59 protein-coding genes, 4 pseudogenes and 1 riboswitch (2 of these 64 cut by a window edge) are annotated in these 57,671 nt (G+C 33.5%); of the genes and pseudogenes, 57 read left to right on the forward strand and 6 right to left on the reverse strand.

Going from position 1 to position 57,671, the window contains the following annotated elements; genetic code table 11:
• The 27 genes and pseudogenes from QJV49_RS12025 to QJV49_RS12155 all read left to right on the forward strand — a co-directional run.
• Window positions 1-567, forward strand: partial view of a KxYKxGKxW signal peptide domain-containing protein gene (locus QJV49_RS12025; RefSeq protein ID WP_225512254.1) — the 3' portion only. It extends 2,679 nt beyond the left edge of the window; 567 of the gene's 3,246 nt are visible here — the last part of the coding sequence; the start codon falls outside the window, past its left edge; its stop codon occupies window positions 565-567.
• A gap of 151 nt (window positions 568-718) precedes the next feature.
• Complete coding sequence (locus QJV49_RS12030; RefSeq protein WP_225512253.1) at window positions 719-1,573, forward strand: bifunctional methylenetetrahydrofolate dehydrogenase/methenyltetrahydrofolate cyclohydrolase; 855 nt, start codon at window positions 719-721, stop codon at window positions 1,571-1,573.
• Window positions 1,574-1,739: 166 nt separating this feature from the next.
• Window positions 1,740-2,993, forward strand: a complete 1,254-nt coding sequence (xseA, locus tag QJV49_RS12035; RefSeq protein ID WP_225512252.1) for an exodeoxyribonuclease VII large subunit — start codon at window positions 1,740-1,742, stop codon at window positions 2,991-2,993.
• Entirely contained in the window at window positions 2,993-3,232 is a 240-nt protein-coding gene (locus QJV49_RS12040) for an exodeoxyribonuclease VII small subunit (protein WP_225512251.1), read from the forward strand. Before xseA ends, QJV49_RS12040 begins: the two co-directional genes overlap by 1 nt.
• Before the next feature lie 150 nt (window positions 3,233-3,382).
• Window positions 3,383-4,540: a glycerate kinase gene (locus tag QJV49_RS12045; protein ID WP_225512250.1), complete on the forward strand. Its 1,158-nt coding sequence runs from the start codon at window positions 3,383-3,385 to the stop codon at window positions 4,538-4,540.
• Between the two features lie 81 nt (window positions 4,541-4,621).
• The gene (locus QJV49_RS12050) at window positions 4,622-5,479 is read left to right on the forward strand and encodes a polyprenyl synthetase family protein (protein WP_225512249.1); all 858 of its coding nucleotides are present in this window, start codon (window positions 4,622-4,624) and stop codon (window positions 5,477-5,479) included.
• The gene (locus QJV49_RS12055; protein ID WP_225512248.1) at window positions 5,480-5,980 is read left to right on the forward strand and encodes an N-acetyltransferase; all 501 of its coding nucleotides are present in this window, start codon (window positions 5,480-5,482) and stop codon (window positions 5,978-5,980) included.
• Window positions 5,981-6,055: 75 nt separating this feature from the next.
• The gene (locus QJV49_RS12060; protein ID WP_225512247.1) at window positions 6,056-6,862 is read left to right on the forward strand and encodes a TlyA family RNA methyltransferase; all 807 of its coding nucleotides are present in this window, start codon (window positions 6,056-6,058) and stop codon (window positions 6,860-6,862) included.
• On the forward strand, window positions 6,859-7,305 hold the full coding sequence (locus tag QJV49_RS12065) for an arginine repressor (RefSeq protein WP_225512246.1): 447 nt from the start codon (window positions 6,859-6,861) through the stop codon (window positions 7,303-7,305). Before QJV49_RS12060 ends, QJV49_RS12065 begins: the two co-directional genes overlap by 4 nt.
• Before the next feature lie 155 nt (window positions 7,306-7,460).
• Window positions 7,461-9,128, forward strand: coding sequence for a DNA repair protein RecN (gene recN, locus QJV49_RS12070; RefSeq protein WP_225512245.1), 1,668 nt, complete (start codon window positions 7,461-7,463; stop codon window positions 9,126-9,128).
• Between the two features lie 725 nt (window positions 9,129-9,853).
• Complete coding sequence (locus QJV49_RS12075) at window positions 9,854-10,420, forward strand: TMEM175 family protein (RefSeq protein WP_225512244.1); 567 nt, start codon at window positions 9,854-9,856, stop codon at window positions 10,418-10,420.
• Window positions 10,421-10,517: 97 nt separating this feature from the next.
• Window positions 10,518-11,039: a DUF805 domain-containing protein gene (locus QJV49_RS12080; protein ID WP_225512243.1), complete on the forward strand. Its 522-nt coding sequence runs from the start codon at window positions 10,518-10,520 to the stop codon at window positions 11,037-11,039.
• Between the two features lie 22 nt (window positions 11,040-11,061).
• On the forward strand, window positions 11,062-12,000 hold the full coding sequence (locus QJV49_RS12085; protein ID WP_225512242.1) for a DUF805 domain-containing protein: 939 nt from the start codon (window positions 11,062-11,064) through the stop codon (window positions 11,998-12,000).
• A gap of 276 nt (window positions 12,001-12,276) precedes the next feature.
• On the forward strand, window positions 12,277-13,173 hold the full coding sequence (gene rsmH, locus QJV49_RS12090) for a 16S rRNA (cytosine(1402)-N(4))-methyltransferase RsmH (protein WP_241892594.1): 897 nt from the start codon (window positions 12,277-12,279) through the stop codon (window positions 13,171-13,173).
• A gap of 157 nt (window positions 13,174-13,330) precedes the next feature.
• Window positions 13,331-13,711 carry a cell division protein FtsL gene (locus QJV49_RS12095; protein ID WP_225512240.1) on the forward strand — a complete coding sequence of 127 codons (381 nt, stop codon included), beginning with the start codon at window positions 13,331-13,333 and terminating at the stop codon, window positions 13,709-13,711.
• Complete coding sequence (locus QJV49_RS12100; RefSeq protein ID WP_225512239.1) at window positions 13,708-15,999, forward strand: penicillin-binding protein; 2,292 nt, start codon at window positions 13,708-13,710, stop codon at window positions 15,997-15,999. The genes QJV49_RS12095 and QJV49_RS12100 overlap by 4 nt, the downstream gene beginning before the upstream one ends.
• 64 nt (window positions 16,000-16,063) lie before the next feature.
• On the forward strand, window positions 16,064-17,053 hold the full coding sequence (mraY, locus tag QJV49_RS12105) for a phospho-N-acetylmuramoyl-pentapeptide-transferase (RefSeq protein WP_010905599.1): 990 nt from the start codon (window positions 16,064-16,066) through the stop codon (window positions 17,051-17,053).
• A 198-nt stretch (window positions 17,054-17,251) separates the two neighbouring features.
• Window positions 17,252-17,539 carry a hypothetical protein gene (locus tag QJV49_RS12110; protein WP_225512238.1) on the forward strand — a complete coding sequence of 96 codons (288 nt, stop codon included), beginning with the start codon at window positions 17,252-17,254 and terminating at the stop codon, window positions 17,537-17,539.
• Between the two features lie 136 nt (window positions 17,540-17,675).
• Window positions 17,676-19,196: an ABC transporter permease gene (locus QJV49_RS12115; RefSeq protein ID WP_225512237.1), complete on the forward strand. Its 1,521-nt coding sequence runs from the start codon at window positions 17,676-17,678 to the stop codon at window positions 19,194-19,196.
• A 105-nt stretch (window positions 19,197-19,301) separates the two neighbouring features.
• Window positions 19,302-19,964 carry an ABC transporter ATP-binding protein gene (locus tag QJV49_RS12120; protein WP_225512236.1) on the forward strand — a complete coding sequence of 221 codons (663 nt, stop codon included), beginning with the start codon at window positions 19,302-19,304 and terminating at the stop codon, window positions 19,962-19,964.
• 160 nt (window positions 19,965-20,124) lie between these two features.
• Window positions 20,125-21,000, forward strand: a complete 876-nt coding sequence (locus QJV49_RS12125; protein ID WP_225512235.1) for a LysR family transcriptional regulator — start codon at window positions 20,125-20,127, stop codon at window positions 20,998-21,000.
• A 239-nt stretch (window positions 21,001-21,239) separates the two neighbouring features.
• Window positions 21,240-21,914 carry a GTP pyrophosphokinase family protein gene (locus tag QJV49_RS12130; protein ID WP_225512234.1) on the forward strand — a complete coding sequence of 225 codons (675 nt, stop codon included), beginning with the start codon at window positions 21,240-21,242 and terminating at the stop codon, window positions 21,912-21,914.
• A gap of 146 nt (window positions 21,915-22,060) precedes the next feature.
• Window positions 22,061-22,405, forward strand: coding sequence for a 50S ribosomal protein L19 (rplS, locus tag QJV49_RS12135; RefSeq protein ID WP_012897519.1), 345 nt, complete (start codon window positions 22,061-22,063; stop codon window positions 22,403-22,405).
• A gap of 169 nt (window positions 22,406-22,574) precedes the next feature.
• Complete coding sequence (locus QJV49_RS12140) at window positions 22,575-22,748, forward strand: hypothetical protein (RefSeq protein ID WP_225512233.1); 174 nt, start codon at window positions 22,575-22,577, stop codon at window positions 22,746-22,748.
• 867 nt (window positions 22,749-23,615) lie between these two features.
• Window positions 23,616-23,912 (forward strand): hypothetical protein, encoded by a 297-nt coding sequence (locus QJV49_RS12145; RefSeq protein WP_225512232.1) that lies wholly within the window; start codon window positions 23,616-23,618, stop codon window positions 23,910-23,912.
• Window positions 23,913-24,045: 133 nt separating this feature from the next.
• Window positions 24,046-24,168: a hypothetical protein gene (locus QJV49_RS12150; RefSeq protein ID WP_255597741.1), complete on the forward strand. Its 123-nt coding sequence runs from the start codon at window positions 24,046-24,048 to the stop codon at window positions 24,166-24,168.
• 103 nt (window positions 24,169-24,271) lie between these two features.
• A pseudogene (locus QJV49_RS12155) lies at window positions 24,272-24,511 on the forward strand (DNA cytosine methyltransferase); the annotation flags it as partial.
• Between the two features lie 129 nt (window positions 24,512-24,640).
• Here QJV49_RS12155 and QJV49_RS12160 read toward each other — a convergent pair.
• The 3 genes from QJV49_RS12160 to QJV49_RS12170 all read right to left on the reverse strand — a co-directional run bounded on the left by QJV49_RS12160 (window position 24,641) and on the right by QJV49_RS12170 (window position 26,324).
• Window positions 24,641-25,570: a lytic exoenzyme target recognition domain-containing protein gene (locus QJV49_RS12160; protein ID WP_225512231.1), complete on the reverse strand. Its 930-nt coding sequence runs from the start codon at window positions 25,568-25,570 to the stop codon at window positions 24,641-24,643.
• Window positions 25,571-25,778: 208 nt separating this feature from the next.
• On the reverse strand, window positions 25,779-25,934 hold the full coding sequence (locus QJV49_RS12165; RefSeq protein WP_225512230.1) for a hypothetical protein: 156 nt from the start codon (window positions 25,932-25,934) through the stop codon (window positions 25,779-25,781).
• A gap of 120 nt (window positions 25,935-26,054) precedes the next feature.
• The gene (locus tag QJV49_RS12170; RefSeq protein ID WP_225512229.1) at window positions 26,055-26,324 is read right to left on the reverse strand and encodes a DUF3892 domain-containing protein; all 270 of its coding nucleotides are present in this window, start codon (window positions 26,322-26,324) and stop codon (window positions 26,055-26,057) included.
• A 117-nt stretch (window positions 26,325-26,441) separates the two neighbouring features.
• On the opposite strand from QJV49_RS12170, the pseudogene QJV49_RS12175 reads away from it, so the two are divergent.
• Window positions 26,442-26,546, forward strand: a pseudogene (locus tag QJV49_RS12175) (DUF722 domain-containing protein); the annotation flags it as partial.
• 401 nt (window positions 26,547-26,947) lie between these two features.
• Here QJV49_RS12175 and QJV49_RS12180 read toward each other — a convergent pair.
• Window positions 26,948-27,316, reverse strand: a complete 369-nt coding sequence (locus tag QJV49_RS12180) for a YxeA family protein (protein WP_225512228.1) — start codon at window positions 27,314-27,316, stop codon at window positions 26,948-26,950.
• 326 nt (window positions 27,317-27,642) lie between these two features.
• Between QJV49_RS12180 and QJV49_RS12185 the strand changes: the two genes are divergently transcribed.
• From QJV49_RS12185 to pnuC, 5 genes and pseudogenes are all read left to right on the forward strand, one after another.
• Window positions 27,643-28,227 carry a hypothetical protein gene (locus QJV49_RS12185; RefSeq protein ID WP_225512227.1) on the forward strand — a complete coding sequence of 195 codons (585 nt, stop codon included), beginning with the start codon at window positions 27,643-27,645 and terminating at the stop codon, window positions 28,225-28,227.
• 1,231 nt (window positions 28,228-29,458) lie between these two features.
• Entirely contained in the window at window positions 29,459-29,968 is a 510-nt protein-coding gene (locus tag QJV49_RS12190; RefSeq protein ID WP_225512226.1) for a nucleoporin NDC1, read from the forward strand.
• Window positions 29,961-31,289: pseudogene (locus QJV49_RS12195) on the forward strand (glycosyltransferase). Before QJV49_RS12190 ends, QJV49_RS12195 begins: the two are co-directional and overlap by 8 nt.
• Before the next feature lie 193 nt (window positions 31,290-31,482).
• Complete coding sequence (locus tag QJV49_RS12200) at window positions 31,483-32,019, forward strand: HdeD family acid-resistance protein (RefSeq protein WP_225512225.1); 537 nt, start codon at window positions 31,483-31,485, stop codon at window positions 32,017-32,019.
• A 202-nt stretch (window positions 32,020-32,221) separates the two neighbouring features.
• Window positions 32,222-32,953 carry a nicotinamide riboside transporter PnuC gene (gene pnuC, locus QJV49_RS12205; RefSeq protein ID WP_225512224.1) on the forward strand — a complete coding sequence of 244 codons (732 nt, stop codon included), beginning with the start codon at window positions 32,222-32,224 and terminating at the stop codon, window positions 32,951-32,953.
• Between the two features lie 115 nt (window positions 32,954-33,068).
• Here pnuC and QJV49_RS12210 read toward each other — a convergent pair whose 3' ends face one another.
• Window positions 33,069-33,224 (reverse strand): hypothetical protein, encoded by a 156-nt coding sequence (locus tag QJV49_RS12210; RefSeq protein WP_003131383.1) that lies wholly within the window; start codon window positions 33,222-33,224, stop codon window positions 33,069-33,071.
• A gap of 257 nt (window positions 33,225-33,481) precedes the next feature.
• On the opposite strand from QJV49_RS12210, the gene QJV49_RS12215 reads away from it, so the two are divergent.
• Window positions 33,482-33,907 carry a universal stress protein gene (locus tag QJV49_RS12215; RefSeq protein ID WP_225512223.1) on the forward strand — a complete coding sequence of 142 codons (426 nt, stop codon included), beginning with the start codon at window positions 33,482-33,484 and terminating at the stop codon, window positions 33,905-33,907.
• 122 nt (window positions 33,908-34,029) lie between these two features.
• Window positions 34,030-34,377: an HU family DNA-binding protein gene (locus QJV49_RS12220; protein ID WP_225512222.1), complete on the forward strand. Its 348-nt coding sequence runs from the start codon at window positions 34,030-34,032 to the stop codon at window positions 34,375-34,377.
• A 69-nt stretch (window positions 34,378-34,446) separates the two neighbouring features.
• Here QJV49_RS12220 and QJV49_RS12225 read toward each other — a convergent pair whose 3' ends face one another.
• Window positions 34,447-34,980, reverse strand: a complete 534-nt coding sequence (locus tag QJV49_RS12225) for a TetR/AcrR family transcriptional regulator (RefSeq protein ID WP_003131387.1) — start codon at window positions 34,978-34,980, stop codon at window positions 34,447-34,449.
• Window positions 34,981-35,142: 162 nt separating this feature from the next.
• Between QJV49_RS12225 and QJV49_RS12230 the strand changes: the two genes are divergently transcribed.
• From QJV49_RS12230 to QJV49_RS12335, 22 genes and pseudogenes are all read left to right on the forward strand, one after another.
• Window positions 35,143-37,542, forward strand: a complete 2,400-nt coding sequence (locus tag QJV49_RS12230) for a YhgE/Pip domain-containing protein (RefSeq protein ID WP_225512221.1) — start codon at window positions 35,143-35,145, stop codon at window positions 37,540-37,542.
• A gap of 185 nt (window positions 37,543-37,727) precedes the next feature.
• Window positions 37,728-38,060, forward strand: a complete 333-nt coding sequence (locus QJV49_RS12235) for a metal-sulfur cluster assembly factor (RefSeq protein WP_003131392.1) — start codon at window positions 37,728-37,730, stop codon at window positions 38,058-38,060.
• A 306-nt stretch (window positions 38,061-38,366) separates the two neighbouring features.
• A riboswitch (M-box (ykoK) riboswitch) is annotated at window positions 38,367-38,528 on the forward strand.
• 382 nt (window positions 38,529-38,910) lie between these two features.
• Window positions 38,911-40,111 (forward strand): annotated as a pseudogene (locus tag QJV49_RS12240) (FtsW/RodA/SpoVE family cell cycle protein).
• Window positions 40,112-40,141: 30 nt separating this feature from the next.
• On the forward strand, window positions 40,142-41,440 hold the full coding sequence (locus tag QJV49_RS12245; protein ID WP_225512220.1) for an LCP family protein: 1,299 nt from the start codon (window positions 40,142-40,144) through the stop codon (window positions 41,438-41,440).
• A gap of 98 nt (window positions 41,441-41,538) precedes the next feature.
• Complete coding sequence (rpsN, locus tag QJV49_RS12250; protein ID WP_225512219.1) at window positions 41,539-41,808, forward strand: 30S ribosomal protein S14; 270 nt, start codon at window positions 41,539-41,541, stop codon at window positions 41,806-41,808.
• A 167-nt stretch (window positions 41,809-41,975) separates the two neighbouring features.
• Window positions 41,976-42,605 (forward strand): cell wall-active antibiotics response protein LiaF, encoded by a 630-nt coding sequence (liaF, locus tag QJV49_RS12255; RefSeq protein WP_225512218.1) that lies wholly within the window; start codon window positions 41,976-41,978, stop codon window positions 42,603-42,605.
• Complete coding sequence (locus QJV49_RS12260) at window positions 42,602-43,600, forward strand: sensor histidine kinase (RefSeq protein WP_225512217.1); 999 nt, start codon at window positions 42,602-42,604, stop codon at window positions 43,598-43,600. Before liaF ends, QJV49_RS12260 begins: the two co-directional genes overlap by 4 nt.
• 27 nt (window positions 43,601-43,627) lie before the next feature.
• Window positions 43,628-44,257 carry a response regulator transcription factor gene (locus tag QJV49_RS12265; RefSeq protein ID WP_003131402.1) on the forward strand — a complete coding sequence of 210 codons (630 nt, stop codon included), beginning with the start codon at window positions 43,628-43,630 and terminating at the stop codon, window positions 44,255-44,257.
• 70 nt (window positions 44,258-44,327) lie between these two features.
• Entirely contained in the window at window positions 44,328-45,134 is an 807-nt protein-coding gene (locus QJV49_RS12270) for a Cof-type HAD-IIB family hydrolase (protein ID WP_225512216.1), read from the forward strand.
• Window positions 45,135-45,238: 104 nt separating this feature from the next.
• Entirely contained in the window at window positions 45,239-45,829 is a 591-nt protein-coding gene (locus QJV49_RS12275) for a peptidylprolyl isomerase (RefSeq protein ID WP_225512263.1), read from the forward strand.
• 1 nt (window position 45,830) lies between these two features.
• Entirely contained in the window at window positions 45,831-46,262 is a 432-nt protein-coding gene (locus QJV49_RS12280) for a CvfD/Ygs/GSP13 family RNA-binding post-transcriptional regulator (protein ID WP_225512215.1), read from the forward strand.
• Window positions 46,259-46,864 carry a TVP38/TMEM64 family protein gene (locus QJV49_RS12285; protein ID WP_225512214.1) on the forward strand — a complete coding sequence of 202 codons (606 nt, stop codon included), beginning with the start codon at window positions 46,259-46,261 and terminating at the stop codon, window positions 46,862-46,864. Before QJV49_RS12280 ends, QJV49_RS12285 begins: the two co-directional genes overlap by 4 nt.
• Window positions 46,865-47,085: 221 nt before the next feature.
• Window positions 47,086-48,330, forward strand: a complete 1,245-nt coding sequence (locus QJV49_RS12290) for an FtsW/RodA/SpoVE family cell cycle protein (protein WP_225512213.1) — start codon at window positions 47,086-47,088, stop codon at window positions 48,328-48,330.
• Window positions 48,331-48,555: 225 nt separating this feature from the next.
• A complete protein-coding gene (locus QJV49_RS12295) occupies window positions 48,556-48,729 on the forward strand; it encodes an alcohol dehydrogenase catalytic domain-containing protein (RefSeq protein ID WP_255597740.1) in 174 nt (57 codons plus the stop codon).
• A complete protein-coding gene (locus tag QJV49_RS12300; protein ID WP_255597739.1) occupies window positions 48,692-49,627 on the forward strand; it encodes a 2,3-butanediol dehydrogenase in 936 nt (311 codons plus the stop codon). Before QJV49_RS12295 ends, QJV49_RS12300 begins: the two co-directional genes overlap by 38 nt.
• 33 nt (window positions 49,628-49,660) lie before the next feature.
• On the forward strand, window positions 49,661-50,422 hold the full coding sequence (locus tag QJV49_RS12305) for a (S)-acetoin forming diacetyl reductase (RefSeq protein ID WP_012897548.1): 762 nt from the start codon (window positions 49,661-49,663) through the stop codon (window positions 50,420-50,422).
• Window positions 50,423-50,698: 276 nt separating this feature from the next.
• On the forward strand, window positions 50,699-50,860 hold the full coding sequence (locus QJV49_RS12310) for a hypothetical protein (RefSeq protein ID WP_225512212.1): 162 nt from the start codon (window positions 50,699-50,701) through the stop codon (window positions 50,858-50,860).
• Window positions 50,861-50,945: 85 nt separating this feature from the next.
• On the forward strand, window positions 50,946-52,526 hold the full coding sequence (gene abc-f / locus QJV49_RS12315; RefSeq protein ID WP_023189779.1) for a ribosomal protection-like ABC-F family protein: 1,581 nt from the start codon (window positions 50,946-50,948) through the stop codon (window positions 52,524-52,526).
• Between the two features lie 413 nt (window positions 52,527-52,939).
• Window positions 52,940-54,562: a malolactic enzyme gene (locus tag QJV49_RS12320; protein ID WP_225512211.1), complete on the forward strand. Its 1,623-nt coding sequence runs from the start codon at window positions 52,940-52,942 to the stop codon at window positions 54,560-54,562.
• Between the two features lie 14 nt (window positions 54,563-54,576).
• A complete protein-coding gene (locus QJV49_RS12325) occupies window positions 54,577-55,854 on the forward strand; it encodes a citrate:cation symporter (RefSeq protein ID WP_003131417.1) in 1,278 nt (425 codons plus the stop codon).
• A 176-nt stretch (window positions 55,855-56,030) separates the two neighbouring features.
• Window positions 56,031-56,930 carry a DMT family transporter gene (locus QJV49_RS12330; RefSeq protein ID WP_225512210.1) on the forward strand — a complete coding sequence of 300 codons (900 nt, stop codon included), beginning with the start codon at window positions 56,031-56,033 and terminating at the stop codon, window positions 56,928-56,930.
• Window positions 56,931-57,011: 81 nt separating this feature from the next.
• Window positions 57,012-57,671, forward strand: the 5' portion of a protein-coding gene (locus QJV49_RS12335) for a hypothetical protein (protein WP_225512209.1). It continues 432 nt past the right edge of the window; the window shows 660 of its 1,092 coding nt (coding positions 1-660); the start codon lies at window positions 57,012-57,014; the stop codon falls past the right edge of the window.

Here is a 57,671-nt window from a genome sequence, read left to right on the forward strand (position 1 = left end):
GCTGGAGTAAATGGCTCAAGTTCAAGCTCAGAAGGTTCAAGTGCTTCAAGCTTAAGTTTAAGCGAAGGTAGTATCACAAGTTCTGGTGGGACAAGTGATTCAAATTCAAACACTGGTCAAACTAGTACTACAAGTTCATCTTCTGAAAATTCAAGTAATTCGAGTCTGAGTTCAAATGAATCAAGTAGTGCAAGTTTGACTTCATCTGAGTCAAGTGGTTCAACAACATCTTCAAGTATGTTGACTAATTCAAATCTACAATCTAATGATAAAAATGGCTCAAGTCTAACTTCTAATAGTTCGTATACTTCAGAAATGAAACTAAATAACTTGAGTGACTCCAATATACTTTCGAATGGAGCAAAAGTTTCGACTTTAATTTCCAATGTATCAGGTAGTCCAAGTTCATTAAGCGCAACGAGCTTTAAACTTGTACCAACTGTAACGAAAGAAGAGCTCCCCAAAACAGGTGCTGATGACGATTTAAGTTTAGTATTAGCAGAATTGGGATTAGGCTTAGTGGCAACGTTAACTATTGGAAAAGTTAAATATAAAAAAAGGTTTTGAGTAGTGTATTTTGATTAAGGACTTCTTTTCTTTGGAAAGAAGTTTCTTTTTAATTTTTCTTTAATAAAATTTACGAACAATTTAAAATAAAGAGAGGAAAAATAATTTTGATGATTAGAAGTTGAATGTTAGCTTATGATATAATAGTTCTATGAACTTGATAGATGGAAAAGCTCTTGCTGCTAAAATGCAAGCTGAATTGAAAGTTAAAGTCGATAAATTAAAAGAAGCGGACAATGTTCCAGGTCTTGCCGTTATTCTTGTGGGCGAAGATCCTGCGAGTCAAATTTATGTCCGAAATAAAGCACGACAAGCCACAGCAATTGGTTTAAATTCTAGTGTGGTTCGTCTACCAGAAACAGTGTCAGAACAAGAACTGTTAGATTTAATTGAACAGTATAATCAGTCGGAACAATGGCATGGTATTTTGGTACAATTGCCATTGCCAGAACATATTTCTGAAGAAAAAGTTTTACTAGCGATTGATCCAGAAAAAGATGTGGATGGTTTTCACCCAATGAATATGGGGCGTTTGTGGTCTGGAAATCCTTTGATGATTCCTTCAACTCCAGCCGGCATTATGGAAATGTTCCGTGAATATAACGTGGAACTTTCTGGTAAACGTGCAGTTGTGATTGGTCGGTCAAATATCGTCGGCAAACCAATGGCGCAATTATTAATGATGGCTGATGCTACTGTGACAATTGCTCATTCAAAAACAGAAAACTTGCGCGAATTGACTAAGGACGCTGATGTTTTGGTGGTTGCTATTGGCCGTGACCGGATGATTAAAGCTGAGGATGTCAAAGAAGGTGCTGTTGTAATTGATGTTGGGATGAACCGTGATGAAAATGGAAAACTTCATGGTGATGTTGATTTTGATGAAGTAAAAGATGTTGCAAGTTTGATTACCCCTGTACCTGGTGGAGTTGGTCCGATGACGATTACAATGCTCATGGAACAGACAGTTCGTGCAGCAAGTAGAAAAATGAATGAAAATAAATAGTTAATTTATAAAAGAGTAACTAAGTTTATAGCAATTTCTAAGAACTTATTTTTAAGTTAGAAATTTTTTCAGAATAAACTTTTTACTTTTTTTCGATTTTAGCAGTAGAAATTTTACTAACAGAATGATTAGTAAAATGTTTAATTAAGAACTAAAGAGTGAGGGAATGACAGAATATTTATCAGTATCAACCTTAACAAAATATTTAAAAGCGAAATTTGACCGTGATCCATATCTTGAACGAGTTTATTTGACAGGAGAAATTTCAAATTTTAGAAGAAGACCAAATCATCAATATTTTGCACTTAAAGATGAGGACGCTGTGATTCAAGCTACGATGTGGGCGGGACAATTTCGCAAATTAGACTTTGAATTAGAAGAGGGGATGAAAGTTTTGGCTGTCGGTCGAATCAGTATTTATCCACCTTCTGGCTCTTATTCTATAAATATTGAAAGTTTAGTTCCAGATGGCGTTGGAGCTCTTGCGGTTAAGTTTGAACAGTTGAAGAAAAAACTGACTGCTGAAGGGCTATTTGAACAACGTTGGAAACAAACTTTGCCACAATTTTCTAAGAAAATAGCTGTGGTGACTAGCCCGTCAGGAGCGGTCATTCGAGATATTATTACGACGGTTCAACGTCGTTTTCCGATGAGTCAAATCGTTCTTTATCCGACAAAAGTTCAAGGACAAGGTTCGGCTGAAGAAATTGCTGGAAATATCCGTCGAGCTAATCAACGTGGTGATTTTGATGTCATGATTATTGGTCGTGGTGGTGGTTCTATCGAAGATTTATGGGGATTTAATGAAGAAATTGTGGTTCGAGCAATTTTTGAATCACGTATTCCAATTATTTCATCAGTTGGACATGAAACAGATGTGACTTTAGCCGATTTTGTTGCTGATAGTCGTGCAGCGACTCCAACAGCAGCAGCCGAATTAGCAACACCAAATACGAAGGTTGATTTAATAAATTGGGCGAATGAGCAGGAAAAACGACTTTTTAACCGCTTAACACATTTAATTAAAATAAGACGTGAACGAGTAGATAAATTAAGCCAGTCAGTAGTTTTTAGACAGCCAGAACGCTTGTACGATGGACACTTACAAAAACTTGACCGTCTGTGTGAACGTTTGTCAGTGCTGACGGAAAATAAAGTTGCAAATATGAAACACCGTTATGAATTGTCAGCTGGGAAATTAATTCCGACTTACGGAAAGATAGTTGAAGCTAAGAAGAATAAGACGGAGCAACTTTATCAGTCATTACTTTTATTAGATATCTCAAAAATAAAAGCGCGTGGTTTCTCCCTTGTTACTGACGAAAAGGGAAATATTATTAAATCCGTAAGTGATGTGAAAAAAGGTCAGACTTTAGGTGTTGAATTGACTGATGGAAAAGTAATAGTGGAGGTAAAATAATGGTAACAAAAAAAGAAGATGTCAAATTTGAAGATAATTTGGCAGAGTTAGAAAATATTGTTCGTAAGTTGGAATCTGGTGATGTAGCCTTGGAAGATGCTATTGCTGAATTTCAAAAAGGAATGAAAATTTCAGAAACTTTGAAAAAAACACTCAATGAAGCGGAAGAAACATTAGTAAAAATAGTTGGAAAAAATGATCAGGAGAGTGATTTCTCTCCAGAGCAGAAAGACTACTAAAATAAAAGAACTTTGATTTTTTCAAGGTTTTTTTATTTTAAACAAAATTTTACTGACAAAAAAGCCTATTATTCTAATATCAATCTTATTTATTATATACTAATAGTAGATAGAGTTGTGGTCAAGTCTTTTATAGAAAGAGTGGATTAAATGAAGAAAAAATTTGTATTAGCGCCAGATTCTTTCAAAGAAAGTTTGAGTGCGCTGGAAGTTTGTCAAGCAATGGAAAAAGGAATTAAAAAAGTTTTTCCTAAGGCTGAAATAATTTCTATGCCAATGGCTGATGGTGGTGAGGGAACAACAGATGCTTTGATTGATGCAACGGGTGGACGACGGGTATATAAAAAAGTACAAGGTTCATTTGCAAATACAAATGTAGAGGCCTATTTTGGTATTTTGGGAAACTCAGATACGGCAGTCATTGAGATGGCAAAGGCAAATGGTCTGGAATTGGTTGCTTTGGAAGATAGAAATCCATTGATTACATCAACCTATGGAACAGGACAATTAATTAAGGCTGCAATAGATGAAGGAGTAGATAAAATCATCATTGGCATTGGTGGAAGTGCAACTAATGATGGGGGATCTGGAATGGCTCGTGCTTTGGGAGCTAAGTTTTTAAATAAAGACCAAGAAGAAATTCCGCTTGGTGGAGGTTTTCTTAAAGAAGTCAGAACAATTGATATGAGTGATTTTGACCCAAGAGTAGAAGGAATTGAAATATTAATTGCTACTGACGTCACCAATCCTTTAACCGGAAATAATGGTGCTTCTTATGTTTTCGGACCACAAAAGGGAGCAACTGAGGAAGTGGTCAAAATATTGGATGAAAACTTGAAGCATTATGCAGAAATTGTTCATAATGATTTGGGAAAAGATGTTAATAATAAACCGGGAGCTGGGGCAGCAGGTGGTTTGGGGGCAGGTTTGCTTGCTTTTACCAATGCTAAAATGCAATTAGGAATTGAGCTTGTTGCACAAACGATATATTTAGAAGATAAAATTAAAGAAGCTGATTATGTATTTACAGGTGAAGGTGGAATGGATTATCAGACAAAATTTGGTAAAGCACCTTATGGCGTCTGTAGAATTGCTAAAAAATACAAGAAACCTTGCTTTGCTTTGGCAGGATATATCGGGGATGGAGCAGAGGTTCTTTATGAGGAAGGAATGACCGCAATTTTTGGTATTTTGAGTCAAGCACAATCTTTGTCAGATGCCTTGGCTGACGGCGCAAAGAACATTGAGCGAACGAGTGAAAATATTACAAGAATATTAGCAATGAGTGAGCAAAAGGCTCAATTATAAAAATGGAATGGATTTAAAAAATAAAAAAATTTCCTCAAATCATCACGGTTTTTAGCCGTGAATTTTGGTATAATTAGGGTAATGGATACGAAGATACTAAAGTTAGATGACTTTTTAACTGAATTTTATGAAAGCGCTGAATTTCCAACTGGCTTAGCCGAATCAGCAAAATATTCTTTATTGGCAGGCGGTAAACGAATTCGCCCTCTCCTTTTTTTAAACCTATTAGAGGCTTTTGATTTAGAATTGAGTAAGGCTCATTATCATGTGGCAGCCGCTCTTGAGATGATTCATACGGGTTCTTTAATCCATGATGACTTACCAGCAATGGATAATGATGATTATCGTCGCGGGCAGTTAACTAATCACAAGAAATTTGACGAGGCAACTGCAATTTTAGCTGGTGATACTTTATTTTTTGACCCTTTCTTTATCCTTTCAACTGCTGATTTATCCGCAGAAATAATAGTAGCGTTGACGCGTGAATTGGCCTTTGCTTCAGGTTCTTATGGAATGGTTGCGGGGCAAATCTTGGATATGGCTGGTGAAGGAAAAGAGTTGACATTAGCTGAAATTGAGCAGATTCATCGCTTGAAAACTGGACGACTTTTAACTTTTCCGTTTGTAGCTGCCGGAATTGTTGCTCAAAAATCAACTGATGAAGTTGAAAAACTTCGTCAAGTGGGGCAAATTTTGGGATTGGCTTTTCAAATTCGAGATGATATTTTAGATGTCACAGCAACTTTTGCTGAGCTTGGTAAAACACCAGGTAAGGACGTTTTGGAGGAAAAATCAACTTACGTTGCTCATTTAGGACTTGAAGGAGCCAAAAAATCACTGACAGAAAATTTGTCAGAGGTTAAAAAATTACTGACAGACTTATCAGTTACTGACAGCTCTGAAATTTTTAAAATTATTGAGCAATTGGAAGTAAAATAAATGTATTTTGAACTTAGAATCCTCATAGAGAATGATAAAAGTATCATTGAGAATTTTTTTGAAGAGGCCAGTGATTATGCTATTCTTGAGAGCGGAGAGTCAAAACCTCAACTTGAATGTGAGAGCCTTTTGAATGATTTACCTCCTGAAAAAAATAAATCCGACAAGTTTGTCTATGGCATTTTTAACGATAAGAGTGTTTTGATTGGCCTTGTGGATTTATTGAAAGATTTTCCAACAAAAGATGAATTTATGCTAGGTTTGCTTGAGTTTGTTCCAGAAGTTCGGCATCAGGGCTTAGGTAAAGCAGTTCATGAAATTTTGGTCGAAAAAGTTCGTAATTTAGGTGTTAATAGTTTGAGAATAGGTGTATTAGAAGTCAATATTGCTGCTTTAAAATTTTGGAAATCATTAGGATACATAAAATTTAAAGAAACAGAACTAGATTTTGGAAGTAAAAAGCAAAAAATTGATGTGATGAGATTAAATCTAAGGGACTGAATCAATTTTTATATAAAATTTGATGATTATTGGTTACATTTTTAGAAAAAATACGTATAATAAAGAAAGATACAAATGAAAGAAAGAATTGACGTACTTGCCACGAATCAAGGTTTGTTTGACACACGAGAGCAGGCCAAAAGAGGAGTAATGGCTGGTCTAGTTGTTGATAGTAAATCAGGAGAACGTTACGATAAACCTGGTCAGAAAATTGATGATGGGACAGAACTTCGTCTTAAAGGTGAAAAGTTAAGATATGTTAGTCGAGGTGGACTTAAATTAGAAAAAGCTCTTAAAGAGTTTGATTTAGAAATTCAAGGAAAAATTTGTCTTGATATTGGCTCATCAACTGGCGGTTTTACAGATGTAATGCTTCAAAATGGGGCTAAATTAGTGTATGCTTTAGATGTTGGAACGAATCAATTGGCTTGGAAAATTCGCTCTGATGAACGAGTAATTGTTATGGAACAATTTAATTTCCGCAATGCTGTTTTAGCTGACTTTGAACAAGGCAGACCATCTTTTACTAGTATAGATGTTAGTTTTATTTCCTTAGATTTAATACTACCGCCACTCTATGAAATTTTAGAAGAAGATGGAGAAGTAGCCGCCCTTATTAAACCTCAATTTGAAGCAGGGCGTGAACAGGTTGGGAAAAACGGAATTATTCGTGATCCTAAAGTTCATCAGACGACTATTGAAAAAGTTTTAAAAACAGCAACTCAACTTGGATTTTCAGTAAAAGGTTTAACCTTTTCACCAATCAAAGGTGGCGCTGGAAATGTTGAATTTCTTGTCCATTTGCTTAAAGATGGAAAAGCAGAAATTGCACAGCAGATTAATATTGAATCAGTTTTACAAAAAGAAAGTGAAGAACTATGAAAAGAGAAGACCGATTAAACTTTATTGCTCAATTTATCCGAGAAAACGAAATTAAAACTCAGGAAGAACTTGTCAACACCCTTTTAAGACATGGAATTGATGTTACTCAGGCGACCGTTTCACGCGACATTAAATCACTTGCCCTAATTAAGGTGCCAGCTGAATCTGGTGGGTATCGTTATGATTTGCCCAAAAATAAAGAAGTTTTGCAATCAAGCTTACATAAAGCGCTAGCTTTTGATGCTATTACAGGAGCAAAGATTAAAGATAATATGTTATGGATTCTAGCTAATCCTGGGACTACAAGTCTAGTTAAAAATTATCTCTTGGAAGAATATGGTGATGACATCTTTTCAATCATTATAGATGATAATAGTGTTTTTGTGATTTTTGAAATGGAAGAAGAAGCCCAAAACCTTTACAAGTTACTGACAGAATACTAAAGTTACTGACAAGTGTCCTATAATAATCTGAGGACTATGTTAAAATAATTGATAAGCTGGCAGTAAAATGATAAAAGATCAGACCCTAATCAAGGGGAGATAAGGTTATTGACTTATGGATAGCCTTATTATTTATTTTTGAGAAAGGAGATTTGATGTTACAAGAGATTTCAATCAAAAATTTTGCAATCATTGAAGAAATTCATCTTTCATTTGAAAGTGGAATGACTATCTTGACTGGGGAAACTGGCGCAGGAAAATCAATAATTATTGATGCAATGTCTTTGTTGTTAGGCGGTCGTGCTTCAAGCGATTTCGTGCGTCATGGTGCCACTAAAGCTGAAATAGAAGGCCTCTTTTTCTTTGATAAAACTCCAGAATTGAAGGCGGTATTATTAGAGCTTGGCTTTGAAGAAGTAGATTCTGAAATTATTTTAAGACGTGAGATTTTTGCCAATGGTCGCTCCGTTTGTCGAATCAATGGTCAAATGGTCAATTTAGCTACGTTAAGACAAGTGGGTGAATTATTAGTTGATATTCATGGTCAGCACGATAGTCAAGAATTGATGAATCCGAAAAGTCATCTTCGTTTACTTGATGAATTTGGTGACGAAGCCTTTGATGTGATAAAAAATGATTACAAACTTAAATTTGAAAACTTCAAAAATTTGCGTCAACAGCTCAATTTACGTCAAAAAAATGAGCAAGAATTTGCTCAAAGAATTGAAATTCTTCAATTTCAAGCTGAAGAAATTGAGACCGCGGAAATTAATCTTGAAGAAGATGAACAATTGGTTAATCGCCGAGAAAAGTTAAATAATATTAAAAACATTGCTGATTCGCTTAGTAGTGCTTATCTAGCGCTTGATGATGAAGATAATGATTATTCAAGTCTTAATAATATCCGAACGACAATGACAGAATTGGATAAAATTAGTAACTTTGATAACGACTATCAAGAACTTGCTGACAAGACAGCTGAAAGTTATTATGTATTAGAAGAAGTTGCTAATCAGATTCAAAGAATCATGAGTGATTTAGAACTTAATCCAGCTGAACTTTTACAAATCGAAGACCGGATTATGACCTTGACCACTTTGAAGAAAAAATATGGTCCAGAACTGTCCGATGTGATGAACTATTTAGAAAAAGTCCAACTTGAACTCTCAGAATTGACGGGTTCAGAAAATGACTCAGAAAATCTGGAAAATTTGGTAAAAGTAGCCCAAGTAGAACTTATTGAGGCAAGTCGTGAGCTCAATGAAGCACGTCATAAAATTGCCAAAGAAGTTGAAAATGATATTAAACATGAACTTTCTGAGTTATATATGGAAAAAGCTGATTTCAAAGTTAGTTTTGAAGGGGCAAAATTCTCGGCAAATGGTAATGAACACGTTGAATTCTTTATTCAAACAAATCCGGGAGAAGGATTTAAACCGCTGGCAAAAACAGCTTCGGGCGGTGAACTTTCACGTTTAATGCTCGCCATAAAATCAAGCTTTTCAAGACGTGAAAATAAGACAGCCATTGTTTTTGATGAGGTTGATACAGGTGTTTCTGGCCGTGTTGCTCAAGCGATTGCTAATAAAATATATAAAATTGCTAGAAACGGGCAAGTTCTTGCAATTTCTCATCTTCCGCAAGTTGTGGCAATTGCCGATAGACAATTCTATATTGAAAAAGCTTCAACCGATGATATTACTACTTCAACAGTTAGAAAATTAAACTTTGAAGAAAGAGTAAATGAAATTGCGAAAATGCTTGCTGGTGAAGATTTAACTAAAGAAGCCTTAGCTCAGGCTAAACGTTTATTGAGCAAATAAATCGAATATTATTAAGAAAAAGTCTTGATTTTTATCAGGGCTTTTTATCTTTTAGATAACAAAATCATAATTAGTGTAAAAATACAACCACAAATGTGTATATATCAAAAATAATAAATGTTAAAATTAAATTGTAGTTACACTATTAAAAATATTGGAGTATATGTGAAAGTAAATAAAATTTGGTTTTTAATCATTTTGGTCTGTTTATTTTTTTCAATTTATGGGCATTATAATCAAAATTATTTTTTCTTGTTCATAGGTATTGTTGGTGCCAGTGCGGGAATAATCTGTATGTTATGCGAAATGCTGATCCAAATTCTTAGAAATCAAAAGATCAAAAAATAAATTTTTAAAAACTGATTTTAGATAAATTTCTTTGATTTGTTAGCAAATGTTACTGACAAGCCTTTTGAAAAAGGCTATAATATCTTCATATACTATGTGCCAACTTCCAAGTCAGAGAGCCATAGATAAAAACGCCTTCTCCTATATAAGATAAGGGCGTTTTTATTATAAATTCGAAGCCTCAATTTATTGGGGTTTTTTATCTTCAAAGGAGATATTTATGAAGTAAAATTAGATTTTTTACCATTAAGAACTTCTGTTAAAGTTCTTTTATGAATTAAACTCAATATGTTATAATGAGATATCAACCATAGTACTGAAAGGAGAGGTTTGTAATTTAAAAACTGAAGTCGTATTTTATAATTTAGGAGTTAAAAATGAGTAAAACACGTTTAGAAGCATTTACTGATGCTGTCATCGCAATTATCATGACTGTCTTAGTTTTAGAATTGGTCCGTCCAGATTCAGATAGCTTGCAAAGTTTTATTGCTTTACTTCCGCATCTGGGTGTCTATTTTGTAAGTTTTTTTATACTGGCTATTTACTGGGTTAATCATCATCATCTTTTTCAAAGCATCAAAAGAATTAATGGAAAGGTTCTATGGATAAATATTAGTTTTCTTTTTGTCTTATCACTTATTCCTATTTTTTCTAACTGGGTATCAATCTATCCTAATTCATTTATCCCAGAATTAGGATATGTGATTATCTTTTTCTTCGGGAATTTTATTTATCTACTTTTGACAAGAGAATTATTGAAAATCAACGGACATCGTAAAACTTCTGAGACAACGATTAGAAAAAATATCCTAAGCGTTGTGCTCAATATTGTTAGCATTTTATTAGGATATTTTATAGCTCCAGTAATTATGCTTGTTAGTTCAGCCGTAATTTTTTCAATGTGGGTGATTCCAGATAAAAATATTGAAAAAATGTTTAAGTAATCTTTTAATAAAAATATGAGTTTACTTAATAAAAAAATTTGGAATAAACAACTGACTTTCTGTCAGTAAATAATATTATAAGTAATGAGGAATAACAATGATTAAAGCATACATCAAATATTGGAAAAAAACAGGAGATTTAAAATCTTATTCAAGTCGTTCGGATTATTGGTGGGTTTTCTTGACCAATTCAATCATATTTGCAATTCTCAGTTTTTTAAACTTTATGGTGACAATCCCTAAAGCTGGGAAAATAATGAGCCAATCTGCAACTCTATCGCAAAAAGAAATTATTCAACAGGTGACGGACTTATATGCCAAACCAACGGGTGGAGCATTAGTAATAGTTATTGTTACAGCTCTCATTGGTCTAGCTATTCTTGTTCCTAATATCAGTTTGACAGCTCGTCGTTTACGTGATGCTAGGTTTCCTTGGTGGATTGCTCTTGTTTTTGGAGTAGCTGCAGTTTATGGGCTGGTTACAATGTTTATTCATCAAGATTTTCTAGCAAAAATGGGTTATTTTGTTGGATTTATCAATTTCATTATTTATATTCTTTGCCTTTTTCCAACCAAATATGGCATTGACGAAGAAGATGATTCAAGAAGTTATGAATAATCTTAAAAAAGAGAGGTAAAATATGGTTCAAGCTTATAAAAAATTTTGGCTGGGAGCTTTCACTTTTAATAAAAAAACTAGTCGTAAAGATTTTTGGTCAGCCTTATTAACTCATATCATAATATTTGTCATCTTGTTTAAAGCTTATCATTTCTTTAATCTACTAGATTTTTATCAACTAACGACTTTATGGCAAACTTTTGCTTCATTCTTTCAATTAATATTTAATCTATATTTCTTTGGAAGTTTATTGTCCTTCATTGCTCTAACTGTTCGGAGATTAAATGATGCAGATTTACCTTGGGGACTTATTTTTCTTAATTTTATCCTTGGTCTAGGAACTCTTGTGCTCTTGATACTTAACCTATTTCCAAGTTCGCCTAGAGCTTTAAAATTCAAGGAATACGAGATTAATTCTTCTCAAGAATTTAATAATTTACCAGAGACAAAGACATTATCAGGTATATTCAAGGACTATTTCAAAAATTACTTTGAGTTTCGCGGAAGAACGACAAGAAGAAATTTTTGGTGGATGCAGCTGTTTTGGGGGCTGACCGTTATTCTTTTTCTGTTTTTAATCTATCTTTTCAATCAATTTGAACAAATAATGTTTGGCTACAATTTTATTGGTAGTATGGTACTGCGTTTATTATTTTTCCTATTTATCTTAGGAACATTTTTCCCACAACTTACGATTCATGTAAGACGCTTAAGAGATGCTGGTTTGAGTAATTTAGGACTATCACTTTTGTTAGGTGGAACAAGTGGAATATTAATTTTTTATCAAATGTTCACGAAGACATTAAAAATAACATATACAACCGGTCACTACCAATTAGTTCAATATCTCTTATTTTTACTAGTAATGATTGCAGTATTGAGTTTAATTCTTGTAGAAGTAATGGCGACAGGAGAATTAAAAACAACTAAAAAAAATTCTTTATTTGAAAAAATAGACTGATTAATTTCAGTCTATTTTTAGTATTAATTGTTAAACTATAAAAAGTCACGTTTACACAACTTGTAAATTGAATTGACATCAAAGAAGTCAGTAATAGATACAAATGCAGTTCATGTAAGCCTTTTTATTAAAAAAATCTTTACATAATCATGTAAACTACTACAAAAATAGAAAAAAAGTGATATAATAAACTGTAAGTATACAAGGAGGACGGCGCTCTTGCCAAAAACAATAGCATTTAAGCATGATACAGTCTTACTACATGAAACCGTAGATATGCTTGAAGTAAAGCCAAATGGAATTTATGTTGATGCGACACTAGGTGGTGCAGGACATAGTGAGTATCTTCTTAGTAAACTGACTGATGGTCATCTTTATTCATTTGACCAGGATGAAACTGCTCATGAAAACGCAAAAGTACGTTTAAGTGAGCAACTTGCAGAAGACAAAGTAACATTGATTAAAAGTAATTTTCGCTATCTTAAATCAGCTCTAGCTGAATTAGGGGTCACGAAAATTGATGGAATTCTTTATGATTTAGGAGTTTCCAGCCCACAATTCGATGATAGTCAACGTGGTTTCTCTTATAAAAAAGAGGCGAGATTAGACATGCGGATGGACCAAAATCAAGATCTTTCTGCTTATGAAGTTGTAAATGATTATCCTTACGAAGCATTAGTTCGCATTTTTTTCCGTTACGGCGAAGATAAATTCTCTAAACAAATTGCTCGTAAGATTGAACAAGCAAGAAAAATTAAACCTATTGAGACAACAATTGAGCTTGCAGATTTAATAAAATCTGCATTGCCTCAAAAAGAACTCAAGAAAAAAGGGCATCCAGCCAAACGCATTTTCCAAGCGATTCGTATTGAAGTAAATGATGAACTTGGAGCAGCGGAAGAATCAATCGAACAAGCCATTGATTTATTAAAAGTTGATGGTCGAATCTCGGTAATTACTTTCCATTCTTTAGAAGATCGTTTAACAAAAACAATTTTCAAAGAATATAGTACAGTTAATGTTCCCAAGGGATTACCGATGCTTCCTAAAGATATGGAAGCTAAACTAAAATTGATTAATCGCAAACCAGTTCTTGCAAGCGAAGAAGAACTCGAATTTAATAATCGAGCTCATAGTGCAAAATTAAGAGTAGCGCAAAAACAAAGAGATTAATCAAATAACAAGTTGGTCTAATAAAGAGGGTTTTCCCACTTGAGGATTGTTATTGGATGTCTTATATAAATGAAATAACAATATTTAGCTTTTCTTTTTTCAATAGTGGAAAGAGTAAGCTGGATTTCTTTATTAAGATAAACGAGTGGAGGCAAAGATGGCAGCACAGCCTAAAGAATACTTCGATATAGAAACTGCGGCGAAAAAAGATAGTTATCTCATTGATACGGAGTCTTTAGCGCCGGAAGTTCTAGCAAGTAAGTTTAAAAAGTTTTCTGGTGTTGAAAAGGTATTCTATCTGACAATGGTAGTTGCTGCTTTAGTGTTGGCTGTTGGGCTACTTTATGTTAAGACTAAAACACTTGAAGTTCAAGGGAACACAATGGATTTACGTTCAAAAATTTCTCAAGAAACAACACGAAAAACTGAGTATGATCAACAAATTTTAGATTTAACATCAGGTACAAAAGTGCTTGATACGGCGAATAAAGCTGATTTAAAACAAAATCCTTCTAATGTATTGAAAGCAACGAAATGATAAAATTTTTAAAAAAACTAATTTTCTTTCCTTTTAGAAAAGTATCACGAAATGCCCGAAAAACGAATTGGAGTACAGAAAGAAATCGTAAACGAGTAGGTAAGAGCCTGTTTTTCCTAGCTATTGCGCTGTTTACGGTTTTTATATTTCGTTTTGTCTGGCTAATTACCGTCAATCATGTCGGTGGAACCAATCTTACAACGATGGCCAAGAGCAACTATCAAAGCACAGTAACGGTTCAGGCGAAGCGTGGAACAATATATGACCGTACAGGTGCGGCCATTGCGGTAGACTCAAGTACCTATACAATTTATGCTGTAATTGATAAAACACAGGTTGATTCAAATGGAAATCCTCTTTATATTGATAAGAAAGATTTTACCAAAGTTGAAGATTTCTTGAATAGTAAACTTGGAATTGACCGCGAGTTAATTAAAAAGCAGCTCAATTCTAAATTGAAACAAGTTCAATTTGGCCCTCAAGGTAGTGATATCTCTCTTGAAAAAATGAAAGAGATTCAAAAAGCGGCTGAGAATGAGAAAATTGTTGGACTTGGTTTCACGGCAAATATTTCTCGTTCTTATCCTTTTGGAAATTTTGCTTCTCAATTTATTGGTATTGCACGTCCTAAAGATGAAAATGGGACTCAAGCTCTGAAGGGTGATATGGGCTTGGAAAAGGCCTTCAATAATGTTTTGAGTGGTGAAAATGGTAAAGAAACTTATCAAAAAGATATCTATGGTCGCCCAATTCCAGGAACAACTAAAGTTATTGAACCTGTTAAAAATGGTCAGGACGTCTATACTACACTTGATGCACAACTTCAAAGAAATCTTGAAGGATATATGGACAAAGCAGCTACGGATACTGGAGCACAACAACTTTCAGGAACTTTAGTCGATGCTCATACCGGTGAGATTTTAGCAACAAGTCAACGTCCAACTTATACGGCAACAACGATCAATGATGCTGAGAAACAAAAGTATTTCACTTGGAACAGTTTGCTCTCACAATCAGCCTTTGAACCGGGTTCAACATTTAAAACCTTCTTGATGGCTGGTGCGCTTGATAGTGGAAAAGTAAATCTTAATGAAACTTATCAACGGAAACTTCAAGTTTATGATACAACGATTAATGACTGGGACGTAACAGAAAATAAAAGCTATACTTTGCCAGAAACAGTAACCTATGCTCAAGGGTTTGCTTTATCTTCAAATATTGGGATGAGTAAAATTGAAATGAATATGGGAGATGCTTTATGGGGAAGTTATCTTAATAAATTTAAATTTGGTCTTAAAGTAAGAGCTGGTTTAGATGGTGAAAATCCGGGAGCCCTTCCTTCATCGAATGCCGTTTCGCAAATCCAATCTTCATTTGGTCAAGGGGTTGCGGTAACTCCACTTCAATTGATTAGAGGTTGGACGGCTATTGCTGGAAATGGAACAATGCTTGAGCCACATATTGTCAGCAAAGTAGTAGATCCGAATACAAAAACAAGTTTGACTTCTAAAGCAGAAGTTGTTGGACATCCGGTCTCTAATGATGCAGCAAGTGGTGTGCGTGATTTGATGTTAACAGTAAATACTGACCCTGTTTACGGAACCTCTTATTCAACAAGTGGCGATTCTGAGCAAAATCTTGCTGCTGGTCCTTTATTTATGGTTAATGGTGAACCGGCTGCAGTTAAAACGGGGACGGCTCAAATTGCCTCAACAACGGGTGGTTATATGACAGGTTCTCAAGATTACCTTTACTCTGCTGTTGTGATGTATCCTGCTAAGAATCCTGATTTTATTTTCTATATGAATGTAAAAATTCCTACAGAAAGTTGGACACTTAAATATATTGCTCGAGTGGCAAATCCATTGTTAACAAGTGCTGAAGCAATGAAAAATGATTTATCAGTTAGTGCTGATACTGATACTAAAGCTGGTAAAGTGACCATTGAGAATTATAAAGGCAAAGATTCAGGAGATACTGCTGATAGCTTACGCCGTACTGTCCTTAGTCCGGTTATTATCGGGACAGGGGCAAAAGTAACTGCTCAATCGATTGCTGAAGGTGAAAAAGTTTCAGCAAATTCACGAATTTTACTTTTGACGAATGATAAAGATCAGGTGATGCCTGATATGTATGATTGGTCGAAAAAAGAAGTTGAGCAATTGGCTAATTGGTTTGGAATTAAAGTAACTTATGAAGGGTCAGGAAATAAAGTCTTGACTCAAAGTATCGAAACTTCTACCAATGTTAAAAAAGGTCAAACTCTAACTGTTAAAATGGGAAATTAAAAATTATTAATTGAGGCTCCACAGACACTAGTCTATGTGGAGCTTCAAAAATTAGGAGAAGAAAATGTTATTGAATGGGATAGTGGCGGCGGTAATTACAATGATTATAACAATCATTGGTATTCCTCGCTTCATTATGTTCTTCCACAAGAAAAAATTGGGTGGGCAACCAACCCTTGAAGATGTAAAACAGCATGCTAGTAAAGCTGGGACTCCTACAATGGGCGGTTTTGTCTTCGTTGTTGTGAGTTTAGTAGTTTCATTAATTGCCGCTTTGGTTTTTGGCAAATTTAGTCCAGCTTTCATTACTGCGTGGTGGGTCTTTGCCATGTATGCTGTCATTGGCTTCTTAGATGACTTTTTGAAAGTATTCAAACAAATTAATGAAGGTTTGACTGCCAAACAAAAAATGTTGGCTCAAATTTTAATTGGGATTGTTTCCTATTTCATTTACAGTCATGGGGAAAAATCTCATATTATTCATCTTTTAAGTTGGGAATTTAATATTGGGATTTTCTTTTCAATTTTCATTATTATTTGGCTTGTAGGTTGGTCAAATGCGGTCAATCTTACTGACGGAATCGATGGTCTTGCTTCAATCACTGTTGCAATTTCACTGACAGCTTATGCAGTTATCGCTGTAGCACATCAACAGTATGATGTTTTGTTGATTATCTTGTCAGTTATTGGTGGTTTGCTTGGATTCTTTGTTTTCAATCACAAACCAGCAAAAATTTTCATGGGTGATGTTGGTTCGTTGGCTTTGGGTGGTTTTCTTGCAATTGTATCAATCTTACTTCATGCCGAATGGACTTTGCTTTTAATTGGTGCGGTTTATGTCATTGAAACACTTTCAGTAATGCTACAAGTTGCTTATTTCAAAAAAACAGGTGGTAAACGTATTTTTAGAATGACTCCTATTCATCATCATTTTGAACTCGGCGGATTTTCTGGAAAAGCAGCTGGCTGGTCAGAATGGAAAATTGATATTGTCTTCTGGTTATTTACAGCAGTGCTGTCAGTAATTGCACTTTGTATTTACTTTGCTTTTTAATTAATAAATTTACTGACAGAATGGTCAGTGAAAAGTCGCTCTTATGAGCGGCTTTTTTTATTTTTAAAAGTAAATATTTTACTGACAGAATACTCAAGAAAATATTATTTAACTTTTAGAAAAGCTTAAGTTTTACTTGGGTTGAAATTAAGTTTTAACAATTATAATCAATTTATCAAAAAAAGAAAGGATTCCAAAATGAAAAAAGTTCTTAAACTTTTAAAGGGGAAAGAAATTATTTTTGTTTCATTAATAACATTAATTGTTGGTGGAGTAGGTGGTTTTTTCATTGGCAAGGGCCAAAGTAATCAATCACAACAAAATAATTTTCAAGAACAAATGCAAAATCGATTTGGACAAAATAGACGTACTCCAGACACTAATAGCGGTGCGACTACGGGTGGTTATAATAGTCAGTCAGGTAATTCAAATAATTCAGGAACCACACAAGAAAGTAGTGATGAAAGTGGAACAGCATCAGCTTAAATGACCAAGTAGTTTTTAAGGACGTTGAGCCAATCATTCTTTCTGTCTTTATTTTTAATAAATTGACTGACGTGCTTAAAATCGACTTATAAAAAAGAGTTTATCTATCAAAAGAAGACTCAGAAACGAGGAAAATATGGATTTTATAAGACGTGCATGGCTTTTCACTAAAGCCAAAATTGGACGGACAATACTTTTAATTGTTGCCTTTTCAGCAATTTTAATTTTTGTACTTTCAGGATTAATTATTAATAGTGCAGCTAATGTTTCTATTGATAATGCTAAAAAATCAGCTGGAGCAACCGTGTCACTCTCTGTTAACATGCAAAATGTTATCAAAGAAGCACAAAATAGTGCAACATCAAGTTCAAGTAGTAGCAGTTCAAGTGATACTACTGAAGCAGGTAAACGATTTAATATTGATTTACCAACGATTTCAGAAACAACTGCTGAAAAAATTGCCAAACTTGATGGTGTAAAATCAGCAAGTTTCACTTATCAGGCTCAAGCATCAGCAAGTTCTGGTATTGAAAAAGTTTCAACAAGTAGTAGTTCTTCAAGTTCATCAACAGATACGCAAGCAGCTGGTGGATTTGGTGGACGTGAAGGAGGAATGGGCGGAGCTTCCCAAGAGGACTTCACAATCAGTGGGACAAATGATTTAGCAGCAAGTACAAGCTTCATAGATTCTTATAAGATTAGTTCTGGACGCGCAATTAAGGCTTCAGATGAGGGAACGAACAATGTTGTCATTGAATCAACCCTTGCTAGCCAAAACTCATTAAAAGTGGGTTCAACTTTCACAATCAAAGATAGTAATGACAAAACTTATAAAATGACTGTTGTTGGTATCTATACAACAACAAGTAGCTCGACAGAAAGCTCAATTCAATACATGAATACAATGTATACTGCACTTTCTGTAGCAAATTCTATCAAAGGTACGACTGGCAAAGTATCAAATGCAACTTACAGCATGGAAAATCCTGCACAAGCAGATACTTTTGTAAAAGCTGCTAATAAATTAGTTAATGACAGTAATTTCCAAGTTTCTAAAAATGACCAAGCTTATCAAAATGTAAAATCATCATTGAATAATGTTGCAAGTTTTGCTAGAAATATTGTACTCATTGTAGCAATTGCAGGAGCCATTATCTTAGCGCTTATCGTTATGCTTATGGTTCGCGAACGTCGTTTTGAAATTGGTGTTCTGATGAGTCTTGGAGAATCAAAAATCAAAATTATTGGCCAATTTTTCTTTGAACTCTTCATGGTTATGATTGTTTCGGTTGGTATTGCATCAGCTGCTGGAAATGTAGTAGGAAATGTTGTTGGACAACAACTTTTAAAACAAGAAACAACGCAGACAACTACAAGCACAAACAATATGCAAGGGGCTCCAGGAGCAAATGGAACCAGAACCGAAGGTCAAAGACCATCAGGAAATGCTGGCGGATTTATGGGCCGAGCAGGTGGAGCGTTTGGCTTTGGACAATCAAATTCGGAAGCAAAAGCGCTTGAAAAATTGAATATTAAAACTTCTGTCAGTGAAATTTTACTTCTTGTTGCCATTGCAATTTTGATTACACTAATAGCTGTCGGTCTAGCAAGTATTGGAATTCTCAGATTGAACCCTAAACAAGTTTTAACAAATTGATTTTTAAGAAGAATCAGTCTAATAATTTACTGACAGCTTTCATTATTTACCCCAAAAATAATCACCAGATTCTGTCAGTAAATTTTTAAAATGAGAGGAGCAAAGATGACTCTAAAAGTTGAAAATTTAACTTATTATTATAGCAACCCCGATGACTATCTATTTAAAGATGTCACAGAAAGTTTTGAAAAAGGCACGATGTATGCCATATTAGGACAATCCGGTTCAGGAAAAACAACGTTCCTTTCCTTGCTTGCCGGACTTGATACACCAAAATCTGGAAGTATGTCTTTTGATGATAAAGTAATCAAATCAAGTAATTTAACAAATTACCGAAAAAAAACAGTAAGTACCGTTTTTCAAGCTTATAACTTACTGACCTACATGAGTGCTTATGACAACGTCAAAACAGCCGTAAAAATCTCGTCAGTAAAATTTGAAAATGAAAAAACAGCAATAGAAGAAGCGCTGAATAAAGTAGGATTGACCACAGACCTAATTTATAAACCTGTCAGTAAACTTTCAGGTGGTCAGCAACAAAGAGTGGCCATAGCTAGAGCATTAGTTTTAAATCATGAGATAATTATTGCTGACGAACCCACAGGGAATCTAGATGAAGAAACAACAGCTCAAATTGTTGAACTCTTTAAAGAAATTGCTCATAAAGATAATAAAATTGTGATTCTGGTTACTCACGAAAATGAAGTTGCCAAAGCATCAGATGTTGTATTTACCCTTAAACATCGTAAATTTGAAAAGACAGCATAGAATATAAAAAAACCATTGCAATCATTGTAATGGTTTTTTTATCCAGCTAATACAGATAAGCTCAAGGTTTATGGACAATTAGACTAGGGTTGCTCAATAATACTTATGGCACTAAGAATAATTGCAAAATTATGTTAAAATAGCTTCTAGGAGTATAGCCATGAGTTTAAATTTAAGAGATCTTGAATATTTTTACCAATTATCAAAATTACGTTCATTTACCAATGTTGCCAAACATTTTAGAGTTAGTCAACCCACAATTTCTTACGCAATCAAGCGGCTAGAAAATTATTATGACTGTGATTTATTTTATAAAGATTCCTCGCATCAGGTAGTTGATTTAACTCCTGAGGGCGAACTTTTGGCAATGAGGACCAATGAAATTCTCTCTGAACTAAATCACACGAAAAAAGCTATTCATCGTTCGAGTATGAAAGATTTTAAAGTTGGTTTTCCGCCAATTATAAGTTCATATCTTCTGTCAAAGCAAGATAATTTAAACTTTTTGAATGCCTTACATATGATTTATGGTGGTTCTAATGAACTCTTGAGCCTGCTTTTAAATGAAGAAATAGATTCGAGCCTTTTAGGAAGTCTAGAAAAGATTAGGCATCCCCAATTAGAAATAGAAGAACTTTTTCAAAAAGAATTTTTTATCATTATGTCAGATAGTCATCCACTAGCAAATGAAAAAGAATTGGGATTTAAAGATTTACTTAATGAAGACTTTATCTTGTTGGGAGAGCATAATATCCACTTTAATGCCTTTAATCGTTTAAACGAAAAATATAATCAATCAGCTAATGTAGTTTTGAAATTAGATGATGCTCATACCATAAAAGAACTTGTCAGAAAAAATTTAGGAATCAGTCTTATGGCAGATATCCGCTTATCAGAAGATTTTAAAAATCTAGTTAAAGTACCATTTATTGAAGAAGATAAACAATTCTTTCATATTAATTATGCCTATCAAAAAAATTCTATTCTCTCTGAAAGTGAAAAAAACTTTTTAAAAATATTGAAAACGTTAAAATAAATATTGCATAGGAGCATCAGTGATTTGGTGCTTTTTTGATAGTAATTATTTACAGTGGAAAGCGCACAAAAACCTTTCAGGAAATGTTATAATTAGAAGTATGATGTGAATCGTTTTTAGAGCAAATAGCATTATCCAGTCAAAGAAAAATATAAGGAAACTATATTATAATTTATTAATCACTAAACATTTGAGAAGAAATTAATAAGAAGATAAGACTAGATAGGAATTAAAGTAAAATGGAAAAAGATTATTTAAAAACAAGATTTGAACCAGAAGAATTTGAAAAATTAAAAAAGAAACTTGTCAGATATGAGTGTGCTTTAGATGTTGTCAGAACTCAACTTTCTAATCTAAATACCTATTATAATAATTTTGAGGCAATCAACCCAATTGAGCACATCAAACATCGTTTAAAATCACCGGAAAGTATTGCAGGAAAGCTGAAAAAGAAAAACTTACCTGTGACCGCTGATGCTGCTGATGAACATTTGTCAGATATTGCTGGAATCCGAATTATTTGTTCTTATGCTAAAAATATCTATGAGATTGTTGAAATTATCAAAAGCCAAGAAGCATTTACAGTTGTTAGCGAAAAAGATTATTTAAGAAACGTTAAAAAAACAGGCTATCGTAGTTATCATATGATTGTTGAAGTTAATTTAGGACATCTATTTAGTGAACAAACGTGTCGAGTTGAAATTCAGTTACGAACTTCGGCAATGGATTTTTGGGCAACTTTAGAACATAAAGTTCGTTATAAATATGATGGACAAATTCCTGAGCAACTTAGCGGAGAGCTGCAAAATTGTGCAGAGCAAATTCATGCGCTAGATGAGAGAATGTATCTTATTCATAAAGTTGTGGACATGATTAATCAGTCTGAAGTTGATATTGAACAAATTGGTTACTGATAAAATAAAAACTAAAAATAAGAACTTGTCAAAGTATAGATAATCTGTTATACTTATTGAGTATGTTTTTGCATACTAATAAAACTGTTCATCCGCTGAGCTTAATTTGCTAGATGCTGCTTAATGATGGGCAAGAGGAGAAAAAAATGAACCTTATCGAATCTATCAACGCTGCGCAACTCCGCACTGATATCCCTGACTTCCGTCCTGGTGACACTGTACGTGTTCACGCAAAAGTTGTCGAAGGAACTCGCGAACGTATCCAAATGTTCGAAGGCGTTGTTATTGCTCGTAAAAACTCAGGAATTAACGAAACTTACACTGTTCGTAAAATCTCAAACGGTGTTGGTGTAGAACGTATCTTCCCAGTTCACACTCCACGTGTTGAACAAATCGAAGTTATCCGTCACGGTAAAGTACGTCGTGCGAAACTTTACTACCTCCGTGCACTCACAGGTAAAAAAGCTCGTATCGCTGAACGTCGTCGTTAAGATACACCAGTTTAACCGCTCTATTGAGCGGTTTTTTTATTTTTATTAATCTCTTTAATATTAATTATTAAAGTTTGGGTTATAAAAAGCAGGCAACGAAAAACTTACTAGAGAAATCTAGTAAGTTTCTTGTTTTTTTCTTTCATTTTTTCTGTATGATATGTTGTTTATGGAGTATCAAGAAGTGACAGAGGTTGGAAAAGTAGTAGATAAAAAAGTATCAAAAGCTCCTAAATGGTCAAATCCAACTTATGAAAATAAAATAACAGCTGAAGAATTGGCTAAATTAGAAAAAATTTGCCAAGATGCACTAAGTGAGTTAGGACCACAAGAAAATGAATAAAGAAATAAAGCTAGAGTTACTTCAATTTTTGAATGTGGCACTTAATCACACTCGATTTATCGCAGTCACGCGCCAAGTTGATGAATTATAGAATAAAACCTTGTCATCATTTCTCGTCTAAGAAATTGAAGTAGTTTCTTTTGAAGGTAATAAATTTTATCAATTCCAAAATAAGCAACGGGTACCAGTAACTGAAGATAAAGCAGACCGAGTTTTGGTGAGAATAAATGATGCTGGTTTTTTTGAAGATTATAAGCCAATTCAATTTGCTTCAAACTTTCCAAACACATAAGCAGCATTTGTATTTTGGGAACAAATCAATCGTAGATGGGTAAAACTAACTAAAGATATGCTTGTGTTAGGAGTTGAATATATCGAGGAGAAAAAATGAACGAAGAAACATTTAATCGAACCAAACGAATGTTTTTTTAAAGAATTGCAGATAATCTTTGGTATGACGATCAGTGGAAGTTTTATCATACTCTTAAAAAAACAAAAAAATATTTGCTGGAAGATATGAAAAAATAACTCAATCCTTAAGAGGGTGTGTAACTCGTGACACTCTACTAACAGCAATCATGTCAAGAAAACTGAAAGATTTCTTCAATGAGAAAGAACTCAATGATATTGCTGAAGCAAGAATTGAGCAAGAAATTAGATTACGGAAAGAAAAACAGCTGTGATTTCCAAGTGCTTGGGAGAGAACACTGGATTATCCAAGGTGAAAAATATAAATTTTGTTCTCGGAGATGTGCGGAAAATAGAGCCAAAATGACTGCTAAAAAATGGAAGTTGGTACACGTTAGATGAAAGTCAATAATAAAACAGGAAATGTATCTACAACTTTTGTTCCAAAAGGAAAAGCCCATGGCGATTGCTAAGTTTAGAGAGTGCTGCAATGAATTATCAGATTATGCCTACTGGTTTATGCTCTCCACTCTTTGGGTCAGTTATTCTGGATTTTCTGATTTAGAACTCTGTAAAGAATTATTTAGTAGAAATCGTCCAAATAAAAGTATTAGTTTGATGAAACCTGATGAATTGGCAGCGTTAAAAAATTGTCTAATAAAGTTACTGTTTATCGTACGCACCGTCAAAAAGAAACTGATTGGAGCACGTATACATTGGATAAAAATATTGAGATCGTTTTGCGCGTGCATATAGGACTACCGAAATAACTGCTTATAAAGTTAAAAAAACAGATGTTCTAGCTTACTTCAATCGTAGAGGAGAAAAAAAGATTATCAGCATTGATAAAACCAAGGTAAAAAAGATTCTTTAAAAGGGAGCAATAAAAATGACATACCAAATTAAAACAATCTTCGCAAAAGAAGAAACTGCTGAAAATAACAAATTAACCGAACGTTCTACCAATGAATTTATCGTTGATATGGATAGTGATGAAGTTAAAAAATACTAAATTCACTTCTTCTACGAGGTTACTCAGTTGGAGTTAAATTTACTCCGCCAGAATTATGTGAATCTGGGAAAGAACAGGATTCATTTTCTATTGCTGAGCGTCTAGAACTAGCTGGCGGTTACAAGGCTTTTCAGGTCGGGCTCTTGATAAAGCTACATTTGGTAACATTATTCTTAGAATTGTGAAAGCAAGTTTAGTTCGAAGAACAATGATTCAAAAAGAATGGGAAATTTATCATAGACTCACTAGGAATCAACAGATGTCAAACAGTCAATTGTATAAGCAAGCCGGAAACAGTGTAACTGTACCAGTTATTTATGAGATAGCAAGGAGGCTTGAATGACCGACAAACTAATATCACTGGTCATCAAAGTGTGTGACTGTTGGGGAGGGATTGAATGGAATTTTAGATAATAAAAAAACATAAGAATTTTTCTTATGCTTTAATGAACTATTATTTAAAAACTAATTTTTATAGTGATACTGTATATTTAGCATGCGAAACATCACTCCATGAGTGAACTACTTGATAAAAACCACCTGCATAATTATTTTCTAGTGTTGTAAATGAAACTCCTGATTTGACAGAAATTACAATTCCTGTATGGCCATAACCTCCAACTGAAACACCATTCCAAGTACCATTTACTGGGACACTAAACAATCCACCCACTACTGGAGATGTTGATATTTTTAGTTTTGAATTTGCTACAACGTTGGCTCCAGGAACATATCCAGAAAGAGTTTTACCATGTTGTGATAAATAATACTCTGTTAATGCCACACATTGTGAATAGCCTTTGTATGTGGCTTGAGCAACATCAGCTCCGGCTAATTTTATTGAAGAAGTGGAACCAGTATTAACACTTCCGGTAGCTCTTCCTTTTACAGCATTGATGAAATTGGTTGCGAATGTCTTAGAATTGAAACCTGGTGTAGGTGGAACAACTTGTTTACCATACAGTAAGCTATTGAGATCAGCAACAGAGAGCCAAGAAACATTTGTTGCGCTACCATCCCATGTAAATTTTCTCCAATATACTGCTCCAGCTGTACCTGCTGAAACTACCACACCATTTTTTTCATAATGACCTTGGCCTAAATCTTTCACTGTTGGGTCAATTGTGAAGTACATTCCCGCTTTAAAATTGCTGTCAGGACCATCTGCAATATTTTTTCCACTGGCATCTACCCAGTTAACTTTATTGACAGGAATTCCATTATTTAACCAACTCCAATCTGATACTGCAGGTGTGATAGCATTGCAACGAATTTGGTATTGTCCTGATTGGTAAGAAACCGCATCAGCTTTATATACCTTATATGTTGCTGCATGAGCACTTATAGTTCCAGTGAATGCCATTGCAACTAGTAAGACAAAGGCATAAAAAAATTTTTTCATTTCATTTCTCCTAAATGTGAAATAGTTCACTTATAGTGTATTCTTTTACGTACGGTTAGTCAAATAAAAATAAACAAATATTTAATTATTTTATTTATTTATTGAGATTTTAAAGATATAAACATTATTTAGATGTAAGTAGAGAAATTGGTACATAAAAATAAAAAACAAAAATTACCACCATAATTGGTAGTAGTTGTATGTCATTTTAGACTAAGTTTTCCAAATGTTTAACTGCGTCTTCAATGGTATTTCCATAACCATAGATTTTTGAGTTATCAGCAAGGTTTGCTCTAAAAATATCATTTGAAGTATCAAGAGTTACTGTATATTTGAAAAATTTATTTTTGTTAGTGAATGTCATAATTGCATTCTCCTTTCTTAAAAATACGAAAGGCATAGCGAAATTCTATACTGTCGAGTATAGTATTAATAAATTGAAAACACAAAGAGTACAAATTAATCATGTGCAAGTCTATTGGAATTAGAAATAGGGTAAGTTAAGTAATTCATCAAATTCAGTTGTTCGATCAAGCGTCTCTATATATGGATTACCAAAAATAGGATGGACAGAAGTAACAAATATTTCTTTACCAGCGCTATTTTTATAAGTATATTTACACCCCATATCTATAAAATAAGCAGCCATAGCAGCTGTTTCCACAACACCACTCTCTAATTTTATATGAGTAATTTTTTTAGTGGATACTTCAGAAGTGTTAGAAAGACGAATATGTGTGATTTTATAAATCATAAATTTCCCCTTTTTTATTTTCATTATAGACTTTATTTGTAAAAAAATAAAGTCTACAAAGAATGAATGTAGCAAGAACTTTCTAGCTTAATTATATTAAAAAGGAGAATTAATTTAATGACAGATAAACTAGATAGAATTATTGGAGATTACGTTAATGGCAGACTTGAAGCCAGAATAAAATCAATTGAAAGCAGATATCTTTATAAACAAAAAGCGAATATAGATCTCATACAAGCAAAAAGTAAAAAGGTAAATGCTTTATTATCACTAATATATCTAGAAAAAGTTTATCCCTTTGAGTCCATCATCTATCAAAGAAAAAGGCTAGGGCTAAAACTTCTTGAACGTGTAAAAAGAAATAAAGAGAACTATAAAGGAAATCGTAATTTAGTCGCCATGTTTAATATTCTCAATAAAGTTGTTGACTTCCTTTGAAAAAAAGTTAATTCATAGTATAGAAAAAGAAATAAACTCTTGGCATATGTTAGGATAAATCTTGCTTCGTATCATTTTGCTTGAATTATGAGGAGTCTAACGGTAAAAAAGCTACTCATTTATTGAGTGGTTTTTTGTTTTATCGCCCTCCGGGACATTTTTCTTTTGCTCAAAATAAAAAGAACCTAACTATTTTCAAGTTCTTCCATTTTTAAATTATTCAATGCTTTCTCTGGTATATCAGATTTTTTTACTTCCTCCCACTTTGTGACCCCTTTTCTATAATTATAAGTTAACCTTAAATATGCACCATGGCGCAGGTTACGGTTGGCAGTAAAATTTATATTTTTTACTTTACCATTTTCTGAATAAGCTTCTTCTTGATATGAGAAAGTATACCAGATTTTATCAACTTGAGTAGTAGATACTTTTTTTGTACCATCATCAAGAATTTTCGCATAATAATAGCTTCCTCCATAATCAATCGAGTACCATGTAAAGGATGCTCCTCCAATAATCAATAGTGATGCAATAAATATTCCGAGTTTTTTCAAAGTTGAATTTACTTAGTCATATTTTAAATATATTATACCAATATTTTTATAAAATTTCCTCAATTATATTAATGTGTTTACGAAGTTATCGGTAAACTATTACTTTTTATTATTCTTTTAAGGAAAGAAGCATACAATAATTTTATTCCAAAAAAACTTTTTAGTAAATACTCTTAAGCGCCTATTATTTTGGATGCTTTTTTTATAAAATATAAATTAGAAAAAAATGTGCATATCGCTTCTTTTTATCATAATATTATAATATAATAGCTTTGTAAGCAGTTACAACAGCAGTGGTTATTGAGCCCAACAAGAAAGGAAAAAATATGAAAACACAGGTCGAATCAGAAACTAATTTAAAAGTAGGTGGATATATTATCAACCCTACGACAAAAATTCCAAGAGATATTTTAATTGCATTTGAAACAGCAACTAAGGAACTGATTGGAGCGAGTTATAAACCATTAATTTTAGTGGGAAGACAACTTGTTCATGGAACCAATTGTAAATTTATCGCTTTAAAAACTATTATGAATCGTTCTCAATTAAAATCATTGGTTGAAATTGTTATACATGTTCCACTGCCAACTGAAAAAGAAAAACCAGTAGTTATGTCTGATTCTATTAAAGAGCTAATGACAGAGTATGAAGACATTGATGGAGGATGGAGTATAGTTGGATCAACTTGTTCGTATCCTCAGAGAGTTGCTTCCGCTTTACCACTATTTGCACGTGCAGGTTATACTCCTTTAATTTGCGCTGCTCAACAAATAGTTGCAGGTATGAACTTTATGATCTACTGTAGTAATGTGGATATTTTAAATCCAAATAAACGCGGATTAGTAAGTATAACAATCTATCAGAACTTAAAGGAAGAACTATTTATCAATAGGATTGAAAATCTTTTATGATATAATAAATATTCTTAAACATGGGTGTCAGCAATATGCTGGCATTTTTTATTTTATGAACTAAAATTTTACATATAAAAACAAGGTACTAATATAGGCAGATACTGAAAAAGTTATTTTGTAATATAAATCAAAAAGCTGCCTATAAAAGATATACAGCACCTTGCCTGACAAAATTTAATAACTTTAACTATCCTTTGAGTGAAATGCATTACTATTTATTTTTAGCCAAAAAATAAAGAATAGCTAAATATAGCGTTTAGTGTAACATATTACTACCTATTTACGTACCTCTGAATAATTGGAATATATGGGTTTGTAGGGGGAACCGCATTTATGGGAATCCCTGCCACAATAGTGGGTGCTGAATCAGGAAAAGTTTATTAAGTCGTTATTATAGAATATATTCCATTTGGTTTTATGTTGGTTGACAAAGAATTTGTATTCCCTGATGGGATAGCTGATTTACAAGAGCTAGCTAAATATGATTATAATCAAAATATAACAACGCGTTTTGAATTTGGTATTTTGGGTAGGATGGAACCAATGAATTTGTTTGGAAATAGGGGCTGAGATTTTTGGACAAGCGAGTCTAGAATGTAAAGTAGTATTTCCTGTTGAGATAGAAAATGAGATTATTGTGCCAAAAATGTACCAAATAATTTAAAATCCTATATTTTCTATAGTTTCACCAAGAAGTTTAAAATGAATTATATACCATTATTCATCAATAAGGTGCTTATAATGGGAAAAAAGGGGATAATTTTGAATGAGGAGTAAAAATAAATGACTTATATATGAATGAACGAAAGTTCTTGAATCTCTTTAAAAATAGGGGGTGAATAATATTTGACCAACTATGAAAGTTACTGGAATAGTAGCTCTTTCCTTCGTGCATTCACAGGTAAAAAGCTCATATCGCTGAACGTCGTCATTAAGATACAGTATGAAAACCGCTCTATTGAGTGGTTTTTTTATAAAGATTTATGATAGATAATCAAAAAGTTTAAAGGTATTTTTTATTAAATCTACTAAGATGGATTAATGAAGTAGTTCATAATTTAAAATAAAGGAAATTGAAGAATAAAGAGCCATCAGATAATTTATTTATCAAGATGTTTTTTTGTAATAAAATAAGGACATAGATGTTGGAAATTAGGGAAAAAAATGAGATAATTATCGAAATGTAGTAAATTAAATACTGTTTGATTAAATATTAGAAAGGACTGAAATGAAAAAAAATATCAGCCGAGAAGAAGCAAAGAAATCTTTAGTCTATGACCCTTATTTTGAAAAAGGGCATTATGGGAGTAAAATTTTTCAAACCATAATTGCTTTTTTAGGCTGGTGTGGTGTCATCAGCCCATTTTTATGGATTATTTTTCCTTTTGTTTTTCCTAATCGAGCAAATCATAATCATATTGTAGTCTATCTGGAAGAAAAAACTACACTTCATTTCCTTTTTATTTTTCTTTCTTTATCATTTGTATTTTTAGTTATCCTTTATACTATTTTAACTCTTTGGAATAATTATCGTTTTAAACATTTTTTACAAAAAGAGAAACAATATGATGCTGAACGTGTTAAAGTACGAAGAAAGTTAATTAATCAAGCTTATAATGAACGATTTGGTTCAAAAGATTTTCGACACAATGTTTGTTTTTATTCGGTTAAAGAAGAGCAAAACTTGGAAACAGATTTTGTAAAAATACTTTATCAGAAGGGAGAAAACGATGATTAATTTTGTTCAAACAGGAAATGGCATTGTTGACTTTATTCTGACACTGATATTTTTGCTATTAATTACTTACCCAATTCTGGGAGGATTTGCTTGGTTTATCGGAGTTTTATGTTATAGTTTTTTGTTCAAATATAAACAAAAAGACTGGGATGATATCCCAGTAGAAGTCGAACCATTTGTCACTATAATGGTTCCCGCTCACAATGAAGAGATAGTCATTGAAGATACAATTAATTATTTAATGACAAAAATTAATTATGAAAATTATGAAGTTTTAGTTACTGATGATGGCTCAACTGATCAAACTCCAGAAATTTTAAAAGAATTACAAGAAAAATATGATAAGTTGCGCGTGATTTGAATTGAAAAAAATAAAGGAAAAGCGCATGCCTTTAATATTGGTTTAGGTTTTGCAAAAGGAGAACTAGTTTTAAGTAATGATGCTGATACTGTTCCAGAACCTGACTCCTTAAATCATTATATAAATTATTTCATTCGACAAGATTCTACTAACATTTCGGCAGTAACAGCTAACATGGATGTCCAGAATCGTGCAAAATTGATTGCGAAATCTCAAACAGTTGAATTTTCTAGTATTGTAGGAATCATTAAACGGACTCAACTTGGTGTACTAGGGAGTATCTATGCCTACAGTGGAGCAAATACGATGTATCGAAAGGATGCTTTAATTGATGTAGGATTGTTTAGGCAAGATAGAGCTACAGAAGATATTAGTATTGCTTGGGATCATCAAATGGATGGCTGGTTATCATTATTTGCACCACGAATTATGTTCTTTATGGAAGTTCCAGAATCTTTGAAAATGCTATATCGTCAAAGAAAGCGCTGGGCTAAAGGTGGGACAGAGGTTTGGCTGACTAATTTTAAAAAGGTATTTTTACACCCTTTTGACAATGTTGGTCGAACAATTATGTTTATTGACCAAAGTTTCAGCATTATCTGGTCTTTCTTTTTTTGGATTTCGTCAGCGATTTTTATCTGGTCTTTATTGCAATTTGCCTTTACTGGAAACTTAGAACGTATTTACCACATGTTAACTATGGCCTTTCTATTTGTTTGTTTTGAAATGATTTCGGGAACTTTCCAATTAGTCGCTTCATTGATAGTGGACGACCGTGGAAGAAAACTGAAATATCTATTATTTGCTCCACTCCACATGCTTTTTTTCTGGATAATGAATGCATTAACAATTGTAACAACTTTCATTCCAGCAGTAAAAACAATTCTAGGTTTAGGGTCAGGAACATGGAAAAGTCCAGAGCGTAAAGGGATAAAAGTAACAAATAAAAAGGATGATTGAGATTATTGATAAAAAATTTTATATTTCAATATTTGAAAACTTTGAGAGGATTAATTGCTCCTCTTTTTTTTAGAAAAATAATGATTAATTTAAAGACCACTAAGCGTAATTTTTTAATCATCAAGGATAAGATACTGTATTCATTATGTTATAATTAAATGAGAATTAGAGAATATTTTTTGGAGGGAAAATTATGTTAACAGATTTTGAAAAACTTAGACGCGGCGTTGGATTTAGTGGTATAATTTCAATTATTATTGGTTTATTGATACTATTCTTACCTACAAAAACAGCAGCGATTGTCGCAGCACTTGTAGGGGTAGCACTTGTAATTATGGGTGTCATTTACATTGGAGCAAATTTAGTTAAAAGAAGTGAAGAAAAAGGGAATTTCTGGAGAATTTCTCATTTATTATTGGGATTTATCTACTTATTTGCAGGAATTTTTGTCTTCTCAGATTTAAATGCGGCCGCAGAGTCACTTTTTGTCCTTATTGGGATTTTTGTTGGGATTAGTTGGATAGTAGATGGAATTGTAACTCTTACAGTTTTAGCAAATTTCAATAGTAAATTCTGGGGGATTTTCTTAAGTATAATTAGTATTATTGCTGGATTTACCTTGGTATTTTCTCCACTTTGGGGAGGGGTAACTTTATGGTTGCTTCTTGGAATTGAATTTTTAATTGTTGGTTTCATCAAGATGATTCATTATTACAGATGGGATAAATGATAAAAGGCCGATGAATATTGGCCTTTTTTATTTATGCAATATTTTTAGGTATAAACGAAATTAATTAAGAATCAGTATTGATTAAGATTTTTTTTCAATAAAAAATAAATCTAAAGAATATATTTGGAAGCGTCGGACAATTATTCATTCGTGATATAATTTTTAGTGGACGTTTTTTGACGTTCTTAGATTGGGGATGAGAATGAAAAATTATCTCAAATGGCTCAAAGATGAGCTAAAATCAATTAATACAGCTGGAAGCATTATGCTTTCGTTTATCATAGGAGTACAGTTGGCATTCTTTTTGACGTCAACAATTACGGTCTTATCGGTCATCACTTTGATTGCTACATTAATGGGGTCGGCATGTACGGTTTATATGATGATTGGAAAACCGATTAATGGTCTTTTGGGGCTTATTAGTGCTTTTGGTTATATTTATATTAATTGGGCTGCTGGTCACTATGCCTCTGTTTTAGATCAAATTGTTTTTGTTTTATTGATTGACTTACCATTGATATTTACTTGGAAAACTTGGGGTCATCGAATTGAAAATGGCGTCAAATTCATGAAGACAAAAGGATGGATTTTAACAATTATCAGTATGTTGGTTCTTTGGTGGCCAATTACAGTCATTTATACAAAACTTGGAGATAGCAATCCATTGTGGGATGCTATTACTTTAATTATTGGAGCGGCGGCTTCAATCTTGGTTGTTAGAGGTTATGGGGATAGTTACTCACTTTGGCTCTTATCTGATGTGGTCATGATTATTTTATGGGCAACAGCACTTATGGATGGCTATTCTGCAAGTTCTTTAGCAATGCTTCTAACAATTACTTTCTATTTGGTTACTTCTTTATATGGAAAATTCTTTTCTATTTGGAAGAATGACAAGAAGGCAAGTGGAGAAGTAGTAACTGAGAGAAACTAAAAAGGGAGTTGCTCATTGAGCAGCTTTTTTTTATTTAAAGTATAACAAAAGCACCTACTCTCAAAATTAAAGTAGATGCCTTTATTGATTGGGATACTCGCCCATTTTTTTCTCCTTAAACTAATTGTTCTAAGTTTTGTACAGCTTCTTCAATAGTATCTCCAGCACCATAAATATTTGAATCATTTACAAGTGATGCTCTAAAGATATTATGAGAAGTATCTAGAGTTACTGTATATTGGAAAAATTTATTTTTGTTAGTGAATGTCATAATACATTCTCCTTTCTTTATTTATTATACGAAAGGGAACCATATTGGTTCATAACGAAATTCCAACTAAATTGTAGCATAAAGAAATCAGAATATCAAAAAAAGTGATTTAATATTTTCATAAAATTATATTTTTACTTCTAAGTAAAATTGGAAAAAAAGTCTTAAAAATAAAAGTTTCTTCTAAAAATATTGTGAGTGTTTAGTTGGACTTCTTAAATATTTTATCATAGAATATAGTAAAGGAGGCGTTTACAATGAGAGATGAATACAAGAAAATTTTAGTTGCAGTCGATGGCTCTGACCAATCGAAAGAAGCAATTCATGAAGCAGTCGCCATTGCCAAAAGGAATAAAACTTCATTATTTGTTTTACATGTTAAAGATGAAACAAGACTTCGGGGAACTCCTTATGCCTTGGCAATTAATTTAGATGATTTAGAAACAGAATCTAAAGAAATTATTGCTGAAGTTGAGGAACTGATTAATGATGAAGTTGAGTTTGAAGTCCATGCCTTTACAGGAAACCCAAAGAAAGAAATCATTAATTTTGCAAAGCAATTTGAATTGGATTTGATTGTGGTTGGTTCAAATGGTAAGGGATTATTAGACAGGATGCTAGTAGGTTCGACGACAAGTTATGTTGTTAATCATGCACCTTGCAATGTTATGGTTGTAAAATAACCAAAAAATCTTGGCGTAAGCTAGGATTTTTTATGAAGATTTATATGATGACAAAAGAATTCACTAGAGTTAGTGAAGAAAAGGATGATAGGGGAATGTAGAAAATAAGGAGGAATTAGTTAATGGCTTCAAAACAGGAGTTAATTGATTATGTAGCAGACCGTACAGAACTTTCAAAAGTTAATGCGGCAAAGGCAATCAATGCCTTTGTTGAGGCAATCACTTACTATATTTCTGAAGGGAAACCTGTTCATATCTCAAATTTTGGAACTTTTGAGGTTCGCAAACGTGCAGCCAGAGTCAGTCATGATGTTCATTCAAGAGAAAAAATTTTAGTAGGTGAACAAAATATTCCGGTATTTAGAGCTGGAAAAGCTTTAAAATTAGCTACGAAACAAGAATTATCTGTTGAAGATATGGTGAGTGAAACATTGAATAGTATGATTTTAGAAGTTCATCATCACGATTGACACCTGTTAATGGCTATTATTTTTCAAATAAAGATAATAAAAGAACGATTCTTCAACGAGAATCGTTTTTTAATTAATGAGTTCAACTAATAGATTAGCAATTTGAGTGGGTGTTTCTTTTTGTTTTCGACGAATCCACGATTGAGTAGTTCCAAAAATAGCATTAGCATAGTAGGTTGTCGCATAAATTTCCCCTAATTTTCCTAATTTAAGATGTTTAGATTGAGGGAAAAAGGAACTTTGAATGAGTTCTTTGAGTTTTTGCAACATAAACTGGTGGATTTCTTTGCTGCCATTTTCTGAAAGAAGAGCAGCATAGATTTGGTTTCCTTTTAGAAATTCAAAAGTTTCAAGCATCGTTGCATGAATATTTCCATTATTTTTTTCAAAGACATATTGAATAGTCTCAAAAAGTCGACGTTGATAGGCTTCAATCATGTCATATTTATCTTGATAATGAGTATAAAAACTACTACGACTAACTTTAGCTAATTTCACAAGTTCAGTCGTTGAAATTTGATCAAACGATTTCTCGCCTAAAAGTTGAATCATTGCATCTCGTAATTGAAGTTTTGTACGATCTTTTCTGCTGTCATTGGACATTATAGAGGGACCTCCGTCCTTTTTGGAATGTAAGTGCTTTATTTAGACACATTTAAAGATATGTCCAAAATTCGATGGATAATAATTGTCAAATTTTCTAAAAAGTTTATAATACGTATTGTAACAGTTTTTGGACGTGTTGTCCATATGAAAGGGGAAAAGATGTTAAAAAAAGAATGGCAAGCTATTTTAAAGCACAAATTTTTTATTATTGTTATTATCGCATTAGCACTTGTACCAGCAATTTATAACTATATTTTCTTAGGCTCTATGTGGGATCCATACGGTAAACTTAATGACTTACCTGTGGCGGTCGTAAATTTGGACAAGACGTCTGAATTGAATGGAAAAAAATTTAAACTTGGTGATGATGTCATTGCTGAAATGAAAAAATCTAAGGATTTAGATTATCATTTTGTTTCAGAAGATAAAGCTTCTAAAGGGATAAAAAAAGGTGACTACTATATGGTTATCACTTTCCCAGAAAACTTTTCGGAAAATGCTACGACATTAATGAATAAGAAACCCAAAACAGTTCAGTTAAATTATCAAACAACACGTGGCCATAACTATATTTCATCAAAAATGAGTGAAAGTGCAATGAACCAACTGAAATCAGAGGTTTCTAAAAATATTTCACAAACTTACACAAAAGAAATTTTTGCTAAACTTGGTGATATGAAATCAGGAATGAAAGAAGCGTCTGACGGGTCAAATAAATTGGCTGACGGAACTTCATCAGCATTGAACGGTTCAAAAGAATTAAGTAGTAATTTGAATACTTTATCTTCATCCAGTCTAACTTTTACTGACGGCGCAAATAATTTGAATTCAGGCTTAAATAAATATGTATCAGGAGTGAATCAAGCTGCCAATGGTGGACAACAACTTTCTTCTGGTGCTGACCAATTTGTTAGTGGAACGCAACAATTAGCAGCAGGTACACAAACTTTGGCTGATAAATCAAAAGAGCTGTCAGCAGGAATTTCACAAATTTCTCAAGGGTCAGAAGCGGTGAGTCAATTGCAATCGGGTGTGCAACAACTATCCGAAGGCTTAAGTCAATTGGCTCAAAAAACAACTTTATCCGAAACTCAACAGCAAAAAATTAGTGCTGTACAAAATGGTCTTACTGAATTAAATCAGGAGTTACAAAAAAATACGATTGACCCAAATTTGGCTGCCAATATCCAAAATAACTTGGAAGGTCTTGGAGCTACGGTCACAAATCTAGCTAATGATCAAGTGGTAGCCTCTAAGGCAGCAGTTGAAAGTACTGTGACTTTTAAAACTTTAAGCGAAAGTCAGAAAACAGATATAAGAAATGCATTAGATAATTCTGTTGGTGCTGGAGCAGTTCAAACCGATTTACTATCATTAAATAAGAATATTAAAGGAGTCCAAGACAGTCTTACAAGTCTACTACCAATGTTTGGAAAAATTGCTGATCTTAAAACATTAGTTCCAGGCGCAAGTCAAATAATTGCTGACCTTTCAGGTGGTCTGAACGAAGTAAACACTAATGTAAACACAAAATTTATTCCTGGTATCAATCAGTTAAATGCTGGTTTGACGAATTTTAATGACCAGTTAACTTCTGGAAGTCAAAAATTAACTTCTGGTTTTGCCCAATTTGCTGACGGAGTTAATCAAGCAAACGCTGGCGCTCAACAATTAGCAAGTAAATCAAAAGATTTACAAAGCGGGACAATGCAATTAGTTTCTGGATTGTCACAATTACAAGCGAATGGTTCAACTTTAACTTCAGGTTCAAATCAATTGGCAGGGGGTGCTCAACAAATTTCCTCTGGTTCACAACAATTGGCGAATGGAGGTTCAAGTTTAACAAGTGGGTTGGGAACGCTAAATACAGGTGCTAATAACTTGTCAACAGCTTTAGCCAAAGCTGATAATACTCTGTCAGCAACTAATAATTCTAATGAAAATGCTAAAAAAGTTGCTGCACCATTGAAACTTAAACATACGGATCATGATAATGTACCAGAGAATGGTGCAGGGATGACACCATATATGATTAATGTTGCCCTCTTTATCGGTGCTCTTGCGACAAATGTTGTGATTGGAATTGGTTTCTCAGGTGAAAAATGGAAATCTGGTCGCGAATTTATGTTGGCTAAAATTGGTACGAATGGTTTGGTAGCACTTTTACAAGGAATCATCGTCTGGGGAGCAGTTGCTCTTCTTGGCTTGAGACCAAATCATTTGTGGGAAATGTTGTTGTCAGTACTTTTAATCAGTTTCGCTTATATGGCAATCAATACTTTCTTCTTAACGGCTCTAGGTAAGATTGGTGAATTCCTTATGATTGTAGTTTTAGTTCTGCAACTGGCGACGAGCGCAGGAACTTACCCCTTACAACTGGCACCTAAAATATATCAAGTCATCAGTCCTTGGTTACCAATGACTTATGGTTTAAAAATGTTACGCGAAACCATTGGTTTGAATGGAGCAATTTTACCAGAAGCAATTCTATTTGTGGTTATTATCGCTCTCTTTACTTTCATGTTAAGCTTCTTCAAGAAATTCTCGCGTTTTGCATAAAATAAATTACTGACAGAAAATGTTATGAATAAATTTTTTCTGTCAGTAATTTTTTATCTAGAAATTTTAAAATAAATTTGGTAAAATAAAGCTGTAAAAAGAATTTGACAATTTGGATTTGTCCTAGAAAGCACATTCGTTCAACTTTTAAAGTTTTGCTTTTTATGACAGCCTAAGGAGATAAAATGGCAGATAAATACACAGAAGAGCAAGTGAATGAAATCAAGGACAAAATTCTCTCTGCCCTTGAAAACGTCATTGACCCAGAGCTTGGGATTGATATCATCAACCTCGGATTAGTTTATGAAATTAGCTTTGAAGATAACGGATTTACAGAAATTAAAATGACATTGACAACAATGGGATGCCCTTTGGCTGACCTTTTGACTGAACAAATTCATGATGCTTTGAAAGAAGTGCCAGAAGTTGGTGAAATCAAGGTGAACTTGGTTTGGTATCCAGCATGGACAGTTGATAAAATGAGTCGTTATGCCCGTATTGCTTTGGGAATTCGATAAATATAATAAAAAAACTCCTTAGTCATTAGTGACGAGGGAGTGTTTTATTTATTAAGGAAATTCATTATTCAATTATGAGCTTTTTGTCTGTATATTTTAATCTTTGGTATTTTATTTTAAAAAAAATATTTTTTTTCTTAGTTCTAATTTCTAATAATTTAGTAATAACAAGAGGTTTAATCCAATAAAAAACATTTAATTTAGGTAACTCATTTGTTATTTGACTAAAAGTATAGGTCGTGTTATAATTTTTTTGCTTAGGAAATATTTTGAAAATTTAATTTAAGCAATTTTGGTTAGAGATTTTCTAACCATCGGTAGGTGAGGCTACCACAGGGATACGGGTTGCTGCCGCAGAGTCGTGGAGACACGATGAGAGGGCCAACAGTTCACGTCGAAAAAAGAAGGCGTGAAATAGTGCAACAACATCGCCCTGCGGAGTTAAAGCTTGAACGATACTGGGTACTTTTAGTTCACTTGATAGTGTATCTTATTTGAAATAATACCTTGTCTACGTTCAACCGACGTAGGCAATTTTTTTATTAAAAAGGAGGTGGTGAAAATGGAAGCACAGAATAACAGTGGCTCAGACCCCGGGAGCTGTAGGAAAAAAGATACGATGAAAGTAGATGACCATTTTTATCACTTCAATCTATTCTAGCTCTCTGAGTCGGAGTTGTACAATCAAAATCTACTATAAATCAGAAATTGAGGTACATGCCGATGGAAAAAATATTGACTCATACAATAATAAAAAATAAAAAAATGAGGGAGAAAAAGTTATTAATTAATTTGCAAATAGAAACACTCTTCCAGTTCATTTGGAAGATTAAAAAAAGGGGATTGATTCATGGATAAAAAAATTACCAAAAATAATTTTTTAGATTTATCTATTTTGATTCCTTACTTGATTCTTTCAGCTGTTGGATTACTCATGGTGTTTTCAGCAACTGTCCCCTATCAAATTAACCGGGGGCTATCTCCTTATCGATTGGCAATTTCTCAAGGAGTCTTTATAATTATAAGTTTTGTGGCTTTAATTATTATTTATCGAGTAAAATTAAGAATTATAAAAAATGAAAAGATTTTAAAAATAATTTTTCTAATTATTATCTTGCTGATGATTTATTCAAGGGTTGGCCCTAATACATCAGCGAATGGAGCACATGGGTGGATCCCTTTACCAGGAATTGGAACCATTCAACCCGTTGAATTTGCTAAACTTTTTACAGTTTGGTTTCTTGCTTCTATCTTTTCTAACAAACAAGAAGAGATTGAGAAAAATGATATTCAGGCAATTTTTAAAGGCAATAATCTCGTAACAAAAGTTGTAGGGGGGGGGGCGATTTCCGATTATATTACTAATGATTGTGGAACTCAGTATGCCCAATTTAGGAAATACGGCAATTATTGGACTCTTAGCCTTGATAATGATTGGTGCAAGTGGAATTTCTTGGCGATGGTTTTCAGGTTATGGGAAGATGTTGCTTACGATTAGTCTTAGTTTTTTGCTCTTTCTTTTTATCAGTGGAGGCGATTTGATTCCAGGATCTTATATTAATGCTCGATTTAAAGCATTCGTTAATCCTTTTACTGACTTGGCTTCTTCGGGTCATCAACTTGCTAATTCATATTATGCGATTGTAGATGGTGGCTGGTTTGGAAGAGGACTGGGGAATTCGATTGAAAAACAAGGATTTCTGCCTGAAGCTCATACAGATTTTATATTTTCAGTAATAGTAGAAGAATTGGGAATCATTGGTGGAATTATAATCCTAGCTGTCATCTTTTTCATGATTACCCGAATGCTCTTGGTAGGGATGCGGGCAAAAGATCCATTTAATTCAATGATTTCAATTGGTTGTTCATCTTTCTTGCTGATACAAGTTTTTGTCAATTTAGGTGGAGCAATTGGTTTAGTTCCAGAAACAGGTGTCACTTTTCCCTTTTTATCACAAGGTGGATCCTCATTTTTAATTTCAACTTTGACAGTAGGACTTGTTTTGAATAGCTCAGCTGACGAAAAATTAAAGAGTTTAAATAAGTTATAATTTTTAATAAAAGAAAGAAGTATTCTTGATATGAAAAGAAAAAAAGTCAGGCAGAAGAAAAAAATAAAACGCTCTAAAAAGATGTACTTTGTTCGTTTTATGTTACTTTTAGTTGCTTTAGTTTTGGTAGTTAGTGTGGTTCTTTATGTCCAAGCTGAGAAAACATTAACTAAAACTCATGTAAATACAAAAATAAAAAGTTCTAGTTTATCTGCAAAAAAACCACTAACTATATTGCTCATGGGAGTAGACACTGGAGATAATAGTCGGGGTGGAGCAGACTCATGGAATGGAAATTCAGATTCACAAATTATTTTAACATTAAATCCTCGGACAAAAACAACCACTATTATTTCAGTGGAACGAGATACGATGACGAATATTGAAGATTCATCTGGAGAGATTCAATCTACTCAAAAAATGAATGCTGCTTATCCTTTAGGATTTAATAGTGGTGGGTTATCATCTGCTGTCACTTATGCTATGAAAACCATTGGTAATCAAGTAGGGCTTAATCTTAATAATTTTATGATTGTTAATATGGACGGTTTAGTAAATCTTGTGAATGACGTTGGAGGTGTAGAAGTTGTTAATGATACTAATGGGTCAGATGTCTATCAAGGGACTGATTCAGGTAAAATAACCTTGCCTGGTTCAGATAAAACTGTAGATAGTGGAGCGATTTATATCTCAAATACAGAACCTGAATATAAAGCTTATGTTCCTTATCTTTCAGGAAATCCTAAGCAGTTAATCAACGGAGAACAAGCTTTAGTTTTTGCCCGAGATAGAGATACGTTAGCCAATGGGAATTATGGACGTGCAGCTCACCAACGAGAAGTTATGACAGAACTAATGAACAAGATGCTTAGCCTTAATAATGTTTTTAAATATCAATCATTTTTAAATGATATTTCATCAGATTTTAAGACGAACATTTCGGTAAATCTCGCTAATTTGACAGCACTTATGGCTTACAAAGATTGTCTTAACAAAGTAGTTTCTGTTCAATATCAAGGAGTAAGTCAAATGGTAGATGGTGGAAGTTATGAATTCATACCGAAAAATGTGGATTTGGCTATTCAAAATATAATGAGACAAGCCAACGATGAGTCAGTAACTGATAAGCTTGATCAAAGTGTCATTACTTATGAAAACTATTTTGGAAGTCAAATTGACCAGTATTATATGCCTTCTGCGTCGGTAACTATTAAAGGTAAAAAAAGTGAGACTTATGGAGTGGATACTAAAGGAAGTCTAGTAAAAATAAATAAGAGGAATGCTCAAGACTTTGTTTCAAGTCAAGGTGGAGCTTTAGTCGCTAACTAAAATAAGGAAAAATAAAATAATGTTAACCAGTTGACATTATTTTATTTATGAGATATACTTAACTGGTTAATTAAATTAATAAATGAAAGGATAATATTTTGGCGAAGAAATCAAAAATTGCTAAATTTAAAAAGCAACAAAAATTAGTTGCTAAATATCAAGAGCTTAGACAGGAACTTAAGAAAGAAAAAAATTATGAAGCTCTCCGAAAACTTCCTAAAGATTCTCACCCCAATCGAATGAAAATGCGAGATCGAATTGACGGAAGACCCCGATCCTACATGCGAAAATTTGGTATGTCACGAGTTAATTTTAGAAAATTGGCGCATGAAGGTAAAATACCGGGGGTTAAGAAGTCTAGCTGGTAGAAATCTTTTTGAAAAATCTTATGGGATATGATAAAAATATTTCTTTATTAAATAATTTAAAGAATACTTCGTTTTAATGAATGGAGTATTTTTTCTCTTTTTTGCTTAAGTAAAATTTAAGTCTTAAGTCCGAGAAAAAGTAAGCTTTTTTTTGGTACAATAGATTTATGAATAAAAAATTGAAAGCAATTTTTATTATAGAAATTTTTATTGTATTAGGATTGATTTTTCATGTGATTAGTACACCGCGTATGTGGGTAGTTCTAGCTTTAGCTATTCTCTTTACTGTCTTAGCGACCCGTTCTCGTGCGCGTGTATTACGTATCATAAGTTTCATTTTTTGGGCAATATCGGTAATGATTCTCTTCACAGTGGGATGGTTCTGGTTAGCAATTATCTTCCCTACAATTGCTTGTATCGTTTTTTGGAAAAATAATCCACGAGAAGGAGAAGTAAGAAATTTTTCTTACGAAGATATTTCTCAAGATGAATCTGAGTCAATCATGAATGAAAATCAAAATGATATCATTGATCTTGATGATGTTACTTTTAAACCCTCTGGCAATAGTCTTTCTATTAAAAAAATGACAGGTAATACAAAAATTATTGTTCCTGAGGATGTAGGAGTTTCACTTGATTTAACAACAAATGCTGGGCTTGTAAAAATTTTTAATGAGGCAGCACAAATTAATGCGGGAAATGTTCATTATTTTAGTGAAAATTTAGATCAGGCGGAAAAACGAATTAAAATCAATATCCGTGTTGATTCAGGAAATATTGAGGTGATTAGAGGATGAAAAAATCACTTTTCACAACCTTCTTAGCAGTTTTTAGTATCATCCTTATTATGTACCTTCTTCTATTTATAATGATGAATAGTGGTCAACCTTTAGGGGGGCTAAATACCGCTAATATTATTAGGGAACTTCGAGATAATTTCTATGGTTTATGGATATTTATATCAGTTGCAGGATTACTTGCGCTGATTTTTACCCTTTTTAATCATATTGAAAATATGGCTATTCAACAAAAATTTCAAGATGATATAAAACTTTTAGAGGAAAATCGACAACCTGAATCTCCTGAATTACAAGCTGTTCATGATAAAATTATGAATATGTCAGCTGAACTCCAAGAATTATCTAAGCAAAAATCTGCTGACAAAGCTGAAATTATTGAATTAGAGCGTAAAAGAATTTCACGTGAACTTCATGATTCTGTCAGTCAAGAACTTTTTGCAGCGACAATGATTTTATCTTCTGTTGCTGGTTCGACACAAAATTTGACTAAAGAACAAATCGAAACACAGACACAATTGGTTTTAAAAGTGCTCCATTCTGCACAAAATGAAATGCGAGCGCTCTTACTACATCTTAGACCAGTAGAATTAGATGGTAAGAGTCTAGCAGAAGGGCTGTCAGCACTGACAGACGAGCTCCAAGCGAAAATATCAGCAAATATTACAGTTAAATTGGCTGATGTTGAAGCAACAAGTAATGTTGAGGATAATTTATTTCGGATGGCTCAAGAGATTTTATCGAATACTTTGCGTCATTCGCAAGCCGAACACATTGAAGTTTCTTTAAGAGAATCACTTGGAAACATTTTCTTGAAAATCGCTGATGATGGAGTTGGTTTTGATGTTTCAACCAGTGATAAGACAGCGAGTTATGGTTTAGCCAATATCAAAGAACGAGCTTTATTAATTGGCGGAGATGCCAAACTAATCTCGGCACCAGGTGCGGGGACAACTGTTGAGATTATTATCCCTAAAGCGAAGCCGAGCCTTTAAAAATGATGTATATTTAGAAAGAACAAAATGGAAAAAATTAAACTTTTAATTGTTGATGACCACCAGATGGTACGACTAGGTTTATCAAGTTTCATGAATATTCAACCCGATATCGAAGTGGTTGGTGAAGCTGCTGATGGCGAGTCAGGTTTTTTAAAAACTGAAATGCTTGACCCAGATGTTATTCTCATGGATTTGGTAATGGATCGACTTGATGGAATTGGAGCCACACAAAAGATTTTGGCCAAAAATCCAGAACGAAAAATTTTAATTCTAACAAGTTTTATTGATGACGAAAAAGTTTTTCCAGCTTTAGCTGCTGGAGCTAAAGGTTATATTCTTAAAACGTCACAAGCCGCTGATATCGCATCTGCGATAAGAAAAGTTGCCAATGGGGAAGATGTCCTTTCCGATGCTGTCAAGGAAAAGATTGCTCAACAAAAACATCGAAAACATGAATTATATGATGATTTATCAAAAAGAGAATTAGAAGTATTAAAAGTACTTGCGACGGGACTTTCTAATCAAGAAATTGCTGATGAACTTTTTATCAGTTTAAAAACAGTTAAAACTCATGTTTCTAATATTTTTAATAAGCTTGAGGTTTCAGACCGAACTCAAGCAACAATTTATGCCATTCAACATCACTTAGTTTAAAGTTGAGGAAAAACAAGTAGGAAATATGATATAATTAAGTTTGTACAAATAAAATTAAAGTGAAAAAAAGATGGAAAAAATATTAGAAAAAGCCCAAAAAATAAAAATCATTTTTTTTGATATTGATGATACTTTGAGGGTTAAAGATTCAGCTTTCATGCCGGAATCAATCACTGAAGTTTTTCATAAACTTCATGAAAAAGGAATTATGACAGGAATTGCAACGGGGAGAAATCTTTTCGGAGTTGTTCCAGAAGTTCGGGCCTTAAAACCAGATTTCTATGTCGCAATCAATGGTGCCTATGTTGAAAATGCACAAACAAGAGAAATATTATATAAAAATACATTTTCAACGGAATTAATTGAAGAAATTATTACTTGGTTGAAAAGTGAACAAAGTGAATATTCTTTTGTGGCCTCGGATAGTTTGAAAATTTCAAAATGGGATAAAATTGCTAGCGATGCTATAGGCCCAGTTTATGCAGAACTAGAAGAAAATCCCGACTACTATAAAACAAATGAAATTTATCAAATGTTGACAATTTCGGACCATGATGATCAATTGAAATTACCAGAAAATTTAGCTGATAAAATTCGCTTAGTCCGTTGGCATCCAAATAGTTCAGATATTGTTCCGATGGAAGGTTCTAAAGCAATCGGTTGTCAAAAAGTTTTACAAGAACTTGGTCTAAAAGCTGAGAACATGATGAACTTTGGTGATGGACTTAATGACCGTGAACTCTTTGATTTTGCTGGCCTGTCAGTAGCTATGAAAGTCTCACATCCTGAAATTTTAGAAAAAGCAGATTATGTTACTGATTCTGTTGAAAATGATGGCGTCCTAAAAGCCTTACAAGCCTTAAAAATTATTGATTGAAGCTGTCACTGAAAACCTCTGTCAGTAAAAATTACTGACAGAAATTTATTAATTTATAAAAAGAAAGGAAGGTATTTTTGGAAACAAAAATACTAACTAAAAATATGACTTACCCACAACTTGAACTTGAAAACTACAAAGGTACTACAGCAATTATTAATACTAATCACGGAAAAATGACTGTAAAATTATTTGATAGCCTTGCTCCCAAAACCGTAAAAAACTTTATTGAACTCAGCAAAGATGGTTATTATGATGGTGTAATTTTCCACCGTATCATCAAAGATTTTATGATACAAGGAGGAGATCCAACAGGAACTGGTATGGGTGGTTCTTCAATCTACGGAGAAAAATTTGAAGATGAGTTCTCAATGGACCTCTTTAATCTTCGTGGAGCTTTGTCAATGGCAAATGCTGGTCCTAATACAAACGGAAGTCAATTTTTCATTGTTCAAAATAAAAACTTGCCTTACCCTAAAGATTCACTTATTCAAGGAGGGTGGCCTGAAGAAGTAGCTGAAACATATACTGGTGGTGGAACTCCTCATCTTGATGGCCGTCACACTGTCTTTGGTCAATTGGTTGATGAAGAAAGCTATAAAGTTCTCGATGAAATTGCAGCTGTTCGTGTAGGTGCGCAAGATAAACCAGTCGATGATGTGGTTATTGAATCAGTTGAGATTATCGAGCCATAATATGGAGAAGAAAAGTCCTAAAATTGGTGATATTGTTGAGGTTGAAATCATTGGAATGCAAGATTATGGTGCATTTGTAAAATTTTATCTAGATAATTCATCAAATAAAGAAAAAATTGAACAAAAAGGATTGATTCATATTTCTGAAATTCAATCTGGTTATGTCAAAAGTATTCATGATATTGCTAAAATTGGCCAAAAAGTGATGGCACAAATTATTGATATCGACGAATACAATGGCAAAATTAGCTTGTCGATTCGAAGTTTAGAAAAAAATCCGCAAGTTCATCATATTTATCGAAAAAAACATTTTACTGATTCACGAGACAAGATTGGCTTTAAAACTCTTGCTCAGTCTTTACCGGGTTGGATTGAAGAAAATGAAGCCTATCTTAAAGCAAAAAAAAATGCCCAAAGTGAGGATTTTCTTTGAATGATAACGTATTAAGATATATCAAACGAGTTTTTAATGTAATTACTATCCTTGGCTTTGTTGCTACAATTGTTGGCGGAGTTTACCTCTGGCGTCTTGGGGCATTTCAAAATCAAGCGGTTTTACAACAATTGATTGTTGCACATCGCTTTTTAGGGCCATTGATTTTCCTTTGTATGCAAATTTTGCAGGTCATCGTTCCAATTATACCAGGTGGTATTACAATGGCAGCAGGAGTCATGATTTTCGGGCCAGTTTGGGGTTTTATTTATAATTACTTTGGAATTGTTGCGGGTTCATTTTTACTTTTTCATTTTGGGAAAAAATATGGATCTTCGTTAGCCAAAACATTTGTTAAAGAAAAAACATATAATAAATACATGGCCTGGTTAGAAAAGGGACAAAAACGCTTTAATATTGTTTTCGCGCTCCTCATTTTATCTCCTATCGCGCCAGATGATGCTCTTGTCTTAATTGCAAGTCAAACAAAAATGAGTTGGAAATTCTTCACTTGGAGTATCTTATTATGTAAACCATTGCCAATTCTCCTATATTCTTATCTTTTGATTTTTGGAGGAGACCTTCTTGGGCACATTTTATAAAATACTGAAAGTGCTTTCAGTGTTTTTTTATTGGAATTTTTGAGAAAGAATGCCCAAATCATCCAAAAAAATTGTATAATAGAATGGATTTATGATTTTAAACAGAAGTCACCTCAATAATAAAATTGTTTTTGTAAATTTGAAGCAAAAGTTAGAACTAAGTGATAGCAAATTGCCCCAAATAAATTGCCAAAACAAGATTAAACTGACTGGAGCTAGTTTTGAAAAACAAGAAAGCAAATAGATTTACATTTGATTCACGAATTGATTATGGGCTAATTTTACCTGCCTTTATGTTAATATTAATTGGGCTTTATGCTCTTTATGTAGCAGTAAGTCATGACCACCCCACCCAAGCAACAACAATGGTTGTTCAACAAGGAACCTGGGTTATTGTTGGGCTCTTTGTTGCTTTAATCGTTATGCATATGGATTCAAGGTTTTTATGGAACTTAACGCCGTTTTTTTACCTATTAGGTCTGATATTAATGGTTCTACCCATCTTTTTCTACGATAAGGCAACTTATGCTTCAACAGGTGCAAAAAACTGGCTTGCCTTTGGCGGACGTAATCTTTTTCAACCATCAGAGTTCATGAAACTTTCTTATATTTTATTTTCGGCAAGAATTGTAGTTACCTTCCAAAATAATTTAAAGAAAAGAGTGCTCAAAGATGATTTTCGCTTAATTGGACTTTTGATATTGGAAACAATGCCAGTCGCTATAATTTCGGTATTTCAAAAAGATTTTGGTACCTTTTTAGTATTTATAGCTATTTTAGCAGGAATTATTTTAGTTTCGGGTATTTCTTGGAAAATACTTGCGCCAGCTTTTCTTTTCGTAGCAGCAGTAGCTGTAGGAATTGTTGCTCTAGTTGCTTCACCAGAGGGACAAAAGTTTCTTGAAAGTACCAGTTTTGCTCAGTATCAGGTCAATCGTTTTATCGCTTGGTTACATCCTTTTGAATATTCTCAAACCTTCAGTCTCCAACAAGCTCGCTCTTTGATTTCTGTCGGTGTTGGAGGTCTTTGGGGAAAAGGTATTGGTGTTGCTAATGTCAATGTTCCCGTACGGGAATCGGACATGATTTTCACTGTCATTGCTGAAGATTTTGGGTTCGTTGGTTCGGCCTTTCTGATATTCCTTTACTTTATGCTGATTTATCGAATGATTCGAGTGACTTTCAAGTCAAATAATCAATTTTATACTTATATTTCAACAGGGATCATTATGATGATTCTCTTCCACGTCTTTGAAAATATTGGTGCAGCTATTGGAGTTGTTCCTTTAACAGGTATTCCGTTACCTTTCATCTCTCAAGGAGGATCGGCATTGATGGCTAATATCATCGGCTTAGGGCTGGTTTTATCAATGAAATATAATCAATTACCAGAATTTGTCAAAGAGCAAAGACAAATTCCAGTTAAAGGTGACAGTCGAAAAAACCGTCGAAGAAATAAACGTTAACAATTAATAAGAATACAAAAAGTAAAAACTACTGACAGAATATTCAGTAGTTTTTTTATTACGACAAAACAATAAAAAATCTATATATACCAAGTAAGAAAACGCTTTAAATTTTTGTAAATTATTAGATTTAATGATAAAATAAATTTGTGAGAGAAATCTCAAATACTAAATTTAATTGATTGCCTGAAACGACAACCATCCTATATAGAGGAGGCGTTTTTTATGCACGCAGCACGTTTTTATGATCGCGGGGATATCCGTGTTGAAGAAATTGATGAACCAGCAGTAAAAGCTGGGCAAGTGGGTATTGATGTGGCTTGGTGCGGAATTTGTGGAACAGACTTGCATGAATTTTTAGATGGTCCAATTTTTTGCCCGTCAGGCAGAACATCCTAATCCAATCACCGGAGAAGTACCACCAGTCACTCTTGGACATGAAATGTCTGGGGTTGTAAATTTTATAGGTGAAGGAGTAAGCGGACTTAAAGTAGGTGACCATGTCGTTGTCGAACCTTATATCGTTCCCGAAGGTACTGATACAAGTGAAACTGGACATTATAACCTCTCAGAAGGTTCAAACTTTATTGGTTTGGGTGGAAATGGCGGAGGTTTGGCTGAAAAAATTTCTGTTGATGAACGTTGGGTTCATAAAATTCCTGATAACTTACCATTGGATGAAGCCGCTCTAATTGAGCCACTATCAGTTGGCTATCACGCTGTTGAACGGGCAAATTTAAGTGAAAAGAGTACGGTATTAGTTGTTGGTGCTGGACCAATTGGACTATTAACTGCTGCCGTTGCAAAAGCGCAAGGACATACTGTTATCATCAGTGAACCTAGTGGACTTCGTCGTAAAAAAGCACAAGAAGCACAAGTTGCTGATTATTTCTTCAATCCAATTGAAGATGACATTCAAGCTAAAGTTCATGAAATTAATGAAAAAGGAGTTGACGCAGCCTTTGAATGCACCTCTGTCCAACCGGGATTTGACGCTTGTCTAGATGCGATTCGTATGGGTGGAACAGTTGTCATTGTTGCAATTTGGGGCAAGCCTGCTAGTGTTGATATGGCAAAATTAGTAATCAAAGAAGCTAACCTTTTAGGAACGATTGCTTATAATAACACTCATCCAAAAACAATTGACTTAGTATCAACAGGTAAAATAAAATTGGACCAATTCATCACAGCTAAAATCAGTTTGGATGATTTGATTGATAAAGGATTTGATACGCTGATTCATCATAATGAAACAGCTGTTAAAATTTTAGTTTCACCAACTGGTAAGGGTCTATAAAATAATTAAATAAATAAATAAAGGAGAAAAAAGATGTCTAAAATTGCAGCAGTTACTGGAGCGGGTCAAGGAATCGGTTTTGCAATCGCAAAACGTCTCTATAATGATGGTTTTAAAGTAGCTATTATTGATTACAACGAGGAAACAGCTCAAAAAGCAGCTAAAGAACTTGGAGAAAACTCATTTGCGGTTAAAGCTGATGTTTCTGACCGTGAACAAGTTATTTCAGCTTTGAATGCTGTTGTCGACAAATTCGGTGATTTAAATGTTGTAGTTAATAATGCCGGAATTGCCCCAACAACACCAATTGAAACAATTACACCTGAACAATTTCATCAAGTTTATAATATTAATGTTGGTGGAGTTTTGTGGGGAACACAGACAGCAACAGCACTTTTTAGAAAATTAGGTCATGGAGGTAAAATTATCAACGCAACCTCACAAGCTGGAGTTGTTGGAAATCCAAATCTAATGCTCTATTCTTCTTCAAAATTTGCTGTTCGTGGGATGACTCAAATTGCTGCTCGTGATTTAGCAGAAGAAGGAATCACAGTTAATGCTTATGCACCGGGGATTGTTAAAACACCAATGATGTTTGATATTGCGCATCAAGTTGGTAAAAATGCTGGTAAAGATGATGAATGGGGCATGCAAACTTTCGCAAAAGATATTGCGATGAAACGTCTATCTGAGCCTGAAGATGTGGCAAATGTTGTTTCATTCTTAGCTGGACCTGATTCAAACTACATTACGGGCCAAACAATTATTGTTGATGGTGGAATGCAATTCCATTAATCTAATAAAAAGAGACTGTCAAGTTTTTATCTTGACGATCTCTTTTGTTTTATGTTATAATTGTCTTAAATAAATGAACGAGGTAAGGTCTATTGAAAATCTAAGTTTTGAACTTTAAAAATATTCGTAAATATCGAGTGTTTTTGTTGTATTCATAACTTAGATAAAATAGGCTTTTATTATGTTTACAGATTGGGAGATTTGTCGAAATTTGTATCTTTTAAAGCTCTTTTCACCTAAGTTGTGAAAAGAGTTTTTTAATTTAAGGAGAAAATAATGAATCAAAAACAAAAAGAAATGCAAGCTAAACTAGAACAAATTAAGAAAAATAAACCGCAATTTTCTGGGAAAAATACTAATGGGATGACAGCAGTAAAAGCAACCAAGCAAAATCAACACGGAGCAAAAATTAATGCTCCAAGAAAAGCGGGAATTTGAGATTTATGAACATTCAGAGGAACTCACTCTGAGTTTTTCTACTCAAATTAGATTTCTTAATTCTCACAAATGAGAGGAGAATTAAATGTCAAATATTGAATTTAAAGACTTAACCTTTGGCTATGGGGATAACCTGATTTTCAATCATGCCCAAATAAATATTGATGACCGTTGGAAATTAGGATTAGTAGGTCGAAATGGACGTGGAAAATCAACCCTTTTAAACTTATTACAAGGAAAACTAACTACTGACAGCACGATACTTACTGACAAAAACTTTGTTTACTTTCCGCAGTTACTGACAGAGGAAGAATTAATTGATGAAAATAACTTCAAAAATCAAAATGTCCATGATGACCCTTCTGTAGAAAGTCTGTCAGTAAAAATTACTGACAGAAAGTCACAATTAACTTATTATGTGCTAAATGAATTAGCTGAATTTGAACAATGGAAATTAGAACGTGAATTATCTTTATTGAAAGTTGATTTAGAAATCCTTTGGCGCCCTTTTGAAAGTTTATCAGGTGGGGAACAAACCAAGTGTCTCTTGGCAATTTTATTTTTAGATGAGGCCAATTTTCCACTAATTGATGAACCAACAAACCATCTAGATATGGAAAGCAGAAAAATAGTTGCGGCCTATCTTAAAAAGAAATCAGGATTTATCGTTGTATCGCATGATCGACATTTTCTTGATCAGGTTTGTGATCATATTTTAGCGATTGAACGTCAGCAAATAATTCTTTATCAGGGGAATTTTTCAACTTATGAACAAGAAAAACAGTTGCGTGATGATTTTGAGCTCGCTGAAGATGAAAAATTACGTAAAGATATATCACGATTGAAAAAGACAGCCAGAGAAAAAGAAGATTGGTCGAGAAATCTAGAAGCTACAAAATCTAGAAAAAAACGTGGTTTTGATAGTGAAACTAAACGCATTGATAAAGGGTTCGTCGGTCGAAAAGCTGCAAATATGATGCAAAAATCCAAAAATTTAGAGAAGAGGATGAATCAGGAAATCTTTGATAAAGAGAAGTTACTCAAAAATATCGAAAAAACTGAACCTCTATCTTTGAAATACCATGCTTCACACCATAAAATACTGATACAATTTGAAAAATTTTCGCTTGTATTTGATAAAAAACCACTATTTCAACCGATTGATTTTTCTTTGAAAGAAGGAGAAATTGCGGCTGTTGTTGGACCAAATGGTCAGGGAAAATCAAGTATTATCAAATATTTGTCTGGAAATTTTGGGGGTAAACACAGCGGGTTTGTTCAACTTCCGCAAGGGATAAAAATATCAATTGTTCGTCAGATTTATGATAATCGCGGATACCTAAAAGATTTTGCAACTGAACATCAGTTGGATTATGAGTTATTTCTTTCTAATCTCAGAAAACTAGGCATGGAACGTAAGCAGTTTACTCAAAAAATAGAAACAATGAGTCAAGGGCAGCAGAAAAAAGTTGAATTAGCACGAAGCTTATCACAAGAAGCAGAGCTTTATCTTTGGGATGAACCTCTTAATTATCTTGATGTTTTTAATCATGAACAGATTATTAAACTTCTAGAAACTAGTCATCCCACAATGCTTTTAGTTGAACATGACCAAGACTTTATTGAAAGAATTTCTAACCAAATTATTAATCTAAAAGATACATAACTTTAAAAAATAAAAGTAGAGTGATTTTACTCTACTTTTTTAGAATACTATCATATAATAGGAAATAGTAATTCATAGAATAGATCATTTTTTTTCTAAATAATAAAAATAGTTACTTGAGATAAATAAATACTGCTTAACAAAAGTGGTTGCTTAACTTCAGTTTGAAGGCTATAAAACCTAAGAATAAAGCAGTTACGGACAAATTATATTATAAAAATTATAAACTGAGTATTACTATAAAACTTTGAACAGAGATTAGATTTTTTCATAGAACTCTTGATATAGCTAGTTACATTATTTATGTGTTATAAATAAAATTTATCAACACCAAGGGATTTGACTATAACGATAAAAGAAGTTTATAGTAATAAAGTAATAACATTAATTATAATTTTTATGGAGGTTGTACGATGCGTGCACATGAAATTTTAAACAATCCTTTTTTAAATAAAGGAACAGCTTTTACTATGAAAGAACGTCAAGAATTGGGATTGATTGGTCTTCTTCCACCAACTGTTCAAACAATTGAAGAACAAGCTGAACAAACTTACGAACAATATTTGACAAAACCATCTGATTTAGAAAAACGTCATTTCTTGATGGAAATTTTTAATACAAACCGTACTTTGTTTTACTACTTATTTAACAAACATATTGTAGAATTTAATCCAGTTGTTTATGATCCAACAATTGCTGATACAATTGAAAACTACAGCCATTTGTTCGTAGATCCACAATATGCTGCTTATCTTGATATTAACCACCCTGAAAACATTACTGAAACATTAAAAAATGCAGCAGGTGACAGAGAAATTCGTCTTATTGTTGTAACTGATGCTGAAGGAATCCTTGGTATCGGAGACTGGGGAACTCAAGGTGTTGATATCTCGGTTGGTAAATTAATGATTTATACAGCCGCAGCAGGTATTGATCCAGCGTCTGTACTTCCAGTTGTTATTGATGCAGGAACAAATAGAAAAGAACTTTTAGAAGATCATTTGTATCTTGGAAACCATCAAGAACGTATTTACGGTGACCAATACTACAGTTTCGTCGATCAATTTGTAGAAACTGCAGAATCAATTTTCCCTAAATTGTACCTTCACTGGGAAGATTTCGGACGTTCAAATGCTGCAACAATTTTAAATAACTACAAAACAAAAATCCCAACTTTTAATGATGACATTCAAGGAACTGGTATTGTTGTTTTAGGTGGTATTTTCGGATCACTTGACATTACAGGTGAAAAATTAACTGATCAAGTATACCTTTGCTATGGTGGTGGTTCAGCCGGAGCAGGGATTGCTGGTCGTGTTCATGCTGAAATGGTTAGTGAAGGTCTTTCTGAAGAAGAAGCTTACAAACATTTCTTCATGATTGATCAACAAGGTTTACTTTTTGATGATATGGAAGACCTTACACCAGCTCAAAAACCATTTGCTAAAAAACGTGCTGATTATAAAGATGCTGGAGATATGACTGACCTTCTTAATGTTGTTAAGACAGTAAAACCAACTATTTTAGTAGGAACTTCAACTAATCCAGGTGCCTTTACAAAAGAAGTTATTGAAGCGATGTGTGCTAATACAGAACGCCCAGTAATCTTCCCTATCTCAAATCCAACTAAAAAAATGGAAGCTACAGCTGAACAAGTTATTGAGTGGTCTGATGGAAAAGCTTTTGTCGCTACTGGTGTTCCTTCAGGAACAATCAGCTACAAAGGTGTTGATTATCAAATTGGTCAAGCAAACAACTCACTTATCTACCCAGGTTTGGGCTTAGGAATGTTGGCATCTGAAGCAAAACTTTTGACAGATGAAATGATCGGTGCAGCTGCACATTCATTGAGCGGTTTAGTAGATCCAGGTAAACCAGGTGCGCCTGTTCTTCCTCCATTTGAATTTGTTGCTGATGTATCAATTAAAGTTGCAGAAGCAGTTGCTAAGAAAGCTCAAGAACAAGGTCTTACTGAATCTAAAGAGACAGACATGGCTAAAGCAGTTCGTGATCTTAAATGGTATCCAGAGTACTAAGGGGAATATCTTAAATGAAAAAACTTAAAGAAACGAAAATTTCGGGAATTAGTCTTCCCTTATATGCCTTTTTCGTAGCTGTCATCATAGTCGTAACACTATTAGGAAAACTTCCACTTGATATGGTTGGGCTAACTCTCCTACTTGTAACATTAGGTCACCTATTATACTTCATTGGAGAAAAACTCCCTATTATGAATTCATACTTAGGTGGGGGATCTGTTTTCACTTTAATTGGTGCTACTCTATTATCTTTCTTCCACATTGTTCCTTCTAATGTTATTGGCGCAGTTTCCAATTTTATGGGAGGAAAATTCGGATTTCTTGATTTTTATATTGCTGCACTTATCTGTGGATCTATTTTAGGAATGAACAGAAATCTTTTGGTTAAAGCTTCCAAGAAATTTATTCCGATTGCTTTAATTACTATGGTTATTGGTTTCTTCTCAGTAGGTCTTGTAGGAATGCTTATTGGTAATGGATTTGCTGATTCTGTAATGTATGTTTCTATGCCAATGATGTCAGGTGGTATGGGAGCCGGAATTACTCCACTCTCTCAAATCTATGCAGCCGGATTGGCTCATGGAAACCAAGCAGCTATCTTCTCTCAACTTGCTCCAGCAGTTACTTTTGGTAATATTCTTGCGATTATTGGTGCCTTATCTATCGCTAAAGTATTCAACAAATCTAAATATAATGGACATGGAACTCTTGTTGCAGCAACTAAAGAAGAGTTGGCTAAACCTAAAATAAAATTAGATGCTCAACAAATCGGAACAGGAATGCTCTTTGCCTTTGCTCTTCTGATGGCCGGTGACATCTTGAACAAATTCTTCCCTAATATTCATCAATATGCATTTATGATTATTATTGTATTTATCTTGAAAGCAACAAATACTGTTCCTAAAGATTTAGAAGAATCTGTTGTAATGTTTAACCAAGTAATTATGACAAACCTTACTCATGCTGTTTTAGCAGGAATTGGTCTTGCTTTGATTGACTTGAATACTCTTGCTTCAGCATTCACATGGCAATTTGTTGTACTTTGCTTGACAAGTGTTGTTGTAATGGGACTTGCTAGTTGGTTCTTGGCTCGCCTCTTTGGACTTTATCCAGTCGAAACTGCCATTGGTGCAGGGATGATCAATAATTCTATGGGTGGAACAGGTAACATTGCTGTCTTGTCTGCATCAGATAGAATGGAAATGATTGCTTTTGCACAGATGGCTAATAGACTCTGTGGTGCAATTGTCCTTATATTCGGTGGAATTCTTATCCGATTCTTTTATTAAAATAACCAAAAAAACATTTTATATAAAATGTTTTTTTATATATTTTGACCTTAATATTTTGTTTGTATTTAACTTTGTTTTGCCTGAAACTCATTTATAGTTGACGAGGTAATATATAAATATATAATGATGATTGAAGCCCATGTAACCCTCTTATTATATGATATAATATAAAGATGAATGTAAAAAAACAAATTTTTAAAGGTACACTATATGCAATAGTTGCCGGTTGTATGTGGGGAATTTCTGGCATTTTTGGTCAGCTTTTTTTCCGTGATTATCATGGTAGCCCGCTTTGGATTACATCAACACGTTTAACGATTGCTGGTATTATATTATTGGCTATGTCTTTTTCGCGAGACCATAAGCGTTTTTTTGATGTCTGGAAATCAAAAAAGAATATGCCCACTCTCTTTTTGTATGTTTTTGGTGGGGTATTTTCTGTTCAATATTTTTATTATGTGGCTATTCAACTTTCAAATAGTGCTACAGCGACAATTTTACAATATACAGCACCCGTTTTTATTATGCTTTATTTACTCATTTTTCAACGTCAAGTACCAAAACCCAAATCGGTCTTATTCGTCATTTTAGCAATGATAGGTGTTTTTTTGTTGATTACGGACGGAAATATCAAACATTTATCAATCAGTCCCCTAGCCCTTGTAACAGGACTTCTCGCTGGTGTAGCTGTTGTTATTTACTCAATCATACCTCGTCCACTATTGGATAAATATGGAGCACTTAATATGACGGGGTGGGGAATGATGCTTGCTGGTATTGCCTGTAATATCTTCTATCCAGTTTGGCGTATTGATTTTCGTATTGAACCTTTGTCAATTTTTTATGTTTTGACAATTTCTATTGTTGGAACGGCACTAGCCTTTTTATTGCTTTTAAGAGCCTTTCAATTGATTTCACCGCTTGTTGTTTCCGTTGCGACAGCTACTGAACCATTGACATCTGTCTTTTTAAGTATTCCATTATTTGGTTTGAAATTAACCCCACTCGAATTACTAGGAATTGTTATGGTCATCGTCTCTGTTATTCTTTTATCAAAATCGGAACAAACTTAAAAGAAACCAAGAGGTTTCTTTTTTTTAAAACTATTTTATTAGAAAATTCTGATATAATGTTTTTATTAGGAGAGAATTTTTATGGAAGAGTATTATTTACCATTGGAGCTTAAAACGGACGTTTGGAAGTTAGCATTTCTTTGGTCAATTTTTATATTTTTGTCTTTTTTCGAGAATTTCTTTATTCAGGAATCTATCAATTCTGAAAGTTTGCGCCATATCATTTTAAGTTTAGTAATTGGGCTATTACTTATATATTTTTTGATATTTCTCGTCAATCATTCTCGCAGAAAATTGGTCATCATCAACGAAGAAGGAATTCAATTACGGCTATTATTTCGTGAAGTTAAGATTGAGTGGAGAGACATTCGGGGAATGTATGTTCGTTCAGGTGTATTATATATTTGTGAACAAACTTCATTTAATCCTGTCCATATTGAAAAGAAAATCTGGTATAAACGACTAAAGTTTTATCAAAATTATTTTGACCCAGGTCATAATTTAAAAATTGTATTGTCAATACAGGGCTCTATCATATCTATGGATATTAATGAACTTTCTATTATTTGTGAAGAAGTGTGGTTAAAACAGAGTGGTTTTGAACAAAGCGATTTATTTACAGAAAACCCTTTTGAAAAAATTGATGAGGCCACTAGAGCAAGAAAATTAAATCCTTGGAAAAGAATTCTACTTTATGCCGTAATTTTTATTATCGCTCTGGGAGGTTTAATATTCAAAGAT

It is taken from the genome of Lactococcus sp. NH2-7C (assembly GCF_029953655.1).
Taxonomy (GTDB): Bacteria; Bacillota; Bacilli; order Lactobacillales; family Streptococcaceae; genus Lactococcus; species Lactococcus lactis.

What these genes read in the sequence shown, in the direction of transcription:
- QJV49_RS12030 (WP_225512253.1), top strand. Translation starts at nt 719, where the DNA reads ATGAACTTGATAGATGGAAAAGCTCTTGCTGCTAAAATGCAAGCTGAA.
- xseA (WP_225512252.1), top strand. Translation starts at nt 1,740, where the DNA reads ATGACAGAATATTTATCAGTATCAACCTTAACAAAATATTTAAAAGCG.
- QJV49_RS12040 (WP_225512251.1), top strand. Translation starts at nt 2,993, where the DNA reads ATGGTAACAAAAAAAGAAGATGTCAAATTTGAAGATAATTTGGCAGAG.
- QJV49_RS12045 (WP_225512250.1), top strand. Translation starts at nt 3,383, where the DNA reads ATGAAGAAAAAATTTGTATTAGCGCCAGATTCTTTCAAAGAAAGTTTG.
- QJV49_RS12050 (WP_225512249.1), top strand. Translation starts at nt 4,622, where the DNA reads ATGGATACGAAGATACTAAAGTTAGATGACTTTTTAACTGAATTTTAT.
- QJV49_RS12055 (WP_225512248.1), top strand. Translation starts at nt 5,480, where the DNA reads ATGTATTTTGAACTTAGAATCCTCATAGAGAATGATAAAAGTATCATT.
- QJV49_RS12060 (WP_225512247.1), top strand. Translation starts at nt 6,056, where the DNA reads ATGAAAGAAAGAATTGACGTACTTGCCACGAATCAAGGTTTGTTTGAC.
- QJV49_RS12065 (WP_225512246.1), top strand. Translation starts at nt 6,859, where the DNA reads ATGAAAAGAGAAGACCGATTAAACTTTATTGCTCAATTTATCCGAGAA.
- recN (WP_225512245.1), top strand. Translation starts at nt 7,461, where the DNA reads ATGTTACAAGAGATTTCAATCAAAAATTTTGCAATCATTGAAGAAATT.
- QJV49_RS12075 (WP_225512244.1), top strand. Translation starts at nt 9,854, where the DNA reads ATGAGTAAAACACGTTTAGAAGCATTTACTGATGCTGTCATCGCAATT.
- QJV49_RS12080 (WP_225512243.1), top strand. Translation starts at nt 10,518, where the DNA reads ATGATTAAAGCATACATCAAATATTGGAAAAAAACAGGAGATTTAAAA.
- QJV49_RS12085 (WP_225512242.1), top strand. Translation starts at nt 11,062, where the DNA reads ATGGTTCAAGCTTATAAAAAATTTTGGCTGGGAGCTTTCACTTTTAAT.
- rsmH (WP_241892594.1), top strand. Translation starts at nt 12,277, where the DNA reads ATGCTTGAAGTAAAGCCAAATGGAATTTATGTTGATGCGACACTAGGT.
- QJV49_RS12095 (WP_225512240.1), top strand. Translation starts at nt 13,331, where the DNA reads ATGGCAGCACAGCCTAAAGAATACTTCGATATAGAAACTGCGGCGAAA.
- QJV49_RS12100 (WP_225512239.1), top strand. Translation starts at nt 13,708, where the DNA reads ATGATAAAATTTTTAAAAAAACTAATTTTCTTTCCTTTTAGAAAAGTA.
- mraY (WP_010905599.1), top strand. Translation starts at nt 16,064, where the DNA reads ATGTTATTGAATGGGATAGTGGCGGCGGTAATTACAATGATTATAACA.
- QJV49_RS12110 (WP_225512238.1), top strand. Translation starts at nt 17,252, where the DNA reads ATGAAAAAAGTTCTTAAACTTTTAAAGGGGAAAGAAATTATTTTTGTT.
- QJV49_RS12115 (WP_225512237.1), top strand. Translation starts at nt 17,676, where the DNA reads ATGGATTTTATAAGACGTGCATGGCTTTTCACTAAAGCCAAAATTGGA.
- QJV49_RS12120 (WP_225512236.1), top strand. Translation starts at nt 19,302, where the DNA reads ATGACTCTAAAAGTTGAAAATTTAACTTATTATTATAGCAACCCCGAT.
- QJV49_RS12125 (WP_225512235.1), top strand. Translation starts at nt 20,125, where the DNA reads ATGAGTTTAAATTTAAGAGATCTTGAATATTTTTACCAATTATCAAAA.
- QJV49_RS12130 (WP_225512234.1), top strand. Translation starts at nt 21,240, where the DNA reads ATGGAAAAAGATTATTTAAAAACAAGATTTGAACCAGAAGAATTTGAA.
- rplS (WP_012897519.1), top strand. Translation starts at nt 22,061, where the DNA reads ATGAACCTTATCGAATCTATCAACGCTGCGCAACTCCGCACTGATATC.
- QJV49_RS12140 (WP_225512233.1), top strand. Translation starts at nt 22,575, where the DNA reads ATGGAGTATCAAGAAGTGACAGAGGTTGGAAAAGTAGTAGATAAAAAA.
- QJV49_RS12145 (WP_225512232.1), top strand. Translation starts at nt 23,616, where the DNA reads ATGGCGATTGCTAAGTTTAGAGAGTGCTGCAATGAATTATCAGATTAT.
- QJV49_RS12150 (WP_255597741.1), top strand. Translation starts at nt 24,046, where the DNA reads ATGACATACCAAATTAAAACAATCTTCGCAAAAGAAGAAACTGCTGAA.
- QJV49_RS12160 (WP_225512231.1), bottom strand. Translation starts at nt 25,570, where the DNA reads ATGAAAAAATTTTTTTATGCCTTTGTCTTACTAGTTGCAATGGCATTC.
- QJV49_RS12165 (WP_225512230.1), bottom strand. Translation starts at nt 25,934, where the DNA reads ATGACATTCACTAACAAAAATAAATTTTTCAAATATACAGTAACTCTT.
- QJV49_RS12170 (WP_225512229.1), bottom strand. Translation starts at nt 26,324, where the DNA reads ATGATTTATAAAATCACACATATTCGTCTTTCTAACACTTCTGAAGTA.
- QJV49_RS12185 (WP_225512227.1), top strand. Translation starts at nt 27,643, where the DNA reads ATGAAAACACAGGTCGAATCAGAAACTAATTTAAAAGTAGGTGGATAT.
- QJV49_RS12190 (WP_225512226.1), top strand. Translation starts at nt 29,459, where the DNA reads ATGAAAAAAAATATCAGCCGAGAAGAAGCAAAGAAATCTTTAGTCTAT.
- QJV49_RS12200 (WP_225512225.1), top strand. Translation starts at nt 31,483, where the DNA reads ATGTTAACAGATTTTGAAAAACTTAGACGCGGCGTTGGATTTAGTGGT.
- pnuC (WP_225512224.1), top strand. Translation starts at nt 32,222, where the DNA reads ATGAAAAATTATCTCAAATGGCTCAAAGATGAGCTAAAATCAATTAAT.
- QJV49_RS12210 (WP_003131383.1), bottom strand. Translation starts at nt 33,224, where the DNA reads ATGACATTCACTAACAAAAATAAATTTTTCCAATATACAGTAACTCTA.
- QJV49_RS12215 (WP_225512223.1), top strand. Translation starts at nt 33,482, where the DNA reads ATGAGAGATGAATACAAGAAAATTTTAGTTGCAGTCGATGGCTCTGAC.
- QJV49_RS12220 (WP_225512222.1), top strand. Translation starts at nt 34,030, where the DNA reads ATGGCTTCAAAACAGGAGTTAATTGATTATGTAGCAGACCGTACAGAA.
- QJV49_RS12225 (WP_003131387.1), bottom strand. Translation starts at nt 34,980, where the DNA reads ATGTCCAATGACAGCAGAAAAGATCGTACAAAACTTCAATTACGAGAT.
- QJV49_RS12230 (WP_225512221.1), top strand. Translation starts at nt 35,143, where the DNA reads ATGTTAAAAAAAGAATGGCAAGCTATTTTAAAGCACAAATTTTTTATT.
- QJV49_RS12235 (WP_003131392.1), top strand. Translation starts at nt 37,728, where the DNA reads ATGGCAGATAAATACACAGAAGAGCAAGTGAATGAAATCAAGGACAAA.
- QJV49_RS12245 (WP_225512220.1), top strand. Translation starts at nt 40,142, where the DNA reads ATGAAAAGAAAAAAAGTCAGGCAGAAGAAAAAAATAAAACGCTCTAAA.
- liaF (WP_225512218.1), top strand. Translation starts at nt 41,976, where the DNA reads ATGAATAAAAAATTGAAAGCAATTTTTATTATAGAAATTTTTATTGTA.
- QJV49_RS12260 (WP_225512217.1), top strand. Translation starts at nt 42,602, where the DNA reads ATGAAAAAATCACTTTTCACAACCTTCTTAGCAGTTTTTAGTATCATC.
- QJV49_RS12265 (WP_003131402.1), top strand. Translation starts at nt 43,628, where the DNA reads ATGGAAAAAATTAAACTTTTAATTGTTGATGACCACCAGATGGTACGA.
- QJV49_RS12270 (WP_225512216.1), top strand. Translation starts at nt 44,328, where the DNA reads ATGGAAAAAATATTAGAAAAAGCCCAAAAAATAAAAATCATTTTTTTT.
- QJV49_RS12275 (WP_225512263.1), top strand. Translation starts at nt 45,239, where the DNA reads ATGACTTACCCACAACTTGAACTTGAAAACTACAAAGGTACTACAGCA.
- QJV49_RS12280 (WP_225512215.1), top strand. Translation starts at nt 45,831, where the DNA reads ATGGAGAAGAAAAGTCCTAAAATTGGTGATATTGTTGAGGTTGAAATC.
- QJV49_RS12295 (WP_255597740.1), top strand. Translation starts at nt 48,556, where the DNA reads ATGCACGCAGCACGTTTTTATGATCGCGGGGATATCCGTGTTGAAGAA.
- QJV49_RS12300 (WP_255597739.1), top strand. Translation starts at nt 48,692, where the DNA reads ATGGTCCAATTTTTTGCCCGTCAGGCAGAACATCCTAATCCAATCACC.
- QJV49_RS12305 (WP_012897548.1), top strand. Translation starts at nt 49,661, where the DNA reads ATGTCTAAAATTGCAGCAGTTACTGGAGCGGGTCAAGGAATCGGTTTT.
- QJV49_RS12310 (WP_225512212.1), top strand. Translation starts at nt 50,699, where the DNA reads ATGAATCAAAAACAAAAAGAAATGCAAGCTAAACTAGAACAAATTAAG.
- abc-f (WP_023189779.1), top strand. Translation starts at nt 50,946, where the DNA reads ATGTCAAATATTGAATTTAAAGACTTAACCTTTGGCTATGGGGATAAC.
- QJV49_RS12320 (WP_225512211.1), top strand. Translation starts at nt 52,940, where the DNA reads ATGCGTGCACATGAAATTTTAAACAATCCTTTTTTAAATAAAGGAACA.
- QJV49_RS12325 (WP_003131417.1), top strand. Translation starts at nt 54,577, where the DNA reads ATGAAAAAACTTAAAGAAACGAAAATTTCGGGAATTAGTCTTCCCTTA.
- QJV49_RS12330 (WP_225512210.1), top strand. Translation starts at nt 56,031, where the DNA reads ATGAATGTAAAAAAACAAATTTTTAAAGGTACACTATATGCAATAGTT.